The following is a 56,852-nucleotide window of genomic DNA, read 5'->3' on the forward strand; positions in this document are numbered from 1 at the left end:
TACGGGGGCGTTTAGCCCTGCCGTGCGGTTACGATTTGCTTATGCAAAACGATCGAGGATAATAAAGACATTGCGTATCAGTGATATGCCCCAATACTGTTGGTATATCCATAAGAGACTCTGACATAGCCATGCCTGAACACTATCGTTATTCCTTGCCTGTCAAAGCGGGCGACCAGCGCCAGCTGGGTGAACTCACGGGCGCGGCGTGCGCCACGCTGGTGGCGGAAATCGCCGAGCGTCATCAAGGGCCGGTGATCCTGGTTGCCCCGGATATGCAAAACGCCCTTCGCCTGCACGATGAAATTCGCCAGTTCACCGATAATCTGGTGTTCAGCCTGGCCGACTGGGAAACGCTGCCCTATGACAGCTTCTCTCCGCACCAGGAGATCATCTCCTCGCGCCTGTCGACGCTCTACCAGCTTCCGACCATGCAGCGCGGCGTGCTGATTGTACCGGTGAACACCCTGATGCAGCGCGTCTGTCCGCACAGCTACCTGCACGGCCACGCGCTGGTGATGAAAAAAGGCCAGCGCCTGTCCCGTGATGCCCTGCGGGCGCAGCTTGACGGGGCCGGCTATCGCCACGTCGATCAGGTCATGGAACACGGGGAATATGCGACCCGCGGCGCGCTGCTCGACCTTTACCCGATGGGCAGCGACCAGCCGTATCGTCTGGACTTCTTTGATGATGAAATCGACAGCCTGCGCGTCTTTGACGCCGACACGCAGCGCACGCTGGAGGAAGTGGAATCCATCAATTTACTGCCCGCGCATGAGTTCCCCACGGACAAAACCGCTATCGAACTGTTCCGCAGCCAGTGGCGCGATAGATTCGAGGTGAAGCGCGACGCGGAACATATTTATCAGCAGGTCAGCAAAGGCACGCTGCCTGCCGGGATCGAATACTGGCAGCCGCTATTCTTTAACGAGCCGCTGCCTGCCCTGTTCAGCTACTTCCCGGCGAATACGCTGATTGTTAACACCGGCGATATCGACGCCAGCGCCAGCCGCTTTGAAAGCGAAACCCGCGCCCGCTTTGAAAACCGGGGCGTTGACCCGATGCGTCCGCTGCTGCCGCCGGAAGCGCTGTGGCTGCGTACCGACGAGCTCAACGCCGAGCTGAAGCGCTGGCCGCGCATGCAGCTGAAAACCGATTCGCTTGCCGACAAGGCTGCCAACACCAACCTCGCCTTCCGGACGCTGCCGGACCTGGCCGTCCAGGCGCAGCAGAAATCCCCGCTGGATAATCTGCGCAAGTTCCTGGAGTCGTTTACCGGCCCGGTGGTGTTCTCCGTTGAGAGTGAAGGCCGCCGCGAAGCTTTGGGTGAGCTGCTGGGACGCATTAAGGTGGCGCCGAAGCGCATCCTGCGCCTGAGCGAAGCGACCGGAAACGGCCGTTACCTGATGATTGGCGCCGCCGAGCACGGTTTTATCGACACGCTCAACAACCTGGCGCTGATTTGCGAAAGCGACCTGCTGGGCGAGCGCGTCGCGCGCCGCCGTCAGGACAGCCGTCGAACCATCAACCCGGACACGCTGATCCGTAACCTGGCCGAGCTGCATCCGGGCCAGCCGATTGTGCACCTGGAGCATGGCGTTGGGCGCTATCAGGGGATGACCACGCTGGAAGCGGGCGGCATTAAAGGTGAATACCTGATGCTGACCTACGCGAACGACGCAAAACTGTATGTCCCGGTGTCGTCCCTGCATCTGATCAGCCGCTACGCGGGCGGTGCCGAAGAGAACGCGCCGCTGCACAAGCTGGGCGGCGATGCCTGGGCGCGCGCGCGCCAGAAGGCCGCGGAAAAAGTGCGCGACGTGGCCGCCGAGCTGCTGGATATCTACGCCCAGCGCGCGGCCAAAGAGGGCTTCGCCTTTAAGCATGATAAGGAACAGTATCAGCTGTTCTGCGACAGCTTCCCGTTTGAAACCACGCCGGATCAGGCTCAGGCTATCAACGCCGTGCTGAGCGACATGTGCCAGCCGCTGGCAATGGACCGCTTAGTTTGCGGCGACGTCGGCTTCGGCAAAACCGAAGTGGCGATGCGCGCAGCCTTCCTTGCGGTGGAAAACAACAAGCAGGTGGCAGTGCTGGTGCCGACCACCCTGCTCGCTCAGCAGCACTTCGACAACTTCCGCGACCGCTTCGCCAACTGGCCGGTACGCATCGAGATGCTGTCGCGTTTTCGCAGCACCAAAGAACAGACGCAGATCCTCGAACAGGCAAGCGAAGGCAAAATCGATATTCTGATCGGCACCCATAAGCTGCTGCAAAGCGACGTGAAGTGGAAAGATCTGGGGCTGCTGATCGTCGACGAAGAGCACCGCTTCGGGGTGCGCCATAAGGAACGCATCAAAGCGATGCGCGCCGACGTCGATATCCTGACCCTGACCGCAACGCCGATCCCGCGAACCCTGAACATGGCGATGAGCGGCATGCGCGATCTGTCAATTATTGCCACGCCGCCGGCGCGCCGTCTGGCGGTGAAAACCTTCGTCCGTGAGTACGATAATCTGGTTGTGCGTGAGGCAATACTGCGTGAAGTGCTGCGCGGGGGTCAGGTCTATTACCTGTACAACGACGTGGAAAACATCCAGAAAGCGGCGGACAGGCTGGCGGAGCTGGTGCCGGAAGCACGTATTGCTATCGGTCACGGGCAGATGCGCGAGCGCGAGCTGGAACGGGTGATGAACGACTTCCACCATCAGCGCTTTAACGTGCTGGTGTGCACCACCATCATCGAAACGGGGATCGACATTCCGACGGCGAACACCATCATTATTGAACGCGCGGATCACTTTGGCCTGGCGCAGCTTCACCAGCTGCGCGGCCGCGTCGGGCGTTCGCACCATCAGGCCTACGCCTGGCTGCTGACGCCGCACCCGAAAGCGATGACCACCGACGCGCAGAAGCGTCTGGAAGCCATCGCCTCGCTGGAAGACCTCGGCGCAGGCTTCGCGCTGGCCACGCACGATCTCGAGATCCGCGGCGCCGGCGAGCTGCTGGGTGAGGACCAGAGCGGCTCCATGGAGACCATCGGCTTCTCGCTCTATATGGAGCTGCTTGAGAACGCGGTTGATGCCCTGAAGGCCGGTCGCGAGCCGTCGCTGGAAGATCTCACCAGCCAGCAGACCGAGGTCGAGCTGCGTATGCCTTCCCTGCTGCCGGACGATTTCATTCCGGACGTGAATACCCGACTGTCGTTCTACAAGCGCATCGCCAGCGCGAAGACGGAAAACGAGCTGGAAGAGATTAAGGTTGAGCTGATCGACCGCTTTGGCCTGCTGCCCGATGCGGCGCGAAATCTGCTGGATATCGCTCGCCTGCGCCAGCAGGCGCAGAAGCTGGGCATTCGCAAACTTGAAGGCAACGAAAAAGGCGGCGTGATTGAGTTCGCCGAGAAGAATCACGTCAACCCGATGTGGCTCATCGGCCTGCTGCAAAAACAGCCGCAGCATTTCCGTCTGGATGGCCCAACGCGTCTGAAATTTACCCAGGAGCTGACGGAGCGCAAAACCCGCATGGACTGGGTGCGTAACTTTATGCGCCAGCTGGAAGAGAACGCGATCGCCTGACCTCCCTTCCCCCGTTAGCCCAGCGCTAACGGGGGACAATTTACAAACTCTTTGCACTTCACCCGATCTTCCCGACACACCCATTCGCCATAATTATCGTTAACGCCTTATAAAACAATAACCTTATCATTTGCATGGATTACGGTGATGATGACCTCTTCGCGTTTTACTCGCTGGTTAACCCTGATTGCGCTGGCAGCCACCGTCGCGGTGGCGCTTCCCGCTCGCGCAAATACCTGGCCCCTTCCTCCGCCCGGCAGCAAGGTGGTGGGTGAAAACCGCTTTCATGTGGTTGAAAATAATGGCGGTTCGCTGGAAGCCATTGCCAAAAAATATAACGTCGGTTTTCTGGCTCTGCTGCAGGCGAACCCCGGCGTCGACCCGTACGTCCCGCGCGCGGGCAGCGTATTGACAATCCCGTTACAGACTATCCTTCCGGACGCCCCGCGCGAGGGGATCGTGATAAACCTGGCGGAGCTACGCCTGTACTATTATCCGCCGGGTAAAAATGAGGTGACCGTCTACCCGATTGGTATTGGTCAGCTGGGCGGCGACACCCTGACGCCGACGATGGTCACCACCGTCTCGGATAAACGCGCGAATCCAACCTGGACCCCGACGGCCAATATTCGTGCCCGTTATAAAGCTCAGGGCATCGATCTTCCGGCCGTGGTGCCAGCAGGCCCGGATAACCCGATGGGTCACCACGCAATCCGTCTGGCGGCCTACGGCGGCGTTTACCTGCTGCACGGAACGAACGCGGACTTTGGCATCGGCATGCGCGTCAGCTCCGGCTGCATTCGTCTGCGCGATGACGATATCAAAACGCTGTTTAACGTCGTTACGCCGGGTACCAAAGTGAATATTATCAATACGCCGATTAAGGTTTCTGAGGAGCCGGGCGGCGTGCGGCTGGTTGAAATTCATCAGCCGCTATCGAAAAACATTGGCGACGATCCGCAGACGCTGCCCATTAACCTGAATGCCGCGATGGTAAGCTTCAAAACGAATGCGAATACCAACAGCGAGGTGATGGAGCGCGCAATGGAGGCCCGCTCAGGCATGCCGACCGATGTCACCCGGCATCACGATGTTGCCCAGCAGTCGATGTAAATCAGAAATAAAAAAACGCCCTGCTCAGCAGGGCGTTTTCTATTGCAGTGGCATAAATGAGGGTTTATGCCCGGCTTATTTGTAGATGACGGCGGTGCCGTGCAGGGTGTTAGGACCGGTCACAGAGGTGATGCGGTAAGATTTTGCGCCCATCTCTTGCGCTTTTTGTGCCAGCTGATCTTCCAGGGAACCCAGGTTAGTACCGGCAGACGCAGAAATGGTCCCGACTTTATGCTGATCGACCGGGGTCGACTGTACCTGTACAGCAGCAAAGCTTGCGAAAGAGAGTGAACTCAGAACAGCGGCAGCGATGAGGGTTTTTACGTTTTTCATGATGTTTACCTTTAGCAGATGAATTTGGAGGTCGTTAATCATTTAGTTAACGATCGATAGGTAAATCATAAATGTGATCCACATCACGCGTCAACACAATTTTATAATGACCATTAACTTAATTTTAAAGTCGTTATTTTTCATACTCATATGATTAATTTATTTTTAAGCATTCAGCGCTGGTGGTGACTTGCGTTTATTTTTATAATGGTCATTCAACAAACCAACAGAGGACCAACGGCACATGACAACCGACGTCACGAGTTGTGCGAAGAAAAGCCGTGGCCGACCAAAAGTGTTTGACAGGGATGCAGCGCTTGATAAGGCCATGACTCTCTTCTGGCAACATGGGTATGAAGCAACCTCGCTTTCCGATCTGGTAGAAGCTACCGGAGCAAAAGCGCCGACGCTGTATGCCGAATTTACCAATAAAGAGGGGCTGTTCAGGGCGGTGCTGGACAGATACATTTCGCGCTTTGCGGCGAAACACGAAGCCCAGCTGTTTTGTGAAGAGAAAAGCGTCGAACAGGCGCTTCGGGATTATTTCACCGCCGTCGCGACCTGCTTCACCAGTAAAGAGACGCCTGCGGGCTGCTTTATGATTAATACCTCTGCCACCCTGGCGGCGTCCTCTAAAGAGATTGCCAATACGGTGAAATCGCGGCATGCCATGCAGGAGGAGACGCTTAGCGCATTTCTGGCTCAGCGCCAGCAGCGCGGTGAAATCCCTGCCCAGTGCAACCCACAGCTGCTGGCGCAATACCTGAGCTGTATTTTGCAGGGGATGTCGATCAGCGCCCGTGAAGGGGCTACGCTGGAAAAACTGCAGAATATAAGCGAAACCACGCTGCGGCTGTGGCCTGAGCTACTGAAAATCTGAAGCAAAAAAAAGCTCCTCAGCCTGAGCGCATGAGGAGCTAAATTCAGAGAACATCTTTTTTACACTTTGTTATTCAGAACCAGCTGGCCATTTCCATCCAGTGGAATTTGCGTGCCCGGGTCTTTATCCATGCGGATTTTGCCCTGCTGATCGCCAATTTTGTACGTCACGTCATAGCCCAGCATTTTTTCCGACTTGTCATAGACGGTTTTGCAGCGCTGCTGAGTCGTGGTGTAGGTATCGTTATCCTGCATCGCGCCCTGCACCTGGTTACCGGCATAGCCGCCACCCAGCGCGCCGACCACGGTCGCCACATCTTTACCCCGGCCGCCGCCGAACTGGTGACCAATCACGCCACCCGCTACCGCGCCCAGAACAGAACCGGCAATGCGGTTTTCATCCTGCACCGGACGACGATGCGTCACGGAGACGTTACGGCACTCCTGACGAGGCGTTTTTACCGTTTCTTTAATCGGTGTAGCAGAAACCACCTGCGCATACTGCGGGCCGCGATCTAATACGTTGAGACTGGCAACGGCAGCCACACCTAACGCAGCCGCGACGCCAATCCCTATACCCGCCAACATTGATTTATTCACGGGACTTCCTCCTTTGTTGCTATTGGTAACAATTTTGCAATGGAGGCACGGCTTCGCCAATCAGATAAAGGATCAAAAAAGGACGTTCAGAGGAGATATATTGTATTTAGGAGAACTCTTAAGCACTCGATCTGTGATCTACAGCATGAAATGCTAAAAACTCCCTCCGGAGAGCCCGGAGGGAGTGAAAGATTAGTGCAGCTTCAGACGCGGACGGATCACGCGGTTGATTCTGCCGACCAGCATCATCAGCCCGGTTTTGAAATAGCCGTGCAGCGCAATCTGGTGCATACGATACAGGGAGATATACACGAAGCGGGCAATGCGCCCTTCTACCATCATCGAGCCGCGCATCAGGTTACCCATCAGGCTGCCGACGGTAGAGAAGTTTGACAGAGACACCAGAGAACCATGGTCTTTGTAGACATAGGCCTTCATTGGCTTGCCTTTGTACTGCGCCAGAATGTTGTGCAGGACCAGGCTTGCCATCTGGTGAGCGGCCTGCGCGCGCGGCGGCACAAATCCACCTTCAGGACGCGCGCAGGAGGCGCAGTCACCGATAGCAAAGATTTCAGGGTCACGCGTGGTTTGCAGCGTTGGCTCGGTTACCAGCTGGTTAATGCGGTTGGTTTCCAGGCCGCCGATATCTTTCATAAAGTCAGGCGCTTTGATGCCGGCCGCCCAGACCATCAGATCCGCTTTGATATACTCGCCGTCTTTGGTGTGCAGGCCGCCTTCGTCGGCGCTGGTCACCAGGGTCTGCGTCAGCACCCGCACGCCCAGCTTGGTGAGTTCATTGTGCGCCGCACCGGAAATACGCGGAGGCAGCGCGGGCAGAATGCGTTCACCGGCTTCGACCAGCGTGACGTTCAGCGCTTCATTCGTTAATCCTTTGTAACCGTAGCTGTGCAGCTGCTTCACCGCATTGTGCAGCTCCGCAGACAGCTCAACGCCCGTCGCACCGCCGCCGACAATGGCGATATTTACCTTACCGTTCGCACCCATATTGCTGGTGTACTTCAGGAACAGGTTCAGCATTTCCTGATGGAAACGACGCGCCTGGTGCGGGTTATCGAGGAAGATACAGTGCTCTTTCACGCCCGGCGTGTTGAAGTCGTTGGAGGTACTGCCGAGCGCCATGACCAGCGTGTCATACGCCAGTTTGCGCTCAGGAACCAGCAGCTCACCTTTTTCATCACGCAGTTCTGCCAGAGTGATGGTTTTGCTTTCACGGTTGATGTCAACCACCGAGCCCAGCTGGAACTGGAAATGGTGGTTGCGCGCGTGCGCCAGATAGCTGAGCGCGTCCACGCCCTCATCCAGAGAGCCGGTCGCCACTTCGTGCAGCAGCGGTTTCCACAGGTGGCTGTGGTTACGATCCACGAGCGTGATTTTGGCTTTTTTACCGCGACCCAGCTTCTTACCCAACTGTGTCGCCAGCTCCAGCCCGCCAGCACCACCGCCTACAATCACTATCTTTTTCAATGGCGTAGTCAACGTGACCCCCTCAAATTATTAACCAATTGTTAATTAAAAGTTATAAAAATAACCCTTAATTAACAACAGGTTACAGCACTGAAACCATTCAGGTGCATTGAGAATACCACGTCAGGCGCATTGGTCATACCAAAATTGATATGCATCAAGTTTTGATGGCTTAAAAGTAGACAATTCTGGTCAAAAAGAAAGCCCGGCACGCTTTCACGGCCGGGCTTCGACGCCTGCAGGTAAGAAATTAACCCAGCGTTTTAAATGCTTTGATACGCTGCAGGTGCGGGGAGATGTTTTTGAACTTGTGGGTCTGTTCTTCGTCCCAGACAATTTCGTAATAATGATGCAGCAGCTCTGCCGCCCGGTGGCTGTTGAGCGCCTCATCGTTACGCGACAGGATCACCAGACAGCGGTCACGGTTTTTCTCACGAAAATTGCTCACGCACTTGGTCGCAATATCGACATACTCTTCCGGGCGGTCAATTTTGCCTTCCATGTTCTCGTTCGGGAACAGGTTAGGATTGAATACCACCTGACGGATGTCGCACAGGAAGCCAATGCGCTCCGCCCAGTAGCCGCCCAGCCCCACGCCGCAGATCAACGGGCGATCGTCGACGTTGAGCTGCAACATCTTGTCCACCTCTTTGAGCAGATGCTGCATATCGTGCTTCGGATGGCGCGTGCTGTAGCTGATCAACCGTACATCCGGATCGATAAACTGCAGCTGCAGCACCTTCTCATGATTACCAGGGCTGTTTGAGTCAAAACCGTGTAAATAGATGATCATCGTCTTCTCACCACGCTACGCCTTCCGGGAGGGTTTACAGGCTGGCTTTATGTGCCTGCCAGCGCTCATTCAGGTCTTCAAGCCGGGCGTTGACCGTCTTCCAGCGCGCCGAGTCCATCAGCTCCTGACGGCTAAATGAACCTTTATGATACAATTGTGTAACACGCTCAGCATTGATCGGCGACAGGTTATCCAGCACGCTAACGGCACCTTTACGATTATTGCAGACCAGGATCATATCGCAACCTGCATCCAGCGACGCCTGACCGCGCTCAGCGTAGCTGCCCATGATCGCCGCCCCTTCCATCGATAAATCATCAGAGAAGATCACGCCATTGAAGCCCAGCTCCTGACGCAAAACGGTTTTCAGCCAGTGCGGAGAGCCGCTGGCAGGACGCGGGTCAACGTCGCTATAAATCACGTGCGCAGGCATGATGGAATCAAGCTTGTTGTCGGTGATAAGCGACCTGAACACCGACATATCTTTGGCGCGAATTTCCGCTTCCGGGCGCGGATCGCGCGGGGTCTCTTTATGCGAGTCCGCCGTAACCGCCCCATGGCCCGGGAAGTGCTTCCCGGTGGTTTTCATCCCGGCATCGTGCATGCCGTCGATGAACCGGGTCGCCATGGCCAGCGCAATGCGCGGATCGTCATGGTACGAGCGCTCGCCAATGGCGGCGCTGATATGCCCCACGTCCAGAACCGGGGCAAAACTGATGTCGATATCCATGGCAATCATTTCACTGGCCATCAGCCAGCCGGCCTCCTGCGCCAGTTTCCCGCCCTCTTCCGTGCCGAGCAACGCGGCAAAAGACTGGGCTGCCGGCAGGCGGGTAAACCCTTCGCGAAAACGCTGCACGCGTCCGCCTTCCTGATCGACGGCCACAACCAGATGGTTGCGCGACGCGGCGCGGATCTGACGCACCAGCTCACGCAGCTGCGCCGGATCGTGATAGTTGCGGGTAAACAGGATAAGCCCCCCCACCAGCGGATGCGCCAGAATTTCACGCTCCTCCGCATCCAGCTCAAACCCTTCTACATCCAACATGACTGGACCCACATCCACCTCTCTTATCCTTTAGTTTGTAACTGACGCCAGGCATCGTCTGCCAGCGCAATAAATTGTTTGTCTCTGGACTGCCGATAGCGGATTTCAAACCAGCCAGCCATTAACATGACGACCCAGGGCCGCCAGCGTTTGACCTGACGCTTCAGCGCGTCGGCGTTAATGTGTGCCACCTGGGCGTAATCCATGATGAGCATCTGCCGCGCGGCTTCACTCTCCGTCCAGACGGCCGCCAGCTCCAGCGCGACATCGCCATCTCCGGCATATTCCCAGTCGATGAGCCTGATGCCCGCTGACGTATGCACAATATTTCCGGCATGAACATCCATGTGCAGCGGCGAGAGCCGAATCGGCTGCGGCTCGCCCGTTTTATGCAGCCGCTTGAGATGCGCCAGCCACACTGGAGTGCGTCTGTCAGGCGCGGCCTGCAGCCAGTAGCGTTCCAGCAGCGGGTATAACGTGATTCGCCATCCCAGATGTGGCTGCCGGTGCAGATGATACAGCATCGCCGCGAGCACAGGCGTGTCCGGCAGCGCGCTTTTAACATCACCTTCCAGATAGTCGACGGCCATCCAGCCCTGTCTGAAAAAACGAGGGGCAGGCACGAGATCTGACGGTAGACGCCTCAGGGCGCGAAACTGACGACGGAAATGGGAGGCAGGCGCATCGGGGTCATGGTTTTGCCGCAAGACCAGACGTTGTTCGCCCTGCGCTATAATGCAACTCGCGCCGCCAAGCCCGGAATGGGCCTGCGGCGCGATAAGGCGGTACTGAGGAAAATAGCGCGTCAGAATCTCTTCACGCGTGCTGTCATTGTTGCGTAACCGCACCTTTACCTGACCAGATAATTTCGCCTGTCTGAACCAGCATCAGCTGCATCTGCAGGGCTGGAGTATTCACGTTACCGGTGGCGTTAGAGTAAAGCACATACTGTGCGCCAACGTTACGGGCAATACCGATCGCCTTGCTGCGGGTACCGAGGCTATCCTGCGGCGAAAGGCCCAGCTGCTGTTTGGCTACCGCGAGCTGTTGAGCTGAGACCAGCGTAAACTTACCGTTGTTTGCCAGGGCATTGCGCAGAGTTTCCGTCGCTTCACCCGCATTCAGCGAACCGTTGGTACGGTTGTTCACGCTATCGACCAGCAACACGCTACCTGCCGTCACGCCCTGTGCCTGCAGCATTTTGCCGACCATGGGCTGCATTGCGCCGTTCCAGTCGTAATGACGCACGCGCGGCGTGGGTTGCGACGTCTGGTCCGGATGTTCAATCGGGCCTGGCTGTGACGGAATAGACGGCACAGACGGCACGGTTGGCTGCTGCTGCGTTGGCGGCGTCGGCTGTTCAGTGCCCGGTTTCGCCTCTTCCACAGGCGCTGGCTGTTCAGTTCGGGTCACACACCCTGCCAGGAACAGAGCGAAAGCTGTCACGAGCGCATAGCGGCTCAAATTTTTAATCAAGGTTCACCCCTCAGAGATAAAGATAAAGTCTCACCTTATGTGCACCCAGATAGTTGGCGCTGCCATAGAGCGTTACCGACGACCTGGCCGGAATCGTGACGCTGCGAGGCGCCTCCAGCGGATGCATTTCAAGACCTCTTACGTCATACCAGAAAAAACGGTAGTGGACCGTCACAGGTTCATGTCTTTCATTAAAGAGCGTAGAGGAGGCAGATGAGTTGATTTCACTGATAGTCAACGCGGGCTGTTGCGCAGTGATGCCCGCGGCAAGCACGGAGGATTCCATGACCAGCGTCTGTTCATCATTCACGGGGATCGCCGGGCGTGAGCTACACCCAACAATCATCATCGTCATTATCAGCGCTGCAATACGCCCTTTAAGCATGTCAAAGACCTTTATGTGCCAGCATCGGTCCCAGAGGACGTCCACCCAGCAGATGCATGTGAATATGATAAACTTCCTGGCCACCGTGACGGTTGCAGTTCATGATCAGACGATAACCGTCTTGTGCAATGCCTTCCTGTTCAGCGATTTTCGCGGCCACCGTCAGCATACGACCTAACGCCACTTCATGCTCGGTTTTTACGTCGTTTACAGTCGGAATCAGAATATTGGGAATAATAAGGATGTGCGTCGGGGCCTGAGGGGAAATGTCCCGGAAAGCCGTCACCAGTTCATCCTGATAGACGATATCCGACGGAATTTCGCGGCGGATAATTTTACTGAAAATCGTTTCTTCAGCCATGACCTTTTCCTTTTTTGTTTAATCTGGCGCAATGCGTCCGCTGTAAACACACTCCCGGGATCGGTGTGTGACACAATGCAAGAGTATGAGCGAGTTTCTCTTGTCCTTTCAACCTCCTCCCTCGATTTCTTTCCTGAATGTTCATCAGCTGACTGAAGAGTGACCGCTCTTGTGCCTCAGTGGCGTTTTTTAAGACACAAATAAAAAAGGCAGCCATTCGGCTGCCTTAGTCTCCCCAGGTCACAACTTAGTTGCTGCGGATGTACTCATCCATTTCGGTTTTCAGGTTATCGGATTTGGTACCGAAGATTGCCTGAACACCAGAACCTGCAACAACTACGCCCGCTGCGCCCAGTTTTTTCAGACCCGGCTGGTCTACTTTCGCTACGTCGGCAACGCTCACACGCAGACGAGTGATGCACGCGTCCAGGTTAGTGATGTTCTCTTTACCGCCGAACGCTGCGACCAGTGCCGGAGCCATTTCGCTGGTAGCGCCAGCTTTGCTGTCTTCTGTCGCATCTTCACGACCCGGAGTTTTCAGGTCCAGTGCTTTAATCAGCACGCGGAAGATGGTGTAGTAAACAACGGCATAGCACGCACCCACGATTGGGAACAGCCACAGTTTGCTGCTGTTACCGGACAGAACGATGAAGTCGATCAGGCCGTGAGAGAAGGACGTACCGTCACGCATACCCAGCAGGATACAGATTGGGAACGCCAGGCCCGCCAGAATCGCGTGGATAACGTACAAGATCGGCGCAACGAACATGAAGGAGAACTCGATCGGCTCGGTGATACCGGTCAGGAACGAGGTCAGCGCTGCGGAGATCATGATACCGCCCACTTTTGCACGGTTCTCTGGCTTAGCAGAGTGCCAGATAGCAATCGCCGCTGCTGGCAGACCGTACATTTTGAACAGGAAGCCACCAGACAGTTTACCTGCAGTTGGGTCGCCCGCCATGTAACGTGGGATATCGCCGTGGAATACCTGGCCTGCTGCGTTGGTGAATTCACCAATCTGCATCTGGAAAGGAACGTTCCAGATGTGGTGCAGACCGAATGGCACCAGGCAACGCTCGATGAAGCCGTAGATACCAAACGCCACGACCGGGTTCTGGTAAGCAGCCCACTGAGAGAAGGTCTGGATAGCAGAGCCAATTGGTGGCCAGATGAAGGACAGGATCACGCCAGTGAAAATCGCTGCCAGACCAGAAATGATCGGAACGAAACGCTTGCCCGCAAAGAAGCCCAGATACTCAGGCAGCTTGATGCGATAGAAGCGGTTAAACATATACGCTGCAATCGCACCGGAGATGATACCGCCCAGAACACCGGTGTCTGCCAGGTGTTTCGCGGCGATCTCTTCTGCCGGTAAATGCAGAACCAGCGGCGCAACAACAGCCATGGTTTTCACCATGATGCCGTAGGCAACCACTGCAGCCAGCGCAGAAACGCCGTCGTTATTGGTGAAGCCCAGAGCCACACCGATCGCGAAGATCAGTGGCATGTTAGCAAAGACAGAACCGCCTGCTTCGGCCATCACGTGGGACACTACGGCTGGCAGCCAGCTGAAGTTAGCAGAACCGACACCCAGCAGGATACCTGCGATAGGCAGTACGGATACTGGCAGCATCAGCGATTTACCGACCTTTTGCAGGTTAGCAAATGCATTCTTAAACATAATTGAGAGTGCTCCTGAGTATTTGTGCTTTTTTTACGCTTTCACGCATTGGCCCGGGGGGAGTACCGTGCCGTGGACAGGACATCTAAGCGCCCTTTATTTATTACACAGAGTAAAATAATTCCCTCTGAGTTTGTTTGACGGCTATCACGTTTCAGCTTAAGGCGGTCGAAAAACTTTCAGTTATTTACAAAAAGCATGTCCGGATGTGTCTAAAAACACCCTCACCGCCCCAAATGAGGCGGTGAACTTTACTCGCTTTACTTATTAATTACGAGCCTAAAAAAAACAGGTGTATCAGACAGATTGCAGGCGGGCGGGGTCAATATGGAACAGCGCGGAGAAGTTTTCCGTCGTCACGCGGGCCAGCTCATCGATGCTGACGCCCTTCAGAACGGCCATGTACTCAGCCACATCTCTGGTCATTGCGGGCTGGTTCTCTTTACCGCGATGCGGTACCGGTGCCAGGTACGGAGAATCTGTCTCCACCAGAATGCGATCGAGCGGAACATAACGTGCAGCATCACGCAGCTGCTCAGCGTTACGGAACGTCACGATCCCCGAAAACGAGATATAAAACCCCAAATCAAGCAGTTTACCCGCCGTTTCTCTGTCTTCTGTGAAACAGTGTAGTACGCCACCGCAATCCGTCACGTTTTCTTCCCGGAGGATCGCCAGCGTATCCGCACGTGCATCGCGAGTGTGGACGATAACCGGCTTATTCAGTTCACGGCCAATGCGAATATGGTTGCGGAAGGACTCCTGCTGGCGAGATTTGGTTTCCGGAGTGTAAAAATAGTCCAGCCCGGTTTCGCCCATCGCCACCACGCCCTCTTCTGCTGCCAGGCGGCGAAGATCCTCAACGTCGTAGGCCTCGTCCTGATTCAACGGGTGCACGCCGCAGGAGAACACCACGTTATCGCGAACGCCCACCAGCTCACGCATGGAGCGATAGCCCGGCAGCGTCGTCGCCACCGCAAGGCAAAATTTCACATCGCGGGCAGCGGCTTTTGCCAGCACGTCATCCACGTTTTTATGCAGGGATTGATAATCCAGGCCATCAAGATGGCAGTGTGAGTCGACTAAAAACATAATGTCTCTCTCAGAGATGGGAAACAGGCGGTGTGACGCCGGGTTGCAGGTAATGTTCGATACGCAGTAACTGGTCGGTCAGTAAAAGCTCGCGATTAAGCCCCGTCACGGTTAAAAGCTGTTCACGGCTTTGGCAAATTTCATGAAGCATAGCGTGAAGAACCGTCCCTGAGAGGCGGTTCGCCAGCGTATTCACCAGCGCCCACGCATCCGGGTTGGTTAGAAGCGTTGCCCCTTGCTGGATTTTGAGCGCATCCAGCAGCAAGGAGGCCAGCCAGTGCAGCCGATCAACGGCCCGCTCGCTGTTAAGCGCAGGCAGTAAACTTAGCCAGTCGTGGTTATTCAGTGCCGTTTCGATGGCACGGCAGAGCGTTTCTCGCTCTGACCAGACGTCAGGCTGCAGTAATGCCAGCGCCGCCGCAGGCGCGCCGCTGCTCAGGCGCAAGGCGGACAGCGCGCTCTCAGGTGACGTTGTCACCTCTCGTTCCAGCCAGCTCAGCGCCCACGATTCCTGAGGAACCGCAAGGTGATGAAGACGACAGCGGCTACGCAGCGTCGCCAGTAATCGTCCCGGATCGCGGCACGAGAGGAAAAACCACGTTTTCACCGGTGGCTCTTCCAGGGTTTTCAGCAGGGCATTAGCGGCCGCCTCGGTCAGCTGCGTGGCGTCTTTAAGCCAGACCACTTTAGCGCCGCCCAGCCGCGCGTGTTCATACAATTTTTCACTGACTTCCCGCACGGCATCGATACCCAGCGCGCTTTTACCCTTCTCAGGCTCAAGGGTGTAGTAGTCAGGATGTGTACCCGCCTGCATCAGCTGGCAGCCGCGGCATTTGCCGCAGCTCTTATGCCCTTCCGGCTGCTGGCACATCAGAAAACGGGTGATGGCATAAATCAACGCGTCATCGCCCATTCCCGGCAATGCCTGAATCAGTAACGCATGATGCCCCCGCCCCGCCTGATAGCTGCCGATCAGCTGTTCAAAGTGCGGGCGCAACCATGGATACCATTTCATGCCTGCTGCTCCTGCACCCACTGCGTCACGGTTTGCTGAATGTCACGCGTGACGTCGTCCAGGGATTGCGTCGCATCGATGGTACAAATTGAGCTGTCCTGTGCGGCCAGTTCAAGATAGCGCGCACGGGTGCGGTTAAAGAAATCAAACGACTCTTGTTCTATGCGGTCCAGCTCGCCGCGCGCGCGGGCACGCTTGAGGCCCACTTCCGGGGTTACATCCAGATAGAGCGTCAGGTCGGGGCGAAAATCTCCCAGTACGGCATTACGCAGCGTTGCCAGCATGGTCTGGTCGATGCCGCGTCCGCCGCCCTGATACGCCTGAGTCGACAGATCGTGACGGTCACCGATCACCCACTTACCCTCGGCCAGGGCGGGTTTGATCACCGTCTCAACCAGCTGCACGCGCGCCGCGTAGAACATCAGCACTTCGGCTTTGTCAGTGATAACTTCGTCGCCGACGGATTTAATATCCAGCACCAGGCAGCGCAGCTTTTCAGCCAGCTGCGTGCCGCCCGGCTCACGGGTAAACACCATGTCCGCCACGCCAAGTGATTTGAGCGTATCCACTACCACGTTGCGGGCAGTGGTTTTACCCGCCCCTTCAAGTCCCTCAATGACAATGTATTTACTGCGCATTTTTTTCCTTAAGTGCCTTCAGATAGTCCTGAACAGAGCGGTTGTGGCTGGCAAGGTTGGTGTTAAAGGTGTGCCCCCCTTTTCCATCAGCCACAAAATAGAGATACGGTGTTTTAGCCGGATGCGCGGCTGCTTTTAGCGACGCCTCGCTCGGCGTGGCAATCGGGCCTGGCGGTAAACCGCTAATCACGTAGGTATTATACGCCGTTGGCGTCTCCAGATCTTTTCGTGAGATCTTGCCGGCGTAGCTCTCGCCCATGCCGTAGATAACGGTAGGATCGGTTTGCAGACGCATGCCGATACGCAGGCGGTTGATAAACACCGACGCCACCCGATCGCGCTCGGCGGCAACGGCGGTCTCTTTCTCAATGATCGAGGCCATGGTTACGAACTGGTTCTGATCGCTGTAAGGCAATCCTTCCATTCGCCCCTGCCAGGCGGCATCCACTGCGGCGACCATTTTTTTGTGCGCCCGCTTAAGGATGGCCACATCGGTCGTGCCTGCCGTGTACATCCAGGTGTCTGGCCAGAACCAGCCTTCCACCCATTCCGGATGTTCAAGCTTCAGCGCTTCTGCCACCGTCTGATAGCTATCGTCTTTTAACGTATGTTTGATATACGGCGCGTCACGCAGCTGTTTGAGGTAATCACTCAGGCGCATCCCTTCCACAAACCGCAGAGGGAACTGGGCTTCTTTGCCGCTTTCCAGCAGCTGCAGCATCTCCCTGACGGTCATTCCTGGCGTAAAGCGATAGGTGCCGGCTTTGAAATGTGACAGCTCAGGCTCCACGCGCAATAGCCACTGGAATACCCGTGGACGATTAATAATCTTGTCGCCATAGAGCTGTTCCCCAAGCGCCTGACGGCCGGTTCCCGCTTTCAGGGTAAAGATCGTTTCGTCTTTAACCAGGATCTTACTATCAGCCAGCTGGCGAACTTTCCATACGCCTGCTCCGCCAGCGATGCCCAGCGCGACGATGAGGATAAGGACAAAGCGCAACATTTTTTTCATGACTATCTGATTTGCTCACATATCGGGGCTAAAAACTGAAACAGTTCGCGCGAAGACCAGTGTTGTTGACCATACGCACGGACGGGCACAACAGGCATCAGCGCATTGCAGATGATGACTTCATCTGCGGCCTTTAGCGCGGCTTCTCCTGCACTAACTTCGACAACGCGAAAGTCAGAGCGTGCCAGCTGTTCCAGACAAAACTGACGCATTAACCCATTTACGCCAGCGTGTTCCAGCGACGGAGTGAACACCTCTCCCCCCTGCCGCCAGAATAAATTAGCCGCACAGCATTCCGTAATGAACCCTTCGCTGTCAAGAACCAGCGCCTCATCGGCGTCCGTCTGTTCAAGATGAGTACGAATGAGCACCTGCTCCAGGCGATTGAGATGCTTAAGCCCGGCCAGCATCGGGTTTCGTCCCAGTCGCACCGGGCTCAGCGTCAGCGTGACGCCGTCTTCTTGCCAGCGAGAATAATGCGCGGGATAAGCAGAAACGGAGAGGATACGCGTTGGGTTGAGATACGATGCAGCGCTATAACCCCGGCCACCACTGCCGCGGCTAATGATGACTTTGAGTACGCCGCTGTCCTTCCCCGTAGCCAGCTGGCACATTTCCTGGCGCAGCATGTCCCAGTGCGTAAAAGGGATCATTAGCTTTTCACAGCCATGCTGCAGGCGTCGAATATGCGCCTCCAGCAGGCAGACATCGCCATCCAGAATTCGCGCCGTCGTAAAGCAACCATCACCGAACTGTATCGCCCTGTCGCTGGCAGGCAGCGTGTCCTGCTCAAGGCCATTGATTAAAAACATGGTGGCTCCTTATGCGTGGGCGTTTAGTCTGGCAGGATGTCATGCAGCCGACAAGAAGATTAGCCTTAATAAAAAAGGCCCGGCAAGCGGACCTTTTTAAAAGCTATCGGGACGTCAGGATCAGATCTTTTTGAAGATCAGAGAACCGTTGGTGCCGCCGAAGCCGAAGGAGTTACACAGGGTGTACTCCATACCGCTAACCTGACGCGCTTCGTGAGGAACGAAGTCCAGATCGCAACCTTCATCCGGGTTATCCAGGTTGATGGTTGGCGGAACAGCCTGATCGCGCAGCGCAAGGATAGAGTAGATAGACTCTACTGCACCCGCCGCGCCCAGCAGGTGACCGGTCATGGACTTCGTGGAGCTCACCAGTACGCGGCTGGCAGACTCGCCGAAGATAGACTTAACCGCCTGAGCTTCAGCTTTATCGCCTGCAGGAGTAGACGTGCCGTGCGCGTTAACATAGCCAATCTGAGCCGGGGTAATACCCGCATCACGGATTGCGTTTTCCATCGCCAGCGCAGCACCTGCACCGTTCTCCGGAGGAGACGTCATGTGGTACGCATCGCTGCTCATACCAAAGCCAACGACTTCAGCATAAATTTTCGCACCGCGTTTTTTCGCGTGTTCGTACTCTTCCAGTACGATCATGCCCGCCCCGTCGCCCAGCACGAAGCCGTCACGGTCTTTATCCCACGGACGGCTTGCCGCCTGCGGGTTATCATTACGGGTAGACAGCGCACGGGCTGCGCCGAAACCGCCAACACCCAGCGGGGTACTGGCTTTTTCAGCACCGCCGGCAACCATAGCATCTGCATCGCCGTACGCAATAATGCGCGCGGCCTGGCCGATGTTATGTACGCCAGACGTACAGGCGGTCGCGATAGAAATGCTTGGCCCACGCAGGCCGAACATGATGGTCAGGTGACCTGCCACCATATTAACAATCGTGGACGGAACGAAGAACGGGCTGATCTTACGCGGGCCGCCATTCATCAGAGATGTATGATTTTCCTCGATCAGGCCAAGACCGCCAATGCCGGAGCCGATAGCGGCGCCGATACGGGTTGCGTTCTCTTCCGTAATCTCAAGGCCAGAATCCTGCATGGCCTGAACGCCAGCGACAATTCCATATTGAATGAAGGCATCCATCTTGCGCTGTTCTTTGCGCGAGATGATCTCTTCACAGTTAAAATCCTTTACTAAGCCAGCAAATTTCGTTGCATAGGCGCTAGTATCGAAATGGTCGATTAGGCTGATGCCGCTCTGACCGGCAAGGAGAGCTTTCCAGGTGGACTCTACGGTATTGCCGACAGGAGACAACATGCCAAGTCCGGTCACAACTACACGACGCTTAGACACGTTTGTCCTCCAGGGAGGGATAAAAAAAGAGATTCGTGGGACTAAAAAAGATAAAACTCAGGCGGTCGAATGACCGCCTGGAGATGTTCACTTACGCCTGGTGACCGTTGATGTAATCAATGGCAGCCTGAACGGTGGTGATCTTCTCAGCTTCTTCGTCCGGAATCTCAGTATCAAACTCTTCTTCCAGAGCCATTACCAGCTCAACGGTGTCAAGAGAATCTGCGCCCAGGTCTTCAACGAAGGAAGCGGAGTTCACAACTTCTTCCTGCTTAACGCCCAGCTGTTCGCCGATAATTTTCTTAACGCGTTCTTCGATAGTGCTCATACTCTTAAATTTCCTATCAAAACTCGCTTTCGCGATGGTTTTCGTAGTGTATAAAATGTTGAAAAATTTGCAACTAAATCCCGGCAGTTCTTACCACGATTTTACGTTATTTTGAGGCCTTTTACCCAAATAACGCAAATTTTTTTATCGTGGTTAAACCATATACATCCCGCCGTTGACGTGGAGGGTCTCACCAGTGATGTAACCCGCTTCGTCAGAGGCTAAAAATGCAACCGCACTGGCGATTTCTTTAGGGTCGCCAAGACGACCCGCCGGAACTGCCGCCAGCGTACCCGCACGCTGCTCATCAGTCAGCGCACGCGTCATGTCCGTTTCAATAAAGCCCGGAGCAACAACGTTTACCGTAATACCGCGGGACGCAACTTCACGCGCCAGCGACTTACTGAAACCAATCAGACCTGCTTTCGCCGCAGCGTAGTTAGCCTGACCAGCATTTCCCATGGTACCTACCACAGAACCGACAGTGATAATACGACCATGACGCTTTTTCATCATAGCGCGCATTACCGCTTTTGACAGACGGAATACAGATGACAGGTTGGTTTCGATGATATCGTTCCACTCGTCGTCTTTCATTCGCATTAACAGGTTATCGCGAGTGATCCCGGCATTGTTTACCAGAATATCCACTTCGCCAAACTCTGCGCGAATATTTTCCAGAACAGATTCGATAGATGCAGGTTCAGTCACATTCAGTACCAGACCTTTACCGTTTGCACCCAGATACTCGCTGATGGCCTGAGCGCCATTCTCGCTGGTTGCTGTACCAATCACCTTCGCGCCGCGCGCAACCAGTGTTTCAGCAATTGCACGCCCGATACCGCGGCTTGCGCCAGTGACCAGGGCGATTTTTCCTTCAAAACTCATGGTATTCCTCTTTTATTGCGAGAGTGCCGCTGACATCGCTTCCGGCTCGTTAATCGCCGAGGCTGTCAGGGTGTCAACAATACGTTTTGTCAGACCGGTGAGGACTTTACCTGGGCCGACTTCATACAGATGCTCAACGCCCTGTGCGGCCATAAACTCAACGGTTTTGGTCCACTGTACCGGGCTATAGAGCTGGCGAACCAGCGCGTCACGGATAGCTTCCGGCGCGGTTTCGCATTTCACATCGACGTTGTTCACAACGGAAATCGTCGGTGCGTTAAAGGTAATTTTTTCCAGCTCAACCGCCAGCTTCTCGGCAGCAGGCTTCATCAGCGCGCAGTGAGACGGCACGCTGACAGGCAGCGGCAGCGCACGCTTAGCGCCCGCTGCTTTACAGGCCGCACCGGCACGCTCAACCGCTTCTTTATGGCCTGCGATAACCACCTGACCCGGCGAGTTGAAGTTCACTGGCGAGACAACCTGGCCTTCAGCAGATTCTTCACACGCTTTCGCAATTGCAGCATCATCCAGACCGATAATGGCAGACATGCCGCCCGTGCCTTCCGGCACCGCTTCCTGCATGAATTTACCACGCAGTTCCACCAGACGTACCGCGTCAGCAAACGCGATCACGCCGGCGCACACCAGCGCAGAGTATTCACCCAGGCTATGGCCGGCGAGCAGCGCTGGCGCTTTACCGCCCTGCTGCTGCCAGACGCGCCACAGCGCAACAGATGCGGTCAGCAGCGCTGGCTGGGTCTGCCAGGTTTTGTTCAGCTCTTCGGCCGGCCCCTGCTGGGTCAGTGCCCATAAATCATAACCCAGTGCATCAGAAGCTTCACGGAAAGTCTCTTCAATGACCGGATAGTTTGCTGCCATTTCAGACAACATCCCAACGGTTTGAGAGCCCTGGCCCGGGAACACAAAAGCAAATTGCGTCATTTTTTATTCCTTATCCTAGAAACGAACCAGCGCGGAACCCCAGGTGAACCCGCCACCGAAGGCTTCAAGCAAGACCAGCTGGCCCCGTTTGATTCGTCCATCGCGTACCGCTTCATCAAATGCGCACGGTACCGACGCCGCAGAAGTGTTGCCGTGACGATCCAGGGTCACAACAACGTTATCCATCGACATGCCCAGCTTTTTCGCGGTCGCGCTGATGATGCGCAGGTTCGCCTGATGCGGCACCAGCCAGTCGAGCGCGGAGCGCTCAAGGTTATTCGCTTCCAGCGTTTCATCAACGATGTGTGCCAGCTCAGTCACCGCCACCTTGAATACCTCGTTCCCTGCCATGGTCAGGTAAATCGAGTTGTCCGGATTAACGCGATCGGCGTTAGGCAGAGTCAGCAGCTCGCCGTAGCTGCCGTCAGCATGCAGATGCGTAGAGATGATACCCGGCTCTTCGGACTGCCCCAGCAGCACCGCGCCTGCGCCATCACCAAAAATAATGATCGTTCCGCGATCGGTTGGATCGCAGGTGCGCGCCAGCACGTCAGCACCGATCACCAGCGCATATTTAACGGCACCGGATTTCACGTACTGATCGGCAACGCTCAGCGCATAGGTGAAGCCTGCGCACGCTGCAGCGACGTCAAACGCCGGACAGCCTTTAATGCCGAGCATGTTTTGCACCTGGCACGCTGCACTTGGGAATGCATGCGTGGCAGACGTCGTGGCGACCACGATCAAACCAATCTGTTCTTTATCAATGCCCGCCATTTCGATAGCACGCTGTGCGGCTTCGTAACCCATGGTCGACACGGTTTCGTCTGGCGCGGCAATACGACGTTCACGGATACCTGTGCGCGTGACAATCCACTCGTCAGACGTATCTACCATTTTTTCCAGATCGGCGTTGGTACGCACTTGTTTTGGCAGGTAGCTGCCGGTACCTAAAATCTTCGTATACATGTACGCTCAGTCACTTTTAGCTAATACAGATTCCAGGCGAGCGGCAATCCGCTGAGGGACTTGTCGCTGCACCGCCTGCACTGCCTGTTCAATCGCGACAGCAAATGCTCGCTGATTGGCGGCGCCATGACTCTTAATCACGATGCCGCGCAATCCTAACAGACAGGCGCCATTATACTGGTCGGGGTTGAGGTGACTGAATCGCCGCGTCAGGCTCTTTTGTAGCCAACGCTTCAATAAAATGAGCCACCAGGCGCTTTTTTTGCCTTCTCCCTGAGATTTCAGCAGAGAAAGAAACATGCGCACAACCCCTTCCATGGTCTTCAACGTGACGTTTCCGGTGAAGCCATCGCACACCAGAACATCCGTTTTCCCCGTCAACAACTCATTGGCTTCGAGATAACCAATATAGTTGATGGAGGGAACCTGTTTGAGCAATTCAGCCGCTTCGCGAATGCTGTCCAGGCCTTTGGTCTCTTCTTCACCAATGTTCAGTAACGCAACACGGGGAGTGTTGATCCCGACAACTTCTTCTGCCAGCACCGATCCCATTACGGCAAACTGTGCCAGCATAGTACTATCACAGTCGACGTTAGCGCCTAAATCGAGCACCACCGTCTTGCCCTTCTGCTGATGCGGTAATACCGTCACCAGCGCCGGGCGCTCAATACCTTCAATAGGTTTGAGCAGTAATTTCGACAGCCCCATCAGCGCGCCGGTATTCCCCGCGCTAACGCAAGCCTGGGCTCGCCCTTCTTTCACCAACTCCAGCGCTATCCGCATAGAGCTGCCACGACTATTGCGAATAGCCTGCGAGGGTCGGGCATCACTGGCAATAACTGACTGCGCAGGAATAATCTGCAGACGCGAACGTTGTTCAAAGTCAGCTTTTGCGAGTAATGGCGTGATTGCGTCGGGATTGCCGACTAAAAGAAGTGTGAGTTGCGAATTAGAATTCAGTGCCTGCAATGCTGCAGGCACTGTCACGGAAGGGCCAAAATCTCCCCCCATGACATCTAACGCCAGGGTTAGACGTGTCAAGGTATCGTCGCAGCCTGGTTCGGTAAATTCCCCGTTTACACGGGGAAATCCTCACTAAGCCTAATCACGCTTGCGCGTGATTACTTAGTGATAACCTTGCGGCCGCGGTAGAAACCGTCAGCGGTGATGTGGTGACGCAGGTGTTTCTCACCAGAAGTCTTGTCTACAGACAGGCTGGTAACTGCGGTCAGCGCGTCATGGGAACGACGCATGCCACGTTTGGAACGGGTTGGTTTATTCTGTTGTACGGCCATGGACCTTACTCCTCAATTACTTACGCTTTAAGCTGGCTAATACGGCAAATGGGTTTGGTTTTTGCGCTTCATCAGGCAGTTCCCCAAAGACCATGTCCGCCTCGGACACTTCACAGTGTTCAGAATCATGCACCGGAACTACTGGCAAGGTGAGGATGATTTCATCTTCAACCAGAGCCAGAAGATCGATTTCACCGAATTCGTTAACCTCAATCGGCTCATACGCTTCCGGGAGTGCTTCAGCCTGTTCGTCAGAACGGACCGGACTGAAACAATACGTTGTGTGAACATGCTGTACAAACGGTTTCCCGCAACGCTGACACTCGAGCGTTACCGTTACCTTCGCATCACCGGTTAAAACGGCGAGACGCTGGTTGTCGATAGCGAACGACATGGAGCATTCTACATCACTGTCCACACTGACTACGGATTCGGCAATACGCTCAGCCTGATCGGAAGTATAGATACCTTCATAATCGAGGCGTTTTTGAGCCGTACGAACCGGATCAAGAGTCAGGGGTAATTTTACCTTTTGCATAGGGCGCGCATATTAACTTTGTAACGTCATAGAGTCAAAGAAAAAGGCAACCAGAGCTGCCTTTTGCCAATTATTCGCACACATTGCGGCCTGTAGTTTAAAATGGCTGGCATCGATACGCTATATCTGGTGATAAAAATATGCCAAATCTCGTCCTTGCTTCCACGTCTCCCTATCGCCGAATGCTGCTGGAAAAGCTCGGGATCCCGTTTGAATGCGCCGCGCCAGAGGTTGATGAGACGCCACAGCCGGGTGAATCACCGCGTCATCTGGTGACGCGTCTCGCTAAAGAGAAAGCGCAGTCGCTGGCAGCACGTTACCCCGCACATTTGATTATAGGCTCCGATCAGGTTTGCGTACTGGACGGCGAAATCACCGGCAAGCCCCATACGGAGGAGAACGCCTGCCAGCAGCTTCTGCGTGCACGAGGCAGTATCGTGACCTTTTATACCGGCCTGGCGCTCTATAACTCCGCTTCCGGTCATCTGCAAACTGAATGCGAACCGTTCGACGTGCACTTCCGCCATCTCAGCGAGCAGGAGATTATGGATTATGTGCGCCGTGAGCGACCGCTGAACTGCGCGGGGAGCTTTAAAAGTGAAGGCTTGGGGATTGCGCTTTTCGACAAGCTGGACGGTCGGGATCCCAACACCCTGGTGGGGTTACCGCTAATTGCCCTGTGTCAGATGTTACGACGAGAAGAGAGTAATCCGCTGACGATGTGACTGGAACGTTGCGGCCTGATGCCCTCACCCCGCCCCTCTCCCACTGGGAGAGGGAGGAAGGCAAATCAGCCGCGCAGAACCTTAAGACAGCGTTTCAGCTGCTCATCCAGCGGCGCTTCAATACGGATCACTTCACCCGTATTAGGATGGGTAAACTTCAGCGCTGCCGCATGCAGGAACAGACGCGACAGCCCCGTTCCCGCCAGCTGCTTATCAAACTCGCGGTCGCCATAGCGGTCATCAAACGCAATTGGATGCCCTGCAAACTGCGTATGCACGCGGATCTGGTGGGTGCGGCCGGTCACCGGACTACAGCGCACCAGCGTGGCAAACTCATAGCGCTCTTCAACCTTAAAGCGCGTCTCAGACGGTTTCCCTTCCTGGCTCACGCGGACAATACGCTCACCGCTTTGCAGAATGTTCTTTAGCAGCGGCGCCTGCACCACTTTTACATGGGACTGCCACTGGCCGCGCACCAGCGCCAGATAGTCTTTCTGCATCCCTTTTTCACGCAGCTGTTCATGCAGAGAACGCAGCGCGGAACGCTTTTTCGCCACCAGCAGTACGCCAGAGGTGTCGCGGTCAAGACGATGCACCAGTTCAAGGAAGCGCGCTTCCGGGCGCAGGGCACGCAGCCCTTCAATCACGCCGAAGCTCAGACCGCTACCGCCATGAACAGCCGTCCCTGACGGTTTATTCAGCACCAGAATGTGGTCGTCTTCATAAAGGATCACATCGCTCAGGGCCGCCACTTTCTGTAGCTTCGGTGAAACGGTCTCTTCCTCACGCTCTGCCACGCGCACCGGTGGAATACGAACTTCGTCACCGGCTTCGAGTTTGTACTCGGGCTTCACGCGTTTTTTGTTAACCCGCACCTCACCCTTACGCAGAATGCGGTAAATCATGCTCTTTGGCACCCCTTTTAGCTGGGTGCGCAAAAAGTTATCGATACGCTGCCCCGCTTCATCTTCGGCGATGGCAACCATTTTTACGGCTGGAGTCTCTGTTTTCATGGTTGGCGATTCTAAATATCGTCAGCCATTAGCGCCACTCATTTTTCTATGCTTATATTTACTTTTATCCGGCCTGCTACCCGTTTCGCGCAACCGATTTGGTGGTTATTAAACCAATCTCCATTCTGAAGTGAAGAAACTGTGAGTAACCGGGTGATAATTGGTAAAAGTCATCTTGCTATAACCCGGCGAGCAGTGGAATAATGAGGCTGTTTTCCGTGTTAAATCCTGGTTAAGTAAGGATGTTGACGGAATGACCAATTTTGTCTGACCGATCATCCACGCAGCAATGGCGTAAGACGTATTGATCTTTCAGGCAGTTAGCGGGCTGCGGGTTGCAGTACTTCCCGGTATAAGGATTGTTCTCTGGAGAGTTCTACCCAGGCAATTCCCCTGATAATTGCGCTGTGTTTCCGTATGAAATACAGGCAACCGACACTCTGCGCCTCTTAAGCGAGCGACAACCGTGAGGTTGGCGACGTGAACAGACACGAGGCCATCGGTTCATACCCCGGAAAGCGTCACCTTGCCCGCAGCTTTGTCGTCAATGTAAGAATAACGAGTAAGTTACGATGAAAAGAATGTTAATCAACGCAACTCAGCAAGAAGAGTTGCGTGTCGCCCTTGTGGATGGGCAGCGCCTGTACGATCTGGATATCGAAAGTCCTGGACACGAACAGAAAAAAGCGAACATTTACAAAGGTAAAATCACCCGCATTGAACCAAGCCTTGAAGCTGCATTTGTCGATTACGGTGCTGAGCGTCATGGTTTCCTCCCTCTGAAAGAAATTGCCCGCGAATATTTCCCTGCAAACTACAACGCCCATGGCCGCCCAAACATCAAAGATGTGCTGCGTGAAGGTCAGGAAGTTATCGTTCAGATTGATAAAGAAGAGCGTGGCAACAAAGGTGCCGCACTAACAACCTTTATCAGCCTGGCAGGGAGCTATCTGGTTCTGATGCCAAACAACCCGCGTGCGGGTGGCATCTCTCGCCGTATCGAAGGTGATGACCGTACCGAGCTGAAAGAAGCGCTGGCAAGCCTCGAGCTGCCTGATGGCATGGGGCTTATCGTGCGTACCGCAGGCGTTGGCAAATCCGCCGAAGCGCTGCAGTGGGACCTGAGCTTCCGTCTGAAGCACTGGGAAGCCATCCAGAAAGCAGCGGAAAGCCGCCCTGCTCCGTTCCTGATCCACCAGGAAAGCAACGTTATCGTGCGTGCCTTCCGTGACTACCTGCGTCAGGACATCGGTGAAATTCTGATCGATAACCCGAAAGTACTTGAGCTGGCGCGCCAGCACATTGCCGCGCTGGGTCGTCCGGATTTCACCAGCAAAATTAAACTGTACACCGGTGAAATACCGCTGTTCAGCCACTATCAGATCGAATCCCAGATTGAGTCCGCCTTCCAGCGTGAAGTACGTCTGCCATCCGGCGGTTCTATCGTTATTGATACCACTGAAGCGCTGACCGCTATCGACATCAACTCCGCGCGTGCAACTCGCGGTGGAGATATCGAAGAGACTGCTTTCAACACTAACCTCGAAGCCGCTGATGAAATCGCCCGCCAGCTCCGCCTGCGCGACCTGGGTGGTCTGATTGTTATCGACTTCATCGACATGACCCCTGTTCGCCACCAGCGTGCGGTTGAAAACCGTCTGCGCGAAGCGGTGCGTCAGGACAGAGCGCGTATCCAGATTAGCCATATCTCACGCTTTGGCCTGCTGGAGATGTCCCGTCAGCGTCTGAGCCCGTCACTCGGTGAGTCCAGCCATCACGTTTGTCCGCGCTGCTCCGGCACCGGTACCGTACGCGATAACGAATCTCTGTCCCTCTCTATTCTGCGTCTGATAGAAGAAGAAGCGCTGAAAGAGAACACCAAAGAGGTTCACGCGATTGTTCCTGTGCCAATTGCCTCCTACCTACTGAACGAAAAACGTGCAGCAGTAAGTGCAATTGAAGCTCGTCAGGGCGGCGTTCGCTGCATTATCGTACCAAACGATCAGATGGAAACCCCGCACTACCACGTGCTGCGTGTCCGTAAAGGCGAAGAGACGTCAACGCTCAGCTACCTGCTGCCGAAGCTGCATGAAGAAGAGATGGCCCTGCCGTCCGATGAAGAGCCAGCCGAGCGCAAGCTGCCTGAGCAGCCTGCGTTAGCGACCTTCATTATGCCTGAAGCACCGCCTGAAGCAGCCCTGGAAAAACCGGCGGCCAAACCTGCGGCGCAGAAACCTGAAGCTGCGGTAGCAAAAGCCCAGCCGGCGCAGCCGGGTCTGCTGAGCCGCTTCTTCGGCGCGCTGAAGAAGATGTTTGCCGGTGAGGAAGTTCAGCCTGAGCAGCCGAAAGAAGAGCCAAAAGCGGCCAAGCCTGAGCGTCAGCAGGACCGCCGTAAGCGTCAGAACAACCGCCGCGACCGTAACGACCGCAGCGAGCGCAATGACCGCAGCGAGCGTCGTGACAACCGTGATAACCGCTCTGAGAATAACGAAGGCCGTGAGCAACGCGAAGACAACCGTCGCAACCGTCGCGAGAAACAGCAGCAGAATGTTGAAGATCGTGAAATTCGCCAGCAGGCGGGCGATGAGTCTGAGAAGAGCAAACAGCGTGACGACCAGCAGCCGCGCCGTGAACGCAACCGTCGCCGTAACGACGAGAAGCGTCAGGCACAGCAGGAAGTCAAAAACCTGAACCGCGAAGAGCCTGTTGAACAGCAGGACGGCGAGCAGGAAGAACGTACTCAGGTAATGCCACGTCGTAAGCAGCGCCAGCTTGCTCAGAAAGTTCGTTTCGCCTCCGAAGCAACTGAAGAGTCAGCAATTGTCCCGGTTGAAACCCGCGAGAGCGCAGCCGGTACTCAGCTTGCAAAAGTTGACCTGCCAGCGGTCGTTGATAACAATGTTGAGCAGGATGATAACGGTGAAAACCGTGATAACGCCGGCATGCCGCGCCGTTCACGTCGTTCCCCACGTCATCTGCGCGTCAGCGGCCAGCGCCGTCGTCGCTATCGTGACGAGCGTTACCCAACTCAGTCGCCAATGCCGCTGACCATTGCCTGTGCTTCACCAGAAATGGCCTCCGGCAAAGTCTGGATCCGCTACCCGGTAGCGCGTCCGGAGCAGGTTGTTGAAGAACAGCCAGTAACCGAAGAGGTTATTGCACCTGCGGCAGCGGTAGAAGAGGTCGTGACTGAAGCGGCAACCGTGGTTGAACCTCAGGTTGTTGAAACTGCAGCCCCTCAGGTAGCTGAAGTCGAAACCACGCATCCGGAAGTGATTGCCGCGCCGGTTGATGCCGCACCGCAGCTTATTGCTGAAGAAGATGTCGTGGTGGCTGAGGAAATCGCTGAAGAAGCTGAACCTGTAGCCGCAGTGGAAGACACCGCTGAAGCCATCGTCGAAACTACCGCTGAAGAAATCGTTCAGGACGTTGAGATTGAGGTTGAGCCGGTTGTTGAAGAACCGAAAGCGCCTGAAGTGAAACCAGAGCCGGTTGTTTCTGCGCCAGCCGCTGCCCACGTGGCGACAGCACCAATGACGCGCGCTCCGGCGCCAGATTACGTGCCTGAAGCACCGCGTCACAGCGACTGGGTTCGCCCGGCATTCAGCTTCGAAGGTAAAGGCGCAGCCGGTGGCCACAGTGCAACGCATCAGGCGACTGCACCTGCAACGCGTCCGCAGTCTGTCGAATAACGACAAACGACGCTGAAAGTAAAAAGCCGACCCTCTGGTCGGCTTTTTTTATGGCTGCTGCACGGGCTTCCTCATCCCGGTCACCTCCGGCATGACCTGCCGCATCAACTCCAGAAAACGCCGCAAGCGTGCCGGATAATAACGGGACCAGGGATAAACCAGATGCACCGGTAGAGCCGCTGGCTGCCACTCCGGCAGCAAATGCACCAGCCGCCCTTCCTGAATATCGTCCTGTACCGTCCAGCTGGAGACCACCGCCGCGCCAAGCCCGGTGAGTGCAGTGTTACGTGCGACATACAGGCTGTCGGTGCTGAGGCGTGGCGTAATAGCAATCCGCGCGGTGGCGGGCGAAGCATCGTGAAATAGCTCCACGTGGCGCTGGTAGAAAGAGCTGATGGCTATCCAGGGAAACTGCTGCAAATCCTCCGGCGCGTTAACCGTTGGAAAACGGGCCAGCAGTGCCGGTGAAGCCACCACCGAGCGCGGCACCTCCGCCAGCAGCACGGACACGGTCGCCGGATCGACCTCCACGCCTACCCGAATAGCACAGTCCAGGTTGTCGCCGAGGAAATCCGCCGACCTGTCGTTGAGCATCCACTCAATCGAAAGCTGCGGATAGCGTTGCAAAAATTCGGTTACGGGTTTAAGAAGCTGATCCTGACCAAACGCGTGGGGAGCGCGCACCCGCAGCACGCCTACCGGCTCATCTTCCGTCTGCCCCACCTCATCTTCCAGCGCCAGCCAGCTGTCAATCACCCGACGGGCGTGCTGATAGCAGCGCTCGCCGTCATCCGTCAGCCGCGTCGTGTGGGTGGTGCGCAATATCAGGCGTACGCCCAGCATGGTCTCAAGCGACTGTAACCGTCTGCTCACAGTGGCCTGGGTGGTGGCCAGCTGCCGTGCTGCCGCAGAGAGGGAATCCGCCTCCACGATGCGAACAAACGTCCGCATTAGCTCCACCCTGTCTATACGCTCAGCTCTTTTCATCGCCTTTTCACTTATACGTTCAACGTATAAGCGTTTTACCACCGGGCCCGCTACCGTCGCAAGGCGTACTGATAAAAAATAGCCTCACACGACGAATGAGGAACTTCTTATGAACACAACAACCGCCGCCCATGCCGTGAGCCGCTGGGTGATTTTAATGCTGGCGATCGGTGCAGGTTTCAGCGTGGCATCAATCTATTATGCCCAGCCTCTGCTGCCGCTGATGGGCGCAGACCTTCATCTGAGTATCGAAGGAATGGGCATGGTCCCGACGCTCACCCAGGCGGGATATGCCCTGGGGATCCTGTTCCTGCTTCCGCTCGGCGATCGCCACGACCGCAGGACGTTAATCCTGATAAAGAGTGCGGCGCTGGCGCTGTTTCTTCTCGGCTGTAGCCTGACCGGGCAGATCCACTCTCTGCTGCTGGCAAGCCTGCTCATCGGCATGGCCGCCACCATGGCACAGGATATCGTCCCTGCCGCGGCCATCCTTGCGCCGGAAGGTAAACAGGGGAAAACCGTGGGCACGGTAATGACCGGGCTGCTGATGGGTATCTTATTATCAAGAACCGTGAGCGGCGTGGTGGGTGAAGCGTTTGGCTGGCGCGTCATGTACCAGCTGGCTGCGGCGAGCATTGCGTTCATCGGGGTGATGATGTGGTTTGTGCTTCCCCGTTTTGCCATTCACTCCACGCTGAGCTACCCCGCGCTGATGCGCTCAATGGAACACCTGTGGCGTCGCTATCCGGCGCTGCGCCGTGCGGCGCTGGCTCAGGGCTTTCTGTCGATTGCCTTTAGCGCCTTCTGGTCTACGCTTGCGGTCATGCTGCTTGAGCACTATCACCTGGGCAGTGCCGTAGCGGGTGGTTTTGGTATTGCAGGTGCCGCCGGTGCGTTAGCTGCCCCGCTGGCAGGAGGTCTGGCGGATAAACTGGGTGCAGGAAAAGTCACGCAGCTTGGTGCCGTTCTGGTGACCGTCTCATTTGCCCTGATGTTCCTGATGCCCGCGCTGGGCGTTCATGGACAGCTGATTCTGATCGCCATCTCTGCCGTCGGGTTCGACCTGGGTCTGCAGTCAAGCCTGGTCGCTCACCAGAACCTGGTATACAGCCTTGAACCACAGGCTCGGGGTCGTCTCAACGCCCTGCTCTTTACGGTGGTCTTTATCGGGATGGCGCTGGGTTCCGCGTTAGGCAGCAATATCTACTCGCTGGCTGGCTGGACGGGTGTGGTCGCGCTGGCGACAGCCTGTGGCGTCATTGCACTGGCAATTCGTCTGATTGAAAGCGCACGTGTCGCCTCCGCATCAGCAGAAGTTGCATAAAAAAAATGCCCAATCCAGGCGGATTGGGCAGTAAAACATGCCCAGTTTCAAGACATGTTCCAAGAGGTCAAGATGTTATTTGTTCAGCTGGAACAGAGACATGCCCTGCATATCGCTAAACGCTTTATAAGACGCCTGCAAGGCCGCCTGCTGCATGGTGTAAGAGGAAATCGCTTCGTTCCAGTCGACATCAACCAGGTCACTCATCTGCTTGGTCTGACCCAGCGCGCGGTCATCACCCAGCGTATCGAGTTTTTCCAGCTCGTTCATCTTGGTTCCCACATCCGCAACGACCGTCAGGACATTGTTCTGGGAGTTTTTGATGCCGATTTGCGCATTGGCAATCACCTGGCTTTGCGCCGTTGCAGCAGCCGGATCGTTTTCAATCGGTGTCTTCAGCGAGGCAATGGCAGAATCCAGGATTTTGAACATGTTTGTCTGGCCATATCCACCGCCCGGCAGCTGTTCTGCATTACTGGTAATGCTTTCGAAAATTTGCTGGCCGGTATGGCTAATGGTCATATTTCGCGCCGTATCAACCTGCTGCGTGATGGCCTCTGCGCCGCCGTTATAATCCCCGGTCGCGGCATCAAACGGTGCGCTTTCGGTTTTGTATCCCGCAAAGATAAAGCGACCATTACCATCCGTCGTGTTGGCCAGGTTCATAAGCTGATCGCGGATCCCCTGAATATCGGTCGCCAGAGAAAGACGGTCGTCATCGCTTAACGTGCCGTTCGACGCATAAACGAGCTTCTCGCGCACGCTCGAGATCGCGGTGTTGACCTGGGTTAACACGTTATCTTCCAGCGAGACCTTCTGTGTAGCAAAGGTGCGCGCGAGCGCAAACTGGCTGTTTTGCGACTGAGACTGTGACAGAACGATGGCCTGCGACGCGGCGATAGGATCGTCCGAAGGACGATTGACGCGCTTGCCGGTGGACATCTGCTCACCGTAGCTCAGCCATCTGCTCTGGGAATCGGTGATCCCACGCATGTTCTGCTCGTACATCATCTGGGTGCTAATACGCATTGTTCACCTCAACCTTAACGAATGTTGATAATTGCATCGAAGAGCGTACTGGCAGTCTGGAGAACCTGGGCGTTCGCCAGGTAATACTGCTGATAACGCTGCAAATTGCCATACTCTTCGTCGAGGTTTACCCCAGAGATGGTCTGCTGCTGCTTGATTAACTGCGTCTCCACGTTGGCTTTCGTCTGGCTGCTCACCTTCAGTGACGCCGTTGAGCTACCGACGGTACTGACGAGAGAGGCATACGCATCGTTGAAGGTTTTGTTTCCACCCACCACTTTGCCGTTTTGCAGATCGAGCAGTTTTTGGCCGTTACGGTTATCACTCTCGCCGCCGTTCTGCACCGATGCCATCGCCAGCTTGGACTCGTCGCTGATCGCGAGTTCCATGTTCATGATGACGTTAGAAACAGGCTTCACGGTAAAGCTGTCTTTGGTGTTTGCCGTACCGCTCACGTTGACGTTAAGGCCATCAAACGACAGATTGCCGCTGGCATCCGGGCTCATCGTAAAGCTGGTTTTGTCTGAAGTACGGGTAACCGTCCAGTCAGTGCCGTTAAACTGCAGCTTATAGTCTGTCGCCTGGACCTGCTTGCTGTCCGCTACAGAAGCCGTAACAACCGCCGAACCGCCGTTCTTGCTGCTGGACAGGACCGCCGGAGAGCCGAAGTTGAACAGCTTACCGCCCGCATCACCGTTCGCATCAAAGCCGGCTTCATGCTGCGTGTTCATTGAATCTGCAAAGGCCAGCGCCATCTGGTTCAGGGTGTTACGAGCTTTATCAAGATCTTCCGTGCGGAAGGTCAGTAAACCGCCTAAAGAACCGGTGGTAATCATCTTTTCCGGGATCTCGACATTACCCGCTACGTCGTCGACATAGGCCACGGTGGTACGAGCCGGATCTGCACTCGACTTCACGGCAGCCAGCTGGTTGGCTTTGCTGCCCTGAACCAGGCTGTAACCATTGCCGAAAGAGATGTTAAACGTACCGCTATCCTGAACAGACACTTCCACGCCGACGATTTTGTTCAGCTCATTGACGAGCTGATCGCGCTGGTCGAGCAGATCGTTAGGCGATGCGCCCGCGCCGACGCCGGTCAGACGAGAGATCTGATCGTTCAGGTTCGCAATCTGTTTGGCATAGTTGTTGATCTGAGACACGCTGGTCCCAATGGCGGTATTGACCTGCGTATCCTGATCGCGCAGATACTGATCGTTGGTTTTGAACTGATTGACCAGACCACCCGCTTTACCCAGCACCGTCTGACGTGCAGCCGGGTCTTCCGCGTTGCTCACCAGCGTTTGCAGGCTTTTGAAGAAATCCTGCAGGGTGGTGGAGAGCGAGTTGGTGGTATCAGAGAGCACATCGTCGATTTTTGACATCTGCTGATAGCGCGTCGTCAGACCGCTGCTCTGCGTCTGCGCGGCGCGCAGCTGGTTGGTGATGAAGGCGTCATACTCACGCTGGACACCGGAGACATACACCCCGTTACCCACCCAGCCACCGCCGGTCAGCGTGCTGTTAGATGCGCCCAGCACCGTGGTCTGGCGGGTGTAACCTGCCACGTTATAGCTTGAAATATTATTACTGACGGTATTGAGTGCCGACTGCGCAGCACTGAGGCCACTCATGGCGCTGTTAATCAAACTGGACATGGGGGTTCCTTTTATACGTTCAGACACGAGTCCTGATGAAGGTTATCGGCAACCTCCACCGGGACTTGAGAACTTTCAGAACAGATTTTCAATATCTGTGCTATAGGCTTTGCTGACCTTCTCGCCCATGGATTTCAGCTGCTGGATCATGCTGGTGAGCTTGCGTGCATAGTTCGGGTCAGTCGCGTAGCCCGCGTTTTGTAAGGCCTGAGCGCCCTGCTCCGCCGTCGCCGCCTGCGTAACGGCGGTATAACGCGGATTTCGGCTCAGCAGGCCAACGTAGTCGGACAATGCTTCCAGATAAGAGCTGTAGACGCGGAATTTTGCTTTGACCTTCACCGCCGCACCGTTCTCGTATTCGGTGGTCGTGATCTCCGTTGTTGGCCCCTTCCAGCTGGAGGTGGCCTTCACGCCGAAGATGTTGAAGCTCGGCTCGCCGTTTTCCTTGCGGATCTGGCGCTGGCCCCAGCCCGACTCCAGCGCGGCCTGCGCCAGAATCAGATGATGCGGCACGCCGCTCTGTTCGCTGGCAAGGCGCGCGGGCAGAGAAAGCTGCGCCAGGAAGTCTTTGCTGTCACCGGAGAGCGGCTCATCGCCGCTGCCCGTGGCTTTTGGCATCGCTTTACGCACCATTTGCGTCAGAGCCTGGTTCTGATAACTGGTCACCGTTTCCAGGTCGAACTTCATCGGCACCTGCTGCGTCTGTTCCTGAGGCTGAATGCCCTGCGCGGCTTCGGTCTGTTTCACAATCATGTCAGCCAGACCGAGGCCTTTACCGGCGGTCATCTGCTGCGCAATCTGCTGGTCATACATGCTGGTGTAGAGACGCGTTGAATCACTGCTGAACATCCCGTCTTTCGGCAGGGTTTCACGCATGCTTTTCAGCATCATCTGTACAAACATCCCTTCCACCTGGCGGGCGACCGGGCGGATGTTCGCCGCCGGGTCTTTTCCTGCTTTGGTTTTCAGTTCGTTGAGCGACTGGGCATCCCAGGCTGCACTGGTCAACAGTTTGCTATCGGTCAGCATTAGATGATTTCCAGTTTGGCGCGCAGGCAGCCCGCGCTTTGCATGGATTGCAGAATGGACATCAGATCCATCGGCGTTGCACCCAGGGCGTTCAGGGCTCGCACCACGCTGTTCAGGTTGGCACTGGAGCGAACGCTCTGCAGCGACCCGCCGCTCTGACGCATATCAATCTGCGTTTGCGGCGTCACCACCGTCTGACCGCCACCAAATGGCGTATTCGGCTGGCTCACGTTCGCGGAGCGGTTTACCGTTACGGAGAGGTTGCCCTGCGCTACGGCACAGCTGTCCAGCGACACTTCCCGGTTCATGACCACCGAGCCGGTACGGGAGTTGATGATCACCTTGGCATCCTGAACCGGAACGTTCACTTCCATATTCTGGATATCTGCCAGCATGCGCACCTGGTTGCTGCTGCCGGTAGAGGTACGGATCTGCACGGTGCGCGCATCGAGTGCCGTTGCATTACCGTAGCCGCGGCTGCGGTTGATGGTATCGGCAATTTGCTGCGCCATGGTGAAGTCTTCATTATTGAGCTGCAGGTTGATGGTGTTGCCCGCGCCAAACTGGGTCGGCAGTTCACGCTCAATGATCGCCCCGTTGGTGATACGTCCACCGTTAAGCTGGTTCACCTGCACGCTGCTTCCGCCTGCGGAAGCGCCCGCACCGCCAACCAGAATGTTCCCCTGCGCCAGTGCATAGACCTGGCTGTCGACGCCTTTCAGCGGGGTCATCAGCAGCGTACCGCCGCGCAGGCTTTTGGCGTTACCCATTGAGGAGACCACCACGTCAATGGTCTGCCCCTGACGAGCAAACGCCGGGTAGGACGCGGTGACCATTACCGCGGCCACGTTTTTCAGCTGCATGTTAGTTCCCGCCGGCACGGTAATGCCGAGCTGGGAAAGCATGTTGTTCAGACTTTGGGTAGTGAACGGCGTCTGGGTGGTCTGGTCACCGGTACCATCCAGGCCAACCACCAGGCCATAGCCAATCAGGGAGTTTTCACGTACTCCCTGAACGCTGGTGAGGTCGCGAATACGGTCAGCCTGGGCAAATGTTGCCACCAGCGCGAGCGCCACGGCGAAGATCGATTTAAACATGGGTCACCTCGCTTACATTGGCGATAAATTAAGGAAGAAGCGCTGCAGCCAACCCATATTTTGCGCTTCATTGATATAGCCGTTCCCGACGTACTCAATGCGCGCATCCGCCACCTGGGTAGATGGAACGGTGTTGGTGCCGCTGATGGTGCGAGGGTTAACCACGCCCGAGAAGCGAATGAATTCAGTGCCCTGGTTGATGGCGATCTGTTTTTCACCCACAACGTGTAGGTTGCCGTTAACCAGTACCTGGTCAACCGTGACCGTCAGCGTGCCGCTGAAGGTGTTGCTGGCGTTCGCGCCGCCTTTACCGTTAAAGGTGTTGCCGCCGGAGGCCTCAACATCCGCACGGGCATTGCCGAACAGGCCCTGCAGATAGCGTGGCACGGTATCGAAGCCAAAATTGGTTTTGCCATCGCGGCTGGCGTTCGCCGACGAGCTCTTGCTCGCGCTGACGTTTTCCTGCAGCACAATGGTCAATGTATCGCCGACGTTACGCGGGCGGCGATCTTCAAACAGCGGCTGATAGCCGTAATTAATCGGCTGCGCGGTCTGGAAAATGGAGCCGTTTACCACTGGCGCGGGGCCAGGAACGGGTTGGGCAGTCGTCGCACCCTGGACCAATGGTTTAGACGGGATCAAAGCACACCCGCTAAGGGTGACAGCCAGAACAGTCAGTATCGGATAACGAAACGCCGCGTTTTTTTGCATTGCCTTCATCTTCGAAAACAGGGAGCCGGCGCGGCGTTTACCGCACCGGGCTACACCTTAGAGTTGCGTCAGTTTCTGCAGCATCTGGTCGGTCGTCGACACTGCTTTACTGTTAATTTCATACGCGCGCTGGACCTGGATCATATTCACCAGCTCTTCCGCCACGTTCACGTTGGACGTTTCAACATAACCCTGGTACAGCAGACCCGCGCCGTTCAGACCCGGGGTGCTCTCATTCGGCGTACCGGAGGATTGCGTTTCGGTGTAGAGGTTCTCACCAATGCTTTCCAGACCGGTATCGTTCATGAAGGTGGTCAGGTTGAGCTGCCCGACCTGAACCGGCGCGGCCTGTCCCTGCTGGGTCACGCTGACCACACCGTCACGTCCAATGGTGATGCTCAGGGCGTTCGCCGGGATGGTAATCGCAGGCTGAACCTGGAAACCGCCCGCCGTCACCAGCTGGCCGTTCTGATCGACCTGGAACGAACCGTCGCGGGTATAGGCAGAGGTCCCGTCAGGCAGCTGCACCTGGAAGAAGCCCTGGCCTTTGATTGCCACGTCCTTGCTGTTGTTGGTCTGAGACAGGTTGCCCTGGCTGTGCAGACGTTCGGTGGCCACCGGACGAACACCGGTACCGATCTGCAGACCCGATGGCAGCGTCGTCTGTTCAGAAGACTGCGCGCCCGGCTGGCGGATGGTTTGATAAAGCAAATCTTCGAAAACGGCACGCTGACGCTTGAAACCATTGGTGCTCACGTTTGCCAGGTTGTTGGCAATCACGTCCATATTGGTTTGCTGGGCGTCCAGGCCAGTTTTCGCGATCCATAAGGAACTGATCATAAGGAGTCCTGTTAACTCATAGCCAGAAGTTGGTTAGCCTTGCCCGCGTTTTCATCCACGCTGCTGATGATCTTCATCTGCATTTCAAAACGACGGGCGCTGGCGATCATGTCGGTCATGGCTTCGACCGGCTTGACGTTACTGCCTTCCAGAACGCCGGACATCACGCGGATGCTCGGATCGGCCTGTAACGTGGCGCCACGCGTCGCCTGAGCCGCCTGGGTCAGACGGAACATGCCATCGTCGCCACGCTGCACGTCTTTGGCTTCCGCCTTCACCAGCTTCAGACGTCCGACGGGCGCAACGGTGTTGGCCGGGTCGCCCGGGTTCAGCGCCGAAATGGTGCCGTCCGCAGCGATAGTGAGCTCAGAGCCTTCCGGCACGGTCAGCGGACCCGCTTCCCCCATCACCGGATGCCCCTGAATCGTCAGCTGGCCCGTCGCGCTCACCTGAATGTTGCCGTTACGGGTATAGCCTTCGCTGCCGTCCGCCGTTTGCACCGCCAGCCAGCCGTCCTGCTGCAGGGCAACGTCCAGCGGGCGTGAGGTGTAATCCATCTGCCCTGGCGTCATATCGGCGCCAGGGGTTGATGCTGTCACCAGCGTACGGGTCGGCAGGGAAAGCCCTTCTACCGGCACCGCGCGAAGCGCATTAAGCTGGGCGCGAAAGCCCGGCGTTGAGGCGTTTGCCAGGTTGCTGGCGGTAACGGCCTGCTGATTGAGCGTCTGACTTGCCGCGCCCATCGCGGTATATATTGCGTGATCCATTGCGCTTTCCTGTTAGCCGCTTAACGCAGGTTAACCAGCGTGTTGAGGATCTGGTCCTGGGTTTTGATGGTCTGCGCGTTCGACTGATAGTTACGCTGCGCGACGATCATGTTCACCAGTTCTTTACTCATATCCACGTTGGAGGCTTCCAGCGCGCCGTTGGTCAGCTTGCCGAAGTTACCGGTGCCTGCGGTGCCCAGCAGCGCCACGCCGGAAGACTGTGTGGCAGACCAGACGTTGTCGCCTTCAGACTTCAGGCCTTCGTTGTTGGCGAAGTTTGCCAGCACGATCTGACCCAGAACCTGAGACTGTTCGTTAGAGTAGCTTCCCACCACGGTGCCATCGTCGTTGATCTGGTAGCTCACCAGGTCGCCAGGCTTGTAGCCGTTCTGATTGGTTGCCACCACGCTGTTTGCACCGGTGTTCTGCTGCATGGAGTTCTGGAAACTCAGGGAGAAGGTCGCCGCCGTCGCACCGCTGACAGAACCCGTGGTGATGTTAATGGCCGGCGTGGCGTTTGGCGCTGCGCTCAGCACGCCCGCTGCGTCGTAGTTATAGACACCCGCCAGGTTACCGTTCGCATCAAAGTTCATCTGCGCCGCTTTCGTCGCAGCAGAACCCGCAACGCTGCCGTCCTGAGTGTAAAGATCCCATTTATTGTTGGCCGTCTTAACGTAGTAGACGTACATGTTATGGGCGTTACCCTGGCTGTCGAATACGGTCACGGTACCTTTTTTGTTATAGGTATCCGGGTTGGTCGCATCGAAGGGGGCGGTTTGAACAGGATCGGTTGAGTTCAGGTTGATCTGCTGCGTGGCGGTGGTGGTTGATTTCGCCGCCATCAGGGTATTCGGGATAGTAATCGCCTGAGGATTCGCACCGGTCTGAACGGTTGGAGGCGTTCCTGCTGCCGGGTAGCCCGTCAGCTGCATGCCCTGCATGTTAACCAGCGTACGGTTTTCATCCAGTTTGAACTGGCCGTTACGGCTGTAGAACACAGAACCGTTAGAATCGACCATACGGAAGAACCCGTTCTGGCTGATGGCAACGTCCAGGCCACGGCCGGTGTTGGTGGTGGTGCCGTCGCTAAAGTCCTGAGTGATGCCTGCAACTTTTACGCCCAGACCCACTTTGGAACCGGCAAACATGTCTGCAAAAGAAGCAGAACCGGATTTAAAACCATAGGTCGCGGAGTTGGCGATGTTGTTGCCAATGACGTCCAGGTTGGTGGCCGCAGCATTCAGGCCGCTGACCGCTTGAGAAAAGGCCATGACTTACTCCTGATAAGTGTTAAGGCTTAGATAATCTGCCGAACTTCGTCGAGTGTGGTGGAACCAGAGGTTCCCAAATCCAGTTTGTTGCCGTCGCTTCCTTTAATCACGCCCTGGACCAGCGCGAACTGCAGCGGCTGCGCCACCAGCTGGGTCGTCCCGTTGCTGGCGCTGATCGCTACTTTGTAAGAACCGTTTGGTGCTTTAGTGCCGTCGGTCAGGCTGCCATCCCACGTAAAGGTGTGAACGCCCGCCTTCAGCTCACCGATATCAATGGTGCGCACGACCGTGCCGTTGCTGTCGGTAATGGTTGCGGTAACTTTCTCCGCCGCCTGCTGCAGCTCAACGCCAAACGGCGTGGTGGTCGTTGTGGTGTTCCCTTCAGTGGTGCTGGTGCCCGCCAGAATCGTGGTTCCAGGGATCATCACCCCGTGACCAATCAGGCTCGCTGCCTGCAGAGACTGGCTGCTGCCAATCTGGCCGGAAACGGCACCGAGGGTAGTGTTGAGCTTCTCAATGCCGCTCACGGTGCTGATTTGCGCAAGCTGCGTGGTCAGTTCGTTATTCTGCATTGGGTTGGTGGGATCCTGGTTCTTAAGCTGCGCCACCAGCAGCGTCAGAAAGCTGCCCTGAAGATCGGAGGCATTGCTCCCGGTCAGGGAGTTAGAACCCGTCGTACTCTTCGTGTTATTAACACCCGAGTTCGTAGGATCATTCACATTTACGGCGATGGACATGCATGTCTCCTTTACTGGCCGAGAGTGAGTGTTTTGAGCATCATGCTCTTCACGGTATTAAGCACTTCGACGTTGGCCTGGTAGCTACGGGACGCCGACATGGAGTTCACCATCTCACCCACCACATCCACGTTTGGCATTTTCACGTATCCGCTGGCATCCGCGAGCGGATTACCCGGCTCATACACCAGCCTGTCCGGCGCCTGGCTCTCTACCACATCAGACACCTTCACACCGCCCGTCGCAGCGCCTGGCGCCGCATCGACCTGAAAGACAACCTGTTTGGCACGATAAGGCTGGCCGTCGGGTCCGGTTACGCTGTCGGCGTTCGCCAGGTTACTGGCGGCCACGTTCAGGCGTTTGGACTGCGCGGTTAACGCCGAACCGGCAATATCAAAAATATTCAACAAGGCCATCTATCAGTTCCCCCCCTGCAGGACGTTCATCATGCCTTTGATTTGTCCGCCGAGTACGGTCAGACCCGTCTGGTATTTCAGGCTGTTATCGGCAAACTGTGTACGCTCCCGGTCCATATCCACGGTGTTACCGTCGAGTGAGGGCTGATCGGGAATGCGGTAAAGTAAATCGGTCGCTGGCGCGGTCATCGCCTGAGCAGGAATATGGCGAGAGGATGTCATGGCGAGTGCAACACCCGTTCCTTCGGCACGTCCACGCTCCATCACCTTTTTGAGTTCACTGGAAAAATCAATATCGCGCGCCTGAAACCCCGGGGTATCGGCGTTAGCGATGTTGGCGGCTAAAATCTCCTGCCGCTGGGCGCGTAAGTTGAGCGCTTCCTGCTGAAAACGTAACGCGGCGTCGAGTTTATCGAGCATGTCTCCTCCGCTGATGGCAAAATTTCAGTTCACAGCTTAAATCTCACCCGGTCTCCCCTATCGACGGAATAAGCGCAAAATGCGTCGCTATTTATTGCGTTGATGCAAAACCACTGCAGGTAGAATTCATTCAATTCTGGAAACGGTGGAACTTGCGATGCAAACGTTAAAACGTGGCCTGGTGGCAACTTTCTTGCTGTTTAGCCCTCTGGTGCAGGCTGATGGCTTACAGGATCGGCTGACGGCTTTTTTTGCTGAAAAGCTGGCGGGCTTTTCCGACGAGGTTAACGTTACCGTGCGCACACCACCGAATCTGTACCCAACCTGTGACCAACCGTCATTCAGCGTGACGGGGACTACCAGGCTGTGGGGGAATGTGAACGTGCTGGCACGCTGCGCGAACGAAAAACGCTATTTACAGGTTGCAGTTCAGGCGACGGGCAATTATGTTGTCGCCGCCGTGCCCATTGCGCGCGGCAGCGTCCTGCAGACGAACAGCGTGACGTTAAAACGCGGGCGTCTGGATCAGCTGCCGCCACGCACCATGCTTGAAATGAACCAGGCACAGGACGCCGTCAGCCTGCGTGATGTCGCCCCCGGCCAGCCGATACAGCTTTCAATGCTGCGTCAGTCGTGGCGGGTAAAAGCGGGTCAACAGGTGATGGTGGTGGCCAACGGAGATGGCTTTAGCATCAACAGTGAAGGGAAAGCGTTAAACAATGCCGCGGTTGCGCAAAACGCCCGCGTCAGAATGTCCTCAGGCCAGGTGGTGAGCGGAACCGTCGATTCTGATGGGAATATTCTGATTAACCTATAATCTTTTTAAAGATTTCGCGGCGCGTGCCGATAAATATTCCACTAATGATGATATCAGGCGCAAACGCCGCGAACCCTCGATGAGGACAACACTATGAGCATTGATCGTACATCAGCCCTGAAGCCGGTAAGCGCTGTACAACCTCGCGAAACGAATGACGCTCCTGCGCAGAAAACGCGTCTGGAAAAACCGTCAACGTCCAACAGCACCAGCGTTACCCTGAGCGACGCGCAGGCAAAACTGATGCAGCCAGGCAGCAACGATATCAATATGGAACGTGTTGAAGCGCTGAAAACGGCTATTCGTAACGGTGAGCTGAAAATGGACACCAGCAAAATCGCTGACGCCCTGATTCAGGAAGCACAGAGTTTCTTACAGAGTAACTAACCGTATGAGTCGACTGTCAGAAATACTGGATCAAATGACGGTTGTTCTTAACGACCTGAAAACGGTAATGGACGCTGAACAACAGCATCTCTCTTCCGGTCACATCAACGGCAGTGCGCTGCAGCGTATTACTGAAGATAAGAGTTCACTCCTGGCGACGCTGGATTATCTGGAGCAGCAGCGCCGTGCTGAGCAGGATACTAAGCGTAGCGCCAATGACGATATTATTGAGCGCTGGCAAACCATTACCGAAAAAACCCAGCATCTGCGCGATCTTAACCAGCACAACGGCTGGCTACTGGAAGGTCAGATTGAACGTAACCAGCAGGCGCTTGAGGTATTGAAACCGCATAAAGAAACCGGACTGTACGGTGCGGATGGTCAGACAGCGACTGCGCGTATTGCGGGAGTTAAAAAGATTTCGATTTGACGCCTGAGCGACAAATCATGCAGCGGGGAGCACCATAAGGTGAACTCCCCTTTTGGCGTTTATGCCGTACGGCGGGCAAACTCTTTCACTTTGAACCCCAGCACCGCGAGCGTGGCAAAATAAGCCACCACCCCAACGCCTACCACGGCCATCAGCCGCATCAAACGGTATGGCATGGTGCCCAAGGACCATTCCGGCATCACGTACATCATGCCAAGCAGCGCGGCAGACATCACCAGTACCGCAACGATCAGACGCACCAGGAAACTCCCCCAGCCCGGCTGCGGCGTGAAAATATCCTGCTTGCGCAGCTGCCAGTATAACAGCCCGGCATTCAGACAGGCCGCCAGACCAATCGATAATGACAGGCCCGCATGCTTCAGCGGCCCAATAAACGCTAGGTTCATCAGCTGCGTCATAATCAGCGTCACGATAGCAATTTTCACCGGCGTTTTGATGTCCTGACGCGAGTAGAACCCTGGCGCCAGCACCTTGACGACGATCAGCCCCATCAATCCGACCGAGTAGGCAATCAGCGCGCGCTGGGTCATGGCAGCATCAAAAGCGGTGAATTTTCCGTACTGGAAGAGCGACACCGTTAACGGTTTAGCCAGAATACCCAGCGCCACCGCGCTTGGCAGGGCCAGCAGGAAACAGAGACGTAATCCCCAGTCCATCAGGCGGCAATATTCATCATGGTTGCCGCTGGCAAAACTTTTCGACAGCGACGGCAGCAGAATGGTCCCCAGCGCCACGCCCAGCACCCCGGACGGAAATTCCATGAGGCGGTCGGCGTAGTACATCCAGGAAACCGAACCGGACACGAGGAAAGAGGCAAAGATGGTGTTGATGATAAGCGAGATCTGGCTGACTGAGACGCCGAGAATGGCGGGCCCCATCTGCTTGATCACGCGCATCGCCCCGGCATCTTTGAGATTGATGCGCGGCAGCACCAGCATGCCGATTTTTTTCAGATGCGGCAGCTGATACGCCAGCTGCAGCACGCCGCCGACGGTGACCGCCCAGGCCAGCGCCAGCACCGGCGGGTTGAAGTGCGGCGCGGCGAACAGGGCAAAACCGATCATGCTGACGTTGAGAAACGTCGGCGCAAACGCCGGGACAGAGAAGCGGTTCCAGGTATTCAGGACAGCCCCCACCAGCGAAGCCAGCGAGATGAGCAGAATATAGGGGAAGGTAATGCGCAAAAGCTGCGAGGTCAGGGCAAATTTGTCAGCCGTATCGGCAAACCCGGGCGCGGTCACCATAATCACCCAGGGCGCGGCCAGCATCCCGAGTACGGTCACCACAGCTAAAGCCAGCGTCAGCAATCCGGAGACATAAGAAACAAAGACGCGCGTCGCGTCTTCACCCTGCTTGCTTTTATATTCCGCCAGAATGGGCACGAATGCCTGGGAAAACGCCCCTTCAGCAAAAATACGACGCAGCAGGTTCGGCAATTTGAAGGCGACGAAAAAGGCGTCCGTGGCCATCCCTGCACCAAATACCCTTGCCACAATGGCGTCGCGTGCAAATCCCAGCACGCGGGAAAACATGGTCATCGAGCTGACGGCCGCCAGCGATTTTAATAAGTTCATTAACGTGAATTTCCAGAACCATACGGATTTCCAGGACGGGCAAGCGTAAGCGCCACCCGGCAAAGCCTACAAGCGGCGCTTAGTCTACCCGGATTTCAACGAATTACTATCCGCAGATGTTACAGCGAGTTATTCACTCATGGCATCGCGCCAGAGCCTTTCTACAATGCGCTGCGCCATAATGGCCTGCTCGCCGGACGTTTCAGGAACCGTCTGATTTTGCACGCAGGTGATAAAGTGGCGGGCGCATCCTGCGAAACCGCGCTGCTCGAGGGTGCTCTGCCAGCCTGGCGCCGGGAGCGTCACCACGCCGTTGCCCTTCTCTTCCCTCCACTCGCGCATGTCCGTAATGTCGTACAGCGCGCCGTCGGTCACCGCCTGCACGGATTCACGCTGGCTACCCGCCCGACGGTGCATGCTGGTGGTAATCTGAAGATGCTCAACGGAAAAGTGGTGTTCAGCGTAGACCATTTGCCCCTGATCGTTTGTCACGAGGGTGCCGCTTTTCAGCTGCGCATTACCGTTGGTCAGCCACAGCGCCGTATCCACCACATGCAGGTAATCATCCAGAAGGGTGAACCGCAGATCGTTTGGCCCAATGCTGTCGGTACGGTGCTTATCCATTCGCAGCGAGGCAAGCGTGCCCGACTGCGCCTTAAGCTGCTGGTAAAGCGGCGCGAAGCGGCGGTTGAAGCCCACCATCAGCGTCAGTTTTTTGCGCGCCGCCAGTTCGATCAGACGTTCCGCGTCCGGAACATTTTCCGCCAGCGGTTTATCCACGCAGACGTGAACCCCCGCATTGAGCAGCTCGCTCACCACCTGATAGTGAGTTGCCGTTGAGGTATGCACAAAAACCGCATTACACTCGCGGGCCAGATCCTGCAGGGAGGCAGCGTACGAAATGCGCCAGGTTTCGCAGATACCTTCTGCCTTTTCTCGCGTGGGTGACCATGCCCCTTGCAGGGTCCAGTCCGTCGCCGCACCTAAAACAGGCAGCCAGGCTTTTTGCGCAATGCCGCCCAGCCCCACCACGCCTACGCGTAATTTTTTCACCGTCAGTCTCCCAGATGTGCCAGCAAGGCATCCAGACGCTGTTTCAGCCCGGCGACCTCTTCTTCCAGCGCTTCTACGCGCGCGACAAGAGTGTCAGTGCCTGCTGAGGATACCGCGTCGCTCTCCACGGTAGCGACATCGACGTCGCCGCTGAACAGATGCATATAGCGGCTTTCACGTTTGCCTGGCTCGCGCGCCAGACGCACCACGTATGGGCCGTCTTCACGAGAAGCCAGCCCTTCCAGGGTCTGCTCGACCTCCTGCATATCGCTGAACTCATGCATACGGGAAGCGCGCGTGCGCAGTTCCCCCGGCGTCTGCGCCCCGCGCAGCAGCAGCGTGGTGATGACCGCCACTTCCGCGCTGCTCAACTTCAGATCACCGAATTCGGAGTTACAAAAGCGCTGTTCGTACTTGGTCACGCGGTTGCCGAAGCCGCTGACGGTGCGCAAATAGTGGCGTTTTACCAGCGCATCCAGCACGTCCTGAACGTCATGCTCGCTGAGGTTCATCACCGGCTCGCGGTTGGTTTTCTGGTTGCAGGCCATGGTCACGGCGTTGACGGAGAGCGGATACTGCTCCGGCGTGGTGACCTGTTTTTCGAGTAAGCACCCAATCACGCGCGCTTCTGTACCGTTTAGCTGATACTTCATCTTTTCTCCTTAACGACCTGCGGTCCAGTCCCGGGTGGTTAACGCCGTCAGAACGTGGTCGCGCCACTCTCCGTCAATCAGCAGATAGTCTTTGGCGTAACCCTCTTTCTCGAACCCTAAACGCGCCAGCAAATTGCCGCTGCGCTGATTATGCGGCATATAGTTCGCCATGATGCGATGGATATGCTGCGTGCGTTGCATATAGCGGATCGCCACCGTTAACGCCTCGTACATCAGCCCCTGCCCCTGCCATTTCTGGCCGATGGAGTACCCAAGGTAGCAGGCGTGAAACGACCCGCGCACCACGTTTGAAAAATTGGCGATCCCGATAATCTCTTTCTCTTCGGGATCCAGCAGCGCGAAATAAAACGCGCTGCCCTGCTTGTGAAATTCCGTAATCATGCTGAGGCGCGCCTGCCAGCCGGAAGGGTAACAATGGCTCTCATCCCGAACGGGTTCCCAGGGTTTTAAAAACTGGCGATTCTCGGCGTAATAATCCGCCAGACGCCAGGCATCACGCTCATGCACCAGACGAACGACCAGCCTGTCCGTTGTCAGACGCACTTTTGGCACATTACTGCGATAGCCAAACATCGATCCCACTCCTTCCCGTCACTTCTGCTTACCCATTAGCTTTACTATACCTGCGCCTGCGCCGTCTGTGAAAACAGTGACATACCATTTTTCTCGCTTTTCACTATTTTCGATGAGAACTCTCTATCAAAGCAGCCTTTTGATAAAAAAATATTGTCACGCCCGGGGGTGGGAAAAAACGCGGCGACAACGCAGAATGTTAGCGTGCTCACCATTTTATTTTCCCTGGAGGGAAAATGTCCCGCGTATCACAGGCCAGGAGCCTGGGTAAATATTTCCTGCTCGTCGATAACATGCTGGTCGTGCTCGGCTTTTTTGTCGTTTTTCCCCTTATATCGATCCGCTTTGTCGATCAAATGGGCTGGGCGGCATTAATGGTCGGCATTGCCCTGGGGCTACGCCAGTTTGTCCAGCAGGGTCTGGGCGTCTTTGGCGGGGCTATCGCCGACCGCTTTGGCGCTAAACCGATGATCGTTACCGGTATGCTGCTGCGCGCGGCAGGGTTTGCCACGATGGCGGTCGCCCAGGAGCCCTGGCTGCTCTGGTTCTCCTGCTTTCTCTCCGGCATCGGGGGCACGCTGTTCGATCCGCCACGTACCGCGCTGGTGGTGAAGCTTATTCGCCCTCAGCACCGCGGCCGTTTCTTCTCGATTCTGATGATGCAGGACAGTGCCGGGGCGGTTGTCGGCGCCCTGCTGGGAAGCTGGCTGCTGCAGTATGACTTCCGTCTGGTCTGTGCGGCTGGGGCGGTGCTCTTTATTCTGTGCGCGCTGTTTAATGGCCTGTTCCTGCCCGCCTGGAAGCTGTCGACGGTCAAAGCGCCGGTCCGGGAAGGGCTTGGCCGGGTCCTGCGCGACAGGCGTTTTGTCACCTATGTGTTGACCCTGACGGGATACTACATGCTGGCCGTACAGGTCATGCTGATGCTGCCGATCATGGTTAACGATATTGCGGGCACGCCTGCAGCCGTAAAATGGATGTACGCCATTGAAGCCTGCCTGTCGTTAACGCTGCTCTATCCGATTGCCCGCTGGAGCGAGCGACGTTTTCGTCTGGAACATCGCCTGATGGCCGGGCTGTTTCTGATGACGCTGAGCATGATGCCGATCGGCCTGGTGAACACGCTCCAGCAGCTGTTTACGCTGATTTGCACGTTCTATATTGGCTCAATCATCGCCGAGCCTGCCCGCGAAACGCTGAGCGCCTCGCTTGCGGATGCGCGTGCGCGCGGCAGCTATATGGGGTTCAGCCGCCTGGGGCTGGCGCTCGGCGGTGCATTAGGTTACGCCGGGGGCGGCTGGTTGTTTGATGCCGGCAAAGCGCTAAACCAGCCCGAGCTACCATGGATGATGCTCGGCGTGGTGGGCTTTATGACGCTACTGGCCCTGTGGTGGCAGTTCAGCCAAAAACGCAGCGCGAGCGGCATGCTCGAGCCTGGCGCGTAGCCTTTCCCTCGGGCGGGAGCGCCTCCCGCCCCACTTCTCAGTTTTTTCTGCTGGTTTCTGCCCATTCACGCTGACATACTGGCGTAACAGGACAGAAGCGCCGATTTTCGTTGAGGAACACTATGAAGAAAATTGTCTTTGCCGCTGCATTAGTTTTCAGCGGCCTGCTGGTTGGCTGTAACCAGCTCACGCAATATACCGTCAGTGAACAGGAAATTAATCAGGCGCTGGAAAAACATAACAATTTCTCTAAAGACATTGGCGTGCCGGGACTGGCGGACGCGCATATCGTGCTCACAAACCTGAGTAGCCAGATCGGACGTGAAGAGCCAAACAAAGTCACCCTGGCCGGTGATGCGGACCTCGATATGTCCTCCCTGTTTGGCAATCAGAAAGCCAACATCAAGCTCAAGCTGAAGGCACTCCCTGTTTTCAACAAAGAGAAAGGGGCGATTTTCCTGCAGGAGATGGAAGTGGTCGATGCGAAGGTGTCTCCGGACAAGATGGCACCGGTTCTGCAAACCCTGATGCCCTATCTGAATCAGTCGCTGCGTAATTATTTTAACCAGCAGCCCGCGTACGTCTTAAGTGAAGACAAAAGCAAGGGTGAAGCCCTGGCGAAAAAATACGCAAAAGGCATAGAGGTGAAACCGGGCGAAATTATCATTCCTTTCACCGATTAACCTGAAGGGCGCTGCGGCGCCCTTTTTTTTCACGGAAAAGTGTGCAAACGAAAACGTTTCCGCTTATGATTTGTGTCCGGCAAAAACAGCCATCCTTATGACTGATTCCTGACAAGCCGGAGCTTCCATGACTGCACAACCCCAGGTTCTTAAAATCCGCCGCCCTGACGACTGGCATATCCATCTGCGCGATGGCGATATGCTGAAAACCGTCGTGCCTTATACCAGCGAAATTTATGGCCGCGCGATTGTCATGCCTAACCTGGTTCCACCAGTCACCACCGTCGATGCCGCGATAGCCTATCGCCAGCGCATCCTGGATGCCGTGCCTGCGGGACACGATTTTACCCCGCTGATGACCTGCTATCTGACCGACTCGCTGGACCCGAACGAAGTGGAGCGTGGGTTTAACGAAGGCGTCTTTACGGCAGCGAAACTCTACCCGGCAAATGCCACCACCAACTCCAGCCACGGCGTCACCAGCATTGATGCCATCATGCCGGTTCTGGAACGCATGCAGAAACTGGGTATGCCGCTGCTGGTCCATGGTGAAGTCACGCACGCGGAGATTGACATCTTCGACCGTGAAGCCCGTTTTATCGAGACCGTGATGGAGCCTTTGCGCCAGCGCCTGCCAGCGCTAAAGGTGGTTTTTGAACATATCACCACCAAAGACGCGGCAGAGTACGTGCGTGACGGCAACGATCTTATCGCCGCCACCATTACGCCACAGCACCTGATGTTTAACCGTAACCACATGCTGGTGGGCGGGGTGCGCCCTCACCTCTACTGTCTGCCTATCCTCAAGCGCAACATCCACCAGCAGGCGCTGCGCGAGCTGGTCGCCAGCGGGTTCTCCCGCGCGTTCCTCGGTACCGACTCCGCACCTCACGCCCGCCATCGTAAAGAGGCGAGCTGCGGCTGTGCAGGCTGCTTCAACGCCCCAACGGCGCTTGCCAGCTACGCAACAGTATTTGAAGAGATGAACGCGCTGGAACATTTCGAAGCATTCTGCTCCCTTAACGGCCCGCGCTTCTACGGCCTGCCGGTCAACGACACCTTCATCGAGCTGGAGCGGAAAGCGAGCCACGTTGAGGAGTCCATTGCCCTGACGGATGATACGCTGATCCCATTCCTGGCGGGTGAAACCGTTAACTGGACGGTAAAACGTTAAAAAATCAATCCCCCTTGTTGTCAAACAGATAATATGCCTGTATAAATAAACAGTATATTACACAGGGGGCATTTATGCGTATTGAAGTCACCATAGCCAAAACTACCGTTCTGCCTGCCGGCGCGCTTGATGCACTGGCAGGCGAATTATCCCGCCGTATTAACAACACCTTTCCCGATAACGCGGGTGCCGTAACGGTGCGTTACGCCGCGGCGAACAACCTATCCGTCATTGGTGCTGCGAAAGAAGATAAAGATCGCATCAGCGAAATCCTGCAGGAAACGTGGGAAAGCGCAGACGACTGGTTTATCACAGATTAACACTGCTCCCTCATTGTGTTTTTTGCCGGGTCGCCCCGGCTTTTTTTTGTCTAAAAATCCTGCAAGTTCAAATTAATTCGGCATCTTCTTTAAGAATCGTGAACAAGATGGTGTTTTATTGTTCGAACAATCCTAAAAAGCAGAAAAATGTGTTGCCAGCTGTTTATTTTTCCCGTCGGAACCCTTATTACTTGGTATACTGAAGATGCTTTCAGAAAAACATGCATTGAACCTCAAAGCCGTTGTCTTCTAACACGCATTAAGGGGGTTATAATGGAAAAGAATAGTGAAGTGATCCAGACCCATCCACTGGTTGGTTGGGATATCAGTACCGTAGATAGCTACGATGCGCTGATGCTGCGTTTGCACTACCAGACCCCGAATCAACTCAACCGTGAAGAAGCGGAAGTTGGACAGACGCTGTGGCTAACAACAGACGTCGCCCGTCAGTTTATTTCTATTTTAGAAGCAGGTATTGCAAAAATAGAATCTGGCGACTATCAGGAAAATGAGTATAAACGGCACTAAGCTTATGCCCACTTTTCTCTCTACAGGCACCCTCGCGGTGCCTTATTTATTTCTCCCTTGTCTAACCCCGCGTTGTTAATTACTCTGCTAACAAAACGTCAGTTTATGAGATGCATATGAAATACGACTTAATCATTATTGGTAGCGGCTCCGTGGGTTCCGCCGCCGGTTATTACGCAACACAGGCAGGCCTGAAGGTCCTGATGATCGATGCCCACCTTCCTCCTCATTCGGAGGGCAGCCATCATGGCGATACCCGCCTCATGCGCCACGCGTATGGAGAAGGCGAGCGCTATGTACCGCTGGTGCTTCGCGCCCAGACGCTGTGGGATGAACTGGCGAAGCAGACCGAAGAGCGTATTTTCGAGCGTACCGGCGTCATCAACCTTGGCCCTTCCCATTCTGATTTTCTCGCCAGCGTCGAGCGCAGCGCAAAAGCCTTTAATCTTGATGTCGAGAAGCTGGACGCGACGGGCATTACCGCGCGCTGGCCTGAAATTACCGTCCCCGACGATTACATTGGCCTCTTTGAAGCCCACTCCGGCGTGCTGCACTGTGAAACAGCGATCAAAACCTGGATCGATCTTGCCGCGAAAGCCGGCTGCGCGCAGCTGTTTAACTGTCCGGTAGAGGCTATCACCGATGACGAGAATGGCGTCACGGTAACGACTATTGACGGCGACTATTCAGCGTCCCGCCTGCTCGTCAGCGCAGGAACCTGGGTCACGCGCCTGCTGCCGGAACTGCCTGTCCAGCCGGTGCGTAAGGTCTTCTCCTGGTTCCAGTCGGATGGGCGCTACAGCGCGCAGAATAAATTCCCGGCCTTTACCGGCGAATTGCCGAATGGAGATCAGTTCTACGGTTTCCCTTCCGAGAAAGACGCGCTGAAAATCGGTAAACACAACGGTGGCCAGGCTATCGCCTCTCCTGACGAGCGTAAGCCCTTCGGCGCCTTCCCACAGGATGGTTCAGAGGCCTTCTCGTTCCTGCGCAATATTCTTCCAGGCGTCGGTGGCTTGCTGTATGGCGCGGCCTGTACCTACGACAACACGCCGGATGAAGACTTTATCATTGACACCCTGCCGGGGCATGACAACGTCCTGCTTATCACCGGGCTGAGCGGCCACGGCTTTAAGTTTGCTTCCGTGCTGGGTGAAATCGCCGCGCAGTTTGCCCAGGGCATCACGCCGCAGTTTGATCTGACGCCCTTCTCCCTCTCGCGATTTAACGGATAATCCGCCACGGGCTCCGGACGTCCCGGAGCCCGTTTCATTTACACTGCATGTTGGGGCGTTATGCGCAGGATCGTTAACTTTCTTATGAATAATATTCGCGAGCATTTTATGCTCTATATCTTACTGTGGGCGCTACTGGCCATTATTGATTTTGTTTATATTGTATTTTATTGAAAACTCTTGCTGACAATAATTGACATTAATTTAGCTTTATTGAAACTCTCTATTTTACTTGCACGAAGACATTGAATTAAATTTATTGATCCTGTTCAAAAACGCTGAAATAAATAAAATAAAAATCAATAGACAATTATTTCAGTTGCAATATCACCTCTTCCCGTTCATTTTTACCTTTCGGTTAATATGAAAATGGACATTCTGATGCAATTGCGTAACTCCTCCCGGCGCTACGGAATAATATCCATAAGTTTGCACTGGATATTTGCTCTTGCCGTCTACGGTATGTTTGGACTTGGGCTCTGGATGGTCACGCTCAGCTATTACGATGGCTGGTATCACCAGGCGCCAGAGTTGCATAAAAGTATTGGTGTCCTGCTGATGCTGGGGCTGGTCTTCCGCGTGATCTGGCGACATATCTCCCCGCCGCCCGCCGCGCCAACGTCTCACAGCAAATTTACCCGCGTTAGTGCAGTCGCCGCGCATATTGCCCTCTATGCGCTGCTGTTTGCCATCCTGATTAGCGGCTATCTCATTTCGACGGCTGACGGTAAGCCGATTAACGTTTTTGGCCTGTTCGAGGTTCCGGCAACGCTTAGCGATGCCGGGGCGCAGGCCGATACGGCGGGGGTAGTTCACCTCTGGCTTGCCTGGAGCGTGGTGATCCTGTCCGTACTTCACGGGCTTGCCGCCCTCAAACACCATTTTATTGATAAAGACGATACGCTAAAGCGCATGCTTGGCCGCTCGTCAGTTGACTCTGGAGCATAAAATGAAAAGACACCTGCTGGGTATCGCCCTGGGTTCTCTGTTATTCACCGCCGGTAATGCCGTGGCGGCGGATTATAAAATTGATAAAGAGGGCCAGCACGCTTTCGTCAATTTCCGTATTCAGCACCTGGGATACAGCTGGCTGTACGGTACCTTTAAGGATTTTGACGGCACGTTCACCTTTGACGAGAAAAATCCCGCGGCCGATAAAGTCAATGTGACGATTAATACGAACAGCGTCGACACGAACCACGCAGAGCGCGATAAACACCTGCGAAGTGGGGAGTTCCTCAACGTCGCGAAATTCCCGCAGGCGACCTTCACTTCTACTGAGGTGAAGAAAGACGGTGATAAGCTGAATATTACCGGCAACCTGACGCTTAACGGCGTAACCAAACCGGTCACGCTTGATGCTAAATTACTGGGCCAGGGTGACGATCCGTGGGGCGGTAAACGCGCAGGCTTTGAAGCGGCAGGGAAAATTCACCTGAAAGATTTTAATATCACAACGGATTTAGGCCCGGCGTCTCAGGACGTTGAGCTGATTATTTCCGTTGAAGGGGTACAGCAGAAATCATAATAACTTCGCCCGGCAGGTTTTCACCGTGCCGGGCGTTATTATCATTCCGGGTCAGGGATACCCAGTTTGGTATTCAGACGACCACGTGATTTATTAAAAATCTTGTTGCCGTTTTCACGTCCTGCGCGACGGCGACGTTGCTCTTCTTCCGGCAGGATGCTCTCTTCACTGCACAGCTCGCTACAGCAGCCGTTAAACTTCTCGGCACAGGCCGGGCACTGAATGAACAGCAGATGGCAGCCGTCGTTTTTGCAGTTGGTGTGGGTATCGCACGGCGCGCCGCACTGGTGGCACTGGGCAATAACGTCTTCAGAGATACGCTCACCCATCCGCTCGTCAAAGACAAAGTTTTTCCCGATAAAGCGTACCGGCAACCCCTGCTCACGGGCGCGACGAGCGTACTCAATAATGCCGCCTTCAATGTGCCAGACCTTATTGAAGCCGTTGTGCTTCATCCACGCGCTGGCTTTCTCGCAGCGGATACCGCCGGTGCAGTACATAACGATCTTTTTATCTTTATGCTCCTGCATCATCTCAACCGCTTTGGGCAATTGCTCGCGGAAGGTATCAGCCGGGATTTCCATCGCGTTCTCGAAATGCCCCACTTCGTACTCATAGTGGTTACGCATATCAATGAATACGGCATCCGGATCGTCCAGCATCGCATTCACTTCCGCCGCCTTGAGGTATTCACCGACGTCCGACGGGTTAAACTCAGGATCGTCGATACCGTCTGCCACGATGCGTTCACGCACCTTCATGCGCAGCACCCAGAAGGATTTCCCGTCATCATCCAGGGCAATGTTCAGGCGTAAGCCGTCGAGTGCAGGGTCAAACTGATAAAGTACGTCACGGAAGGCGCTGACTTTGCTTTCCGGTACGCTAATCTGCGCGTTGATACCTTCACGGGCAAGGTAGACGCGGCCGAAGACGTTAAGCGCCGTGAACGCCTGATAAAGCGCATCGCGGGTAGCCTGCGGATCGTCGATCGTGAAGTATTTATAGAATGAGATGGTTGTGCGCGGTTCGGTTTCAGCCAACATACGCGCTTTTAACATCTCATTCGAAACGCGGTTGTGTAACACTGGCATGGTGTACAGTCCTGGAATCGTTAGAGAGAATGAAAAATCGGTCGGCATCATATAGCAAACAAAACCAATTTACATCCACACAATTTACGCTACATTTCACACACCCTGATTAATCAGGCTTAACAATTGCTGTATTCGTGCACGCTTCGAAAGCAGATATTTTGGCTACGTCTCAAAAAATGAGACACTAGCAAAACAGGACGTTTGAACACAGGAAAGACATGACCCAGTTACCAAAATTTACTGCCGCCCTTTTGCATCCCCGCTATTGGTTGACCTGGCTTGGCATCGGCTTTTTATGGCTTCTGGTACAGCTTCCCTACCCTGTTATTTTTCGGTTGGGTAAATTTCTGGGCCGCTTCGCGCAACTGTTTATGAAACGTCGAGCCAGAATCGCGTACCGCAATCTTGAGCTGTGTTTTCCGCAGATGAGCGAGTCAGAGCGTCACGATATGGTCGCGAAGAATTTCGAATCCGTCGGGATGGGCCTTATGGAAACCGGCATGGCGTGGTTCTGGCCGGACAAACGCATGGCTCGCTGGAGCGAGGTGACGGGTACCGGCATGGATCCGGTGCATACGCTTCAGGCCAACCAGACGGGCGTTCTGCTGATTGGCGTCCATTTCCTGACGCTTGAAATCGGGGCGCGCATGTTCGGCATGCAGGCGCCGGGCATTGGCGTTTATCGCCCTAACGATAACCCGGTCATCGATTTAATCCAGACCAATGGCCGCATGCGCTCCAACAAAAGCATGATCGACCGTAAAGATCTGAAGGGAATGATCCGCGCGCTGAAATCCGGTGAAGTGGTCTGGTACGCCCCCGACCACGACTATGGCCCGCAGGCCAGCGTATTTGTCCCCTTCTTCGCCGTTGAAGAGGCCGCCACAACGACCGGAACCTGGATGCTGGCGCGGATGTCCAAAGCCGCTATCGTGCCTTTTGTTCCCCGCCGTAAGCCGGATGGTTCAGGCTACGAGCTG

At 55.6% G+C, this 56,852-nt stretch carries 60 protein-coding genes (1 of these 60 running past the window's edge); 19 read left to right on the forward strand and 41 right to left on the reverse strand.

Going from position 1 to position 56,852, the window contains the following annotated elements:
• Window positions 1-131: 131 nt before the first annotated feature.
• Window positions 132-3,578 carry a transcription-repair coupling factor gene (gene mfd, locus USH94_RS11265; RefSeq protein ID WP_111965551.1) on the forward strand — a complete coding sequence of 1,149 codons (3,447 nt, stop codon included), beginning with the start codon at window positions 132-134 and terminating at the stop codon, window positions 3,576-3,578.
• A gap of 147 nt (window positions 3,579-3,725) precedes the next feature.
• Window positions 3,726-4,691, forward strand: a complete 966-nt coding sequence (ldtC, locus tag USH94_RS11270; RefSeq protein WP_111965550.1) for a L,D-transpeptidase LdtC — start codon at window positions 3,726-3,728, stop codon at window positions 4,689-4,691.
• A 75-nt stretch (window positions 4,692-4,766) separates the two neighbouring features.
• On the opposite strand, the gene bhsA is transcribed toward ldtC, so the two are convergent.
• Entirely contained in the window at window positions 4,767-5,024 is a 258-nt protein-coding gene (gene bhsA / locus USH94_RS11275) for a multiple stress resistance protein BhsA (protein ID WP_008500777.1), read from the reverse strand.
• A 244-nt stretch (window positions 5,025-5,268) separates the two neighbouring features.
• Between bhsA and USH94_RS11280 the strand changes: the two genes are divergently transcribed.
• The gene (locus USH94_RS11280) at window positions 5,269-5,904 is read left to right on the forward strand and encodes a TetR/AcrR family transcriptional regulator (protein WP_024909039.1); all 636 of its coding nucleotides are present in this window, start codon (window positions 5,269-5,271) and stop codon (window positions 5,902-5,904) included.
• 59 nt (window positions 5,905-5,963) lie between these two features.
• Here the strand turns inward: USH94_RS11280 and USH94_RS11285 are convergent, their stop codons facing one another.
• The 22 genes from USH94_RS11285 to yceD form a co-directional block, all read right to left on the reverse strand.
• On the reverse strand, window positions 5,964-6,503 hold the full coding sequence (locus USH94_RS11285) for a glycine zipper 2TM domain-containing protein (protein WP_008500779.1): 540 nt from the start codon (window positions 6,501-6,503) through the stop codon (window positions 5,964-5,966).
• Between the two features lie 192 nt (window positions 6,504-6,695).
• Entirely contained in the window at window positions 6,696-8,000 is a 1,305-nt protein-coding gene (locus tag USH94_RS11290; protein ID WP_111965549.1) for an NAD(P)/FAD-dependent oxidoreductase, read from the reverse strand.
• A 238-nt stretch (window positions 8,001-8,238) separates the two neighbouring features.
• Entirely contained in the window at window positions 8,239-8,781 is a 543-nt protein-coding gene (gene ycfP, locus USH94_RS11295; RefSeq protein WP_008500781.1) for an alpha/beta hydrolase YcfP, read from the reverse strand.
• 34 nt (window positions 8,782-8,815) lie between these two features.
• Window positions 8,816-9,841: a beta-N-acetylhexosaminidase gene (gene nagZ, locus USH94_RS11300; RefSeq protein WP_111965761.1), complete on the reverse strand. Its 1,026-nt coding sequence runs from the start codon at window positions 9,839-9,841 to the stop codon at window positions 8,816-8,818.
• 11 nt (window positions 9,842-9,852) lie between these two features.
• A complete protein-coding gene (gene thiK, locus USH94_RS11305) occupies window positions 9,853-10,677 on the reverse strand; it encodes a thiamine kinase (protein WP_111965548.1) in 825 nt (274 codons plus the stop codon).
• Window positions 10,658-11,305: a penicillin-binding protein activator LpoB gene (gene lpoB / locus USH94_RS11310; RefSeq protein ID WP_047650878.1), complete on the reverse strand. Its 648-nt coding sequence runs from the start codon at window positions 11,303-11,305 to the stop codon at window positions 10,658-10,660. The genes thiK and lpoB overlap by 20 nt, the downstream gene beginning before the upstream one ends.
• 10 nt (window positions 11,306-11,315) lie before the next feature.
• Complete coding sequence (locus USH94_RS11315) at window positions 11,316-11,690, reverse strand: YcfL family protein (protein ID WP_111965547.1); 375 nt, start codon at window positions 11,688-11,690, stop codon at window positions 11,316-11,318.
• Window position 11,691: 1 nt separating this feature from the next.
• Complete coding sequence (gene hinT, locus USH94_RS11320; RefSeq protein WP_014069796.1) at window positions 11,692-12,051, reverse strand: purine nucleoside phosphoramidase; 360 nt, start codon at window positions 12,049-12,051, stop codon at window positions 11,692-11,694.
• Window positions 12,052-12,298: 247 nt separating this feature from the next.
• Window positions 12,299-13,732 (reverse strand): PTS glucose transporter subunit IIBC, encoded by a 1,434-nt coding sequence (gene ptsG, locus USH94_RS11325; protein WP_023311158.1) that lies wholly within the window; start codon window positions 13,730-13,732, stop codon window positions 12,299-12,301.
• Window positions 13,733-14,029: 297 nt separating this feature from the next.
• Window positions 14,030-14,824 (reverse strand): metal-dependent hydrolase, encoded by a 795-nt coding sequence (locus USH94_RS11330; RefSeq protein ID WP_111965546.1) that lies wholly within the window; start codon window positions 14,822-14,824, stop codon window positions 14,030-14,032.
• Window positions 14,825-14,834: 10 nt separating this feature from the next.
• Window positions 14,835-15,839: a DNA polymerase III subunit delta' gene (holB, locus tag USH94_RS11335; protein WP_111965545.1), complete on the reverse strand. Its 1,005-nt coding sequence runs from the start codon at window positions 15,837-15,839 to the stop codon at window positions 14,835-14,837.
• Window positions 15,836-16,477, reverse strand: a complete 642-nt coding sequence (gene tmk, locus USH94_RS11340; protein ID WP_111965544.1) for a dTMP kinase — start codon at window positions 16,475-16,477, stop codon at window positions 15,836-15,838. Before tmk ends, holB begins: the two co-directional genes overlap by 4 nt.
• Window positions 16,467-17,489, reverse strand: coding sequence for a cell division protein YceG (gene yceG, locus USH94_RS11345; RefSeq protein ID WP_111965543.1), 1,023 nt, complete (start codon window positions 17,487-17,489; stop codon window positions 16,467-16,469). The genes tmk and yceG overlap by 11 nt, the downstream gene beginning before the upstream one ends.
• Before the next feature lie 2 nt (window positions 17,490-17,491).
• A complete protein-coding gene (gene pabC / locus USH94_RS11350) occupies window positions 17,492-18,301 on the reverse strand; it encodes an aminodeoxychorismate lyase (RefSeq protein WP_111965542.1) in 810 nt (269 codons plus the stop codon).
• A 120-nt stretch (window positions 18,302-18,421) separates the two neighbouring features.
• Window positions 18,422-19,663: a beta-ketoacyl-ACP synthase II gene (gene fabF, locus USH94_RS11355; RefSeq protein ID WP_032639670.1), complete on the reverse strand. Its 1,242-nt coding sequence runs from the start codon at window positions 19,661-19,663 to the stop codon at window positions 18,422-18,424.
• Between the two features lie 91 nt (window positions 19,664-19,754).
• Window positions 19,755-19,991: an acyl carrier protein gene (acpP, locus tag USH94_RS11360; RefSeq protein ID WP_003857954.1), complete on the reverse strand. Its 237-nt coding sequence runs from the start codon at window positions 19,989-19,991 to the stop codon at window positions 19,755-19,757.
• A 153-nt stretch (window positions 19,992-20,144) separates the two neighbouring features.
• Window positions 20,145-20,879 carry a 3-oxoacyl-ACP reductase FabG gene (fabG, locus tag USH94_RS11365; RefSeq protein ID WP_008500795.1) on the reverse strand — a complete coding sequence of 245 codons (735 nt, stop codon included), beginning with the start codon at window positions 20,877-20,879 and terminating at the stop codon, window positions 20,145-20,147.
• A gap of 12 nt (window positions 20,880-20,891) precedes the next feature.
• Window positions 20,892-21,821, reverse strand: a complete 930-nt coding sequence (gene fabD, locus USH94_RS11370; protein ID WP_111965541.1) for an ACP S-malonyltransferase — start codon at window positions 21,819-21,821, stop codon at window positions 20,892-20,894.
• Between the two features lie 15 nt (window positions 21,822-21,836).
• Complete coding sequence (locus USH94_RS11375) at window positions 21,837-22,790, reverse strand: beta-ketoacyl-ACP synthase III (RefSeq protein ID WP_008500797.1); 954 nt, start codon at window positions 22,788-22,790, stop codon at window positions 21,837-21,839.
• Between the two features lie 6 nt (window positions 22,791-22,796).
• Window positions 22,797-23,831: a phosphate acyltransferase PlsX gene (plsX, locus tag USH94_RS11380; RefSeq protein WP_060568787.1), complete on the reverse strand. Its 1,035-nt coding sequence runs from the start codon at window positions 23,829-23,831 to the stop codon at window positions 22,797-22,799.
• Between the two features lie 80 nt (window positions 23,832-23,911).
• The gene (gene rpmF, locus USH94_RS11385; protein WP_003857964.1) at window positions 23,912-24,085 is read right to left on the reverse strand and encodes a 50S ribosomal protein L32; all 174 of its coding nucleotides are present in this window, start codon (window positions 24,083-24,085) and stop codon (window positions 23,912-23,914) included.
• A 16-nt stretch (window positions 24,086-24,101) separates the two neighbouring features.
• Window positions 24,102-24,623, reverse strand: a complete 522-nt coding sequence (yceD, locus tag USH94_RS11390) for a 23S rRNA accumulation protein YceD (protein ID WP_014883375.1) — start codon at window positions 24,621-24,623, stop codon at window positions 24,102-24,104.
• A gap of 140 nt (window positions 24,624-24,763) precedes the next feature.
• On the opposite strand from yceD, the gene USH94_RS11395 reads away from it, so the two are divergent.
• Entirely contained in the window at window positions 24,764-25,348 is a 585-nt protein-coding gene (locus USH94_RS11395) for a Maf family protein (RefSeq protein WP_111965540.1), read from the forward strand.
• Window positions 25,349-25,413: 65 nt separating this feature from the next.
• On the opposite strand, the gene rluC is transcribed toward USH94_RS11395, so the two are convergent.
• Window positions 25,414-26,361: a 23S rRNA pseudouridine(955/2504/2580) synthase RluC gene (gene rluC, locus USH94_RS11400; protein WP_021240761.1), complete on the reverse strand. Its 948-nt coding sequence runs from the start codon at window positions 26,359-26,361 to the stop codon at window positions 25,414-25,416.
• A 572-nt stretch (window positions 26,362-26,933) separates the two neighbouring features.
• Here rluC and rne point away from each other — a divergent pair.
• A complete protein-coding gene (gene rne / locus USH94_RS11405; protein WP_111965539.1) occupies window positions 26,934-30,053 on the forward strand; it encodes a ribonuclease E in 3,120 nt (1,039 codons plus the stop codon).
• 48 nt (window positions 30,054-30,101) lie between these two features.
• Here the strand turns inward: rne and USH94_RS11410 are convergent, their stop codons facing one another.
• Window positions 30,102-31,004 carry a LysR family transcriptional regulator gene (locus USH94_RS11410; protein ID WP_414146656.1) on the reverse strand — a complete coding sequence of 301 codons (903 nt, stop codon included), beginning with the start codon at window positions 31,002-31,004 and terminating at the stop codon, window positions 30,102-30,104.
• Window positions 31,005-31,149: 145 nt separating this feature from the next.
• Between USH94_RS11410 and USH94_RS11415 the strand changes: the two genes are divergently transcribed.
• On the forward strand, window positions 31,150-32,364 hold the full coding sequence (locus tag USH94_RS11415; RefSeq protein WP_111965537.1) for an MFS transporter: 1,215 nt from the start codon (window positions 31,150-31,152) through the stop codon (window positions 32,362-32,364).
• A gap of 75 nt (window positions 32,365-32,439) precedes the next feature.
• On the opposite strand, the gene flgL is transcribed toward USH94_RS11415, so the two are convergent.
• From flgL to flgB, 11 genes are all read right to left on the reverse strand, one after another.
• Complete coding sequence (gene flgL, locus USH94_RS11420; RefSeq protein WP_033145208.1) at window positions 32,440-33,393, reverse strand: flagellar hook-associated protein FlgL; 954 nt, start codon at window positions 33,391-33,393, stop codon at window positions 32,440-32,442.
• A gap of 14 nt (window positions 33,394-33,407) precedes the next feature.
• On the reverse strand, window positions 33,408-35,048 hold the full coding sequence (gene flgK, locus USH94_RS11425; RefSeq protein WP_111965536.1) for a flagellar hook-associated protein FlgK: 1,641 nt from the start codon (window positions 35,046-35,048) through the stop codon (window positions 33,408-33,410).
• Window positions 35,049-35,123: 75 nt separating this feature from the next.
• The gene (gene flgJ / locus USH94_RS11430; protein ID WP_111965535.1) at window positions 35,124-36,077 is read right to left on the reverse strand and encodes a flagellar assembly peptidoglycan hydrolase FlgJ; all 954 of its coding nucleotides are present in this window, start codon (window positions 36,075-36,077) and stop codon (window positions 35,124-35,126) included.
• A complete protein-coding gene (locus tag USH94_RS11435; RefSeq protein ID WP_029740346.1) occupies window positions 36,077-37,174 on the reverse strand; it encodes a flagellar basal body P-ring protein FlgI in 1,098 nt (365 codons plus the stop codon). Before USH94_RS11435 ends, flgJ begins: the two co-directional genes overlap by 1 nt.
• Window positions 37,175-37,186: 12 nt before the next feature.
• The gene (gene flgH / locus USH94_RS11440; RefSeq protein ID WP_023311139.1) at window positions 37,187-37,885 is read right to left on the reverse strand and encodes a flagellar basal body L-ring protein FlgH; all 699 of its coding nucleotides are present in this window, start codon (window positions 37,883-37,885) and stop codon (window positions 37,187-37,189) included.
• 57 nt (window positions 37,886-37,942) lie between these two features.
• Window positions 37,943-38,725 (reverse strand): flagellar basal-body rod protein FlgG, encoded by a 783-nt coding sequence (flgG, locus tag USH94_RS11445; RefSeq protein WP_008500810.1) that lies wholly within the window; start codon window positions 38,723-38,725, stop codon window positions 37,943-37,945.
• Between the two features lie 11 nt (window positions 38,726-38,736).
• Window positions 38,737-39,492, reverse strand: coding sequence for a flagellar basal body rod protein FlgF (locus USH94_RS11450; RefSeq protein ID WP_033145205.1), 756 nt, complete (start codon window positions 39,490-39,492; stop codon window positions 38,737-38,739).
• A gap of 20 nt (window positions 39,493-39,512) precedes the next feature.
• The gene (flgE, locus tag USH94_RS11455; protein WP_111965534.1) at window positions 39,513-40,763 is read right to left on the reverse strand and encodes a flagellar hook protein FlgE; all 1,251 of its coding nucleotides are present in this window, start codon (window positions 40,761-40,763) and stop codon (window positions 39,513-39,515) included.
• A gap of 26 nt (window positions 40,764-40,789) precedes the next feature.
• Window positions 40,790-41,500, reverse strand: coding sequence for a flagellar hook assembly protein FlgD (gene flgD / locus USH94_RS11460; protein ID WP_111965533.1), 711 nt, complete (start codon window positions 41,498-41,500; stop codon window positions 40,790-40,792).
• Window positions 41,501-41,511: 11 nt separating this feature from the next.
• Window positions 41,512-41,916, reverse strand: coding sequence for a flagellar basal body rod protein FlgC (flgC, locus tag USH94_RS11465; RefSeq protein WP_008500814.1), 405 nt, complete (start codon window positions 41,914-41,916; stop codon window positions 41,512-41,514).
• A 3-nt stretch (window positions 41,917-41,919) separates the two neighbouring features.
• A complete protein-coding gene (gene flgB / locus USH94_RS11470) occupies window positions 41,920-42,336 on the reverse strand; it encodes a flagellar basal body rod protein FlgB (RefSeq protein WP_023311135.1) in 417 nt (138 codons plus the stop codon).
• A 157-nt stretch (window positions 42,337-42,493) separates the two neighbouring features.
• Between flgB and flgA the strand changes: the two genes are divergently transcribed.
• From flgA to flgN, 3 genes are all read left to right on the forward strand, one after another.
• Window positions 42,494-43,153, forward strand: coding sequence for a flagellar basal body P-ring formation chaperone FlgA (flgA, locus tag USH94_RS11475; protein WP_111965532.1), 660 nt, complete (start codon window positions 42,494-42,496; stop codon window positions 43,151-43,153).
• Window positions 43,154-43,246: 93 nt separating this feature from the next.
• A complete protein-coding gene (flgM, locus tag USH94_RS11480; RefSeq protein WP_023311133.1) occupies window positions 43,247-43,540 on the forward strand; it encodes a flagellar biosynthesis anti-sigma factor FlgM in 294 nt (97 codons plus the stop codon).
• 4 nt (window positions 43,541-43,544) lie between these two features.
• Window positions 43,545-43,970, forward strand: coding sequence for a flagella biosynthesis chaperone FlgN (gene flgN, locus USH94_RS11485; RefSeq protein WP_111965531.1), 426 nt, complete (start codon window positions 43,545-43,547; stop codon window positions 43,968-43,970).
• Between the two features lie 59 nt (window positions 43,971-44,029).
• Here flgN and murJ read toward each other — a convergent pair whose 3' ends face one another.
• From murJ to rimJ, 4 genes are all read right to left on the reverse strand, one after another.
• Window positions 44,030-45,565, reverse strand: coding sequence for a murein biosynthesis integral membrane protein MurJ (murJ, locus tag USH94_RS11490; protein WP_111965530.1), 1,536 nt, complete (start codon window positions 45,563-45,565; stop codon window positions 44,030-44,032).
• A 129-nt stretch (window positions 45,566-45,694) separates the two neighbouring features.
• Window positions 45,695-46,618 carry a Gfo/Idh/MocA family protein gene (locus USH94_RS11495; RefSeq protein WP_111965529.1) on the reverse strand — a complete coding sequence of 308 codons (924 nt, stop codon included), beginning with the start codon at window positions 46,616-46,618 and terminating at the stop codon, window positions 45,695-45,697.
• A 2-nt stretch (window positions 46,619-46,620) separates the two neighbouring features.
• Complete coding sequence (locus tag USH94_RS11500; RefSeq protein WP_111965528.1) at window positions 46,621-47,271, reverse strand: YceH family protein; 651 nt, start codon at window positions 47,269-47,271, stop codon at window positions 46,621-46,623.
• Window positions 47,272-47,280: 9 nt separating this feature from the next.
• Window positions 47,281-47,865 (reverse strand): ribosomal protein S5-alanine N-acetyltransferase, encoded by a 585-nt coding sequence (gene rimJ, locus USH94_RS11505; protein WP_008500822.1) that lies wholly within the window; start codon window positions 47,863-47,865, stop codon window positions 47,281-47,283.
• Window positions 47,866-48,101: 236 nt separating this feature from the next.
• Between rimJ and mdtH the strand changes: the two genes are divergently transcribed.
• The 9 genes from mdtH to USH94_RS11550 all read left to right on the forward strand — a co-directional run bounded on the left by mdtH (window position 48,102) and on the right by USH94_RS11550 (window position 54,778).
• Window positions 48,102-49,310 carry a multidrug efflux MFS transporter MdtH gene (gene mdtH, locus USH94_RS11510; protein WP_111965527.1) on the forward strand — a complete coding sequence of 403 codons (1,209 nt, stop codon included), beginning with the start codon at window positions 48,102-48,104 and terminating at the stop codon, window positions 49,308-49,310.
• A 122-nt stretch (window positions 49,311-49,432) separates the two neighbouring features.
• Window positions 49,433-49,993, forward strand: a complete 561-nt coding sequence (locus USH94_RS11515; protein WP_111965526.1) for a lipoprotein — start codon at window positions 49,433-49,435, stop codon at window positions 49,991-49,993.
• A 127-nt stretch (window positions 49,994-50,120) separates the two neighbouring features.
• A complete protein-coding gene (gene pyrC, locus USH94_RS11520; RefSeq protein WP_023311125.1) occupies window positions 50,121-51,167 on the forward strand; it encodes a dihydroorotase in 1,047 nt (348 codons plus the stop codon).
• Between the two features lie 74 nt (window positions 51,168-51,241).
• Window positions 51,242-51,487 (forward strand): DNA damage-inducible protein I, encoded by a 246-nt coding sequence (dinI, locus tag USH94_RS11525; RefSeq protein ID WP_008500826.1) that lies wholly within the window; start codon window positions 51,242-51,244, stop codon window positions 51,485-51,487.
• Between the two features lie 273 nt (window positions 51,488-51,760).
• The gene (gene bssS, locus USH94_RS11530) at window positions 51,761-52,015 is read left to right on the forward strand and encodes a biofilm formation regulator BssS (protein WP_008500827.1); all 255 of its coding nucleotides are present in this window, start codon (window positions 51,761-51,763) and stop codon (window positions 52,013-52,015) included.
• A gap of 116 nt (window positions 52,016-52,131) precedes the next feature.
• Window positions 52,132-53,250 carry an N-methyl-L-tryptophan oxidase gene (gene solA, locus USH94_RS11535; RefSeq protein WP_111965525.1) on the forward strand — a complete coding sequence of 373 codons (1,119 nt, stop codon included), beginning with the start codon at window positions 52,132-52,134 and terminating at the stop codon, window positions 53,248-53,250.
• A 60-nt stretch (window positions 53,251-53,310) separates the two neighbouring features.
• The gene (locus USH94_RS11540; RefSeq protein ID WP_032639612.1) at window positions 53,311-53,424 is read left to right on the forward strand and encodes a YceO family protein; all 114 of its coding nucleotides are present in this window, start codon (window positions 53,311-53,313) and stop codon (window positions 53,422-53,424) included.
• 207 nt (window positions 53,425-53,631) lie between these two features.
• A complete protein-coding gene (locus tag USH94_RS11545; RefSeq protein WP_111965848.1) occupies window positions 53,632-54,198 on the forward strand; it encodes a cytochrome b in 567 nt (188 codons plus the stop codon).
• A 1-nt stretch (window position 54,199) separates the two neighbouring features.
• On the forward strand, window positions 54,200-54,778 hold the full coding sequence (locus USH94_RS11550; RefSeq protein WP_111965841.1) for a YceI family protein: 579 nt from the start codon (window positions 54,200-54,202) through the stop codon (window positions 54,776-54,778).
• A gap of 41 nt (window positions 54,779-54,819) precedes the next feature.
• Here the strand turns inward: USH94_RS11550 and USH94_RS11555 are convergent, their stop codons facing one another.
• Entirely contained in the window at window positions 54,820-55,869 is a 1,050-nt protein-coding gene (locus tag USH94_RS11555) for a rhodanese-related sulfurtransferase (RefSeq protein ID WP_111965842.1), read from the reverse strand.
• A 221-nt stretch (window positions 55,870-56,090) separates the two neighbouring features.
• On the opposite strand from USH94_RS11555, the gene USH94_RS11560 reads away from it, so the two are divergent.
• Window positions 56,091-56,852 carry the 5' portion of a Kdo(2)-lipid IV(A) acyltransferase gene (locus tag USH94_RS11560; RefSeq protein WP_111965843.1) on the forward strand. 165 nt of this gene lie beyond the right edge of the window, so the window shows 762 of its 927 coding nt (coding positions 1-762); its start codon is at window positions 56,091-56,093; the stop codon falls past the right edge of the window.

The organism is Enterobacter sp. 148H3 (assembly GCF_034107425.1).
Lineage (GTDB): Bacteria > Pseudomonadota > Gammaproteobacteria > Enterobacterales > Enterobacteriaceae > Enterobacter > Enterobacter vonholyi.

Coding starts and splice junctions, on each gene's coding strand:
- bhsA (WP_008500777.1), bottom strand. CDS start 5,024: ATGAAAAACGTAAAAACCCTCATCGCTGCCGCTGTTCTGAGTTCACTC.
- flgB (WP_023311135.1), bottom strand. CDS start 42,336: ATGCTCGATAAACTCGACGCCGCGTTACGTTTTCAGCAGGAAGCGCTC.
- flgA (WP_111965532.1), top strand. CDS start 42,494: ATGCAAACGTTAAAACGTGGCCTGGTGGCAACTTTCTTGCTGTTTAGC.
- flgE (WP_111965534.1), bottom strand. CDS start 40,763: ATGGCCTTTTCTCAAGCGGTCAGCGGCCTGAATGCTGCGGCCACCAAC.
- flgD (WP_111965533.1), bottom strand. CDS start 41,500: ATGTCCATCGCCGTAAATGTGAATGATCCTACGAACTCGGGTGTTAAT.
- USH94_RS11515 (WP_111965526.1), top strand. CDS start 49,433: ATGAAGAAAATTGTCTTTGCCGCTGCATTAGTTTTCAGCGGCCTGCTG.
- dinI (WP_008500826.1), top strand. CDS start 51,242: ATGCGTATTGAAGTCACCATAGCCAAAACTACCGTTCTGCCTGCCGGC.
- USH94_RS11550 (WP_111965841.1), top strand. CDS start 54,200: ATGAAAAGACACCTGCTGGGTATCGCCCTGGGTTCTCTGTTATTCACC.
- solA (WP_111965525.1), top strand. CDS start 52,132: ATGAAATACGACTTAATCATTATTGGTAGCGGCTCCGTGGGTTCCGCC.
- pabC (WP_111965542.1), bottom strand. CDS start 18,301: ATGTTTTTAATCAATGGCCTTGAGCAGGACACGCTGCCTGCCAGCGAC.
- flgJ (WP_111965535.1), bottom strand. CDS start 36,077: ATGCTGACCGATAGCAAACTGTTGACCAGTGCAGCCTGGGATGCCCAG.
- USH94_RS11395 (WP_111965540.1), top strand. CDS start 24,764: ATGCCAAATCTCGTCCTTGCTTCCACGTCTCCCTATCGCCGAATGCTG.
- pyrC (WP_023311125.1), top strand. CDS start 50,121: ATGACTGCACAACCCCAGGTTCTTAAAATCCGCCGCCCTGACGACTGG.
- rimJ (WP_008500822.1), bottom strand. CDS start 47,865: ATGTTTGGCTATCGCAGTAATGTGCCAAAAGTGCGTCTGACAACGGAC.
- ldtC (WP_111965550.1), top strand. CDS start 3,726: ATGATGACCTCTTCGCGTTTTACTCGCTGGTTAACCCTGATTGCGCTG.
- hinT (WP_014069796.1), bottom strand. CDS start 12,051: ATGGCTGAAGAAACGATTTTCAGTAAAATTATCCGCCGCGAAATTCCG.
- USH94_RS11280 (WP_024909039.1), top strand. CDS start 5,269: ATGACAACCGACGTCACGAGTTGTGCGAAGAAAAGCCGTGGCCGACCA.
- flgK (WP_111965536.1), bottom strand. CDS start 35,048: ATGTCCAGTTTGATTAACAGCGCCATGAGTGGCCTCAGTGCTGCGCAG.
- USH94_RS11415 (WP_111965537.1), top strand. CDS start 31,150: ATGAACACAACAACCGCCGCCCATGCCGTGAGCCGCTGGGTGATTTTA.
- murJ (WP_111965530.1), bottom strand. CDS start 45,565: ATGAACTTATTAAAATCGCTGGCGGCCGTCAGCTCGATGACCATGTTT.
- tmk (WP_111965544.1), bottom strand. CDS start 16,477: ATGCGCAGTAAATACATTGTCATTGAGGGACTTGAAGGGGCGGGTAAA.
- flgH (WP_023311139.1), bottom strand. CDS start 37,885: ATGCAAAAAAACGCGGCGTTTCGTTATCCGATACTGACTGTTCTGGCT.
- yceD (WP_014883375.1), bottom strand. CDS start 24,623: ATGCAAAAGGTAAAATTACCCCTGACTCTTGATCCGGTTCGTACGGCT.
- USH94_RS11410 (WP_414146656.1), bottom strand. CDS start 31,004: ATGCGGACGTTTGTTCGCATCGTGGAGGCGGATTCCCTCTCTGCGGCA.
- USH94_RS11555 (WP_111965842.1), bottom strand. CDS start 55,869: ATGCCAGTGTTACACAACCGCGTTTCGAATGAGATGTTAAAAGCGCGT.
- USH94_RS11540 (WP_032639612.1), top strand. CDS start 53,311: ATGCGCAGGATCGTTAACTTTCTTATGAATAATATTCGCGAGCATTTT.
- rne (WP_111965539.1), top strand. CDS start 26,934: ATGAAAAGAATGTTAATCAACGCAACTCAGCAAGAAGAGTTGCGTGTC.
- USH94_RS11545 (WP_111965848.1), top strand. CDS start 53,632: ATGCAATTGCGTAACTCCTCCCGGCGCTACGGAATAATATCCATAAGT.
- flgG (WP_008500810.1), bottom strand. CDS start 38,725: ATGATCAGTTCCTTATGGATCGCGAAAACTGGCCTGGACGCCCAGCAA.
- USH94_RS11500 (WP_111965528.1), bottom strand. CDS start 47,271: ATGAAGTATCAGCTAAACGGTACAGAAGCGCGCGTGATTGGGTGCTTA.
- acpP (WP_003857954.1), bottom strand. CDS start 19,991: ATGAGCACTATCGAAGAACGCGTTAAGAAAATTATCGGCGAACAGCTG.
- bssS (WP_008500827.1), top strand. CDS start 51,761: ATGGAAAAGAATAGTGAAGTGATCCAGACCCATCCACTGGTTGGTTGG.
- rpmF (WP_003857964.1), bottom strand. CDS start 24,085: ATGGCCGTACAACAGAATAAACCAACCCGTTCCAAACGTGGCATGCGT.
- mdtH (WP_111965527.1), top strand. CDS start 48,102: ATGTCCCGCGTATCACAGGCCAGGAGCCTGGGTAAATATTTCCTGCTC.
- USH94_RS11435 (WP_029740346.1), bottom strand. CDS start 37,174: ATGTTTAAATCGATCTTCGCCGTGGCGCTCGCGCTGGTGGCAACATTT.
- USH94_RS11315 (WP_111965547.1), bottom strand. CDS start 11,690: ATGCTTAAAGGGCGTATTGCAGCGCTGATAATGACGATGATGATTGTT.
- yceG (WP_111965543.1), bottom strand. CDS start 17,489: ATGAAAAAAATGTTGCGCTTTGTCCTTATCCTCATCGTCGCGCTGGGC.
- fabD (WP_111965541.1), bottom strand. CDS start 21,821: ATGACGCAATTTGCTTTTGTGTTCCCGGGCCAGGGCTCTCAAACCGTT.
- USH94_RS11450 (WP_033145205.1), bottom strand. CDS start 39,492: ATGGATCACGCAATATATACCGCGATGGGCGCGGCAAGTCAGACGCTC.
- flgN (WP_111965531.1), top strand. CDS start 43,545: ATGAGTCGACTGTCAGAAATACTGGATCAAATGACGGTTGTTCTTAAC.
- flgC (WP_008500814.1), bottom strand. CDS start 41,916: ATGGCCTTGTTGAATATTTTTGATATTGCCGGTTCGGCGTTAACCGCG.
- rluC (WP_021240761.1), bottom strand. CDS start 26,361: ATGAAAACAGAGACTCCAGCCGTAAAAATGGTTGCCATCGCCGAAGAT.
- flgM (WP_023311133.1), top strand. CDS start 43,247: ATGAGCATTGATCGTACATCAGCCCTGAAGCCGGTAAGCGCTGTACAA.
- USH94_RS11375 (WP_008500797.1), bottom strand. CDS start 22,790: ATGTATACGAAGATTTTAGGTACCGGCAGCTACCTGCCAAAACAAGTG.
- ptsG (WP_023311158.1), bottom strand. CDS start 13,732: ATGTTTAAGAATGCATTTGCTAACCTGCAAAAGGTCGGTAAATCGCTG.
- flgL (WP_033145208.1), bottom strand. CDS start 33,393: ATGCGTATTAGCACCCAGATGATGTACGAGCAGAACATGCGTGGGATC.
- USH94_RS11330 (WP_111965546.1), bottom strand. CDS start 14,824: ATGTTTTTAGTCGACTCACACTGCCATCTTGATGGCCTGGATTATCAA.
- holB (WP_111965545.1), bottom strand. CDS start 15,839: ATGAAATGGTATCCATGGTTGCGCCCGCACTTTGAACAGCTGATCGGC.
- fabG (WP_008500795.1), bottom strand. CDS start 20,879: ATGAGTTTTGAAGGAAAAATCGCCCTGGTCACTGGCGCAAGCCGCGGT.
- mfd (WP_111965551.1), top strand. CDS start 132: ATGCCTGAACACTATCGTTATTCCTTGCCTGTCAAAGCGGGCGACCAG.
- ycfP (WP_008500781.1), bottom strand. CDS start 8,781: ATGATCATCTATTTACACGGTTTTGACTCAAACAGCCCTGGTAATCAT.